Annotated in this window: 41 protein-coding genes, 9 pseudogenes and 1 other annotated feature (2 of these 51 only partly in view); of the genes and pseudogenes, 26 read left to right on the top strand and 24 right to left on the bottom strand. The window is 69.5% G+C overall.

Features of this window, described 5'->3' with window-relative positions; all coding sequences use genetic code 11:
* Window positions 1-722, top strand: the end of a protein-coding gene (locus WBG99_RS34175) for a LamG-like jellyroll fold domain-containing protein (protein ID WP_338900083.1). The gene continues 2941 nt to the left of window position 1, outside the view; 722 of the gene's 3663 nt are visible here — the last part of the coding sequence; the start codon falls outside the window, past its left edge; its stop codon occupies window positions 720-722.
* A 500-nt stretch (window positions 723-1222) separates the two neighbouring features.
* Here the strand turns inward: WBG99_RS34175 and WBG99_RS34180 are convergent, their stop codons facing one another.
* The 3 genes from WBG99_RS34180 to WBG99_RS34190 all read right to left on the bottom strand — a co-directional run bounded on the left by WBG99_RS34180 (window position 1223) and on the right by WBG99_RS34190 (window position 2616).
* A complete protein-coding gene (locus WBG99_RS34180; protein WP_338900084.1) occupies window positions 1223-1519 on the bottom strand; it encodes a hypothetical protein in 297 nt (98 codons plus the stop codon).
* Window positions 1520-1552: 33 nt separating this feature from the next.
* Window positions 1553-1753 (bottom strand): hypothetical protein, encoded by a 201-nt coding sequence (locus WBG99_RS34185; protein ID WP_338900085.1) that lies wholly within the window; start codon window positions 1751-1753, stop codon window positions 1553-1555.
* A gap of 179 nt (window positions 1754-1932) precedes the next feature.
* Entirely contained in the window at window positions 1933-2616 is a 684-nt protein-coding gene (locus WBG99_RS34190; protein ID WP_338900086.1) for a TetR/AcrR family transcriptional regulator, read from the bottom strand.
* 94 nt (window positions 2617-2710) lie between these two features.
* Here WBG99_RS34190 and WBG99_RS34195 point away from each other — a divergent pair, with 94 nt between their 5' ends.
* Window positions 2711-3427: an NAD(P)H-binding protein gene (locus tag WBG99_RS34195; protein ID WP_338900087.1), complete on the top strand. Its 717-nt coding sequence runs from the start codon at window positions 2711-2713 to the stop codon at window positions 3425-3427.
* A gap of 155 nt (window positions 3428-3582) precedes the next feature.
* Here the strand turns inward: WBG99_RS34195 and WBG99_RS34200 are convergent, their stop codons facing one another.
* From WBG99_RS34200 to WBG99_RS34210, 3 genes are all read right to left on the bottom strand, one after another.
* Window positions 3583-4488, bottom strand: coding sequence for an endonuclease/exonuclease/phosphatase family protein (locus tag WBG99_RS34200; protein ID WP_338900088.1), 906 nt, complete (start codon window positions 4486-4488; stop codon window positions 3583-3585).
* Between the two features lie 1038 nt (window positions 4489-5526).
* The gene (locus WBG99_RS34205) at window positions 5527-6606 is read right to left on the bottom strand and encodes an AI-2E family transporter (RefSeq protein WP_338900089.1); all 1080 of its coding nucleotides are present in this window, start codon (window positions 6604-6606) and stop codon (window positions 5527-5529) included.
* Between the two features lie 370 nt (window positions 6607-6976).
* On the bottom strand, window positions 6977-8329 hold the full coding sequence (locus WBG99_RS34210; protein ID WP_338900090.1) for a DUF2254 domain-containing protein: 1353 nt from the start codon (window positions 8327-8329) through the stop codon (window positions 6977-6979).
* 287 nt (window positions 8330-8616) lie between these two features.
* Here WBG99_RS34210 and WBG99_RS34215 point away from each other — a divergent pair, with 287 nt between their 5' ends.
* The 3 genes and pseudogenes from WBG99_RS34215 to WBG99_RS34225 form a co-directional block, all read left to right on the top strand.
* Window positions 8617-9210, top strand: coding sequence for a PepSY domain-containing protein (locus WBG99_RS34215; protein ID WP_338900091.1), 594 nt, complete (start codon window positions 8617-8619; stop codon window positions 9208-9210).
* Window positions 9211-9508: 298 nt separating this feature from the next.
* On the top strand, window positions 9509-10072 hold the full coding sequence (locus tag WBG99_RS34220; protein ID WP_338900092.1) for a hemerythrin domain-containing protein: 564 nt from the start codon (window positions 9509-9511) through the stop codon (window positions 10070-10072).
* Between the two features lie 119 nt (window positions 10073-10191).
* Window positions 10192-10755, top strand: a pseudogene (locus WBG99_RS34225) (FAD-dependent oxidoreductase); the annotation flags it as partial.
* A gap of 812 nt (window positions 10756-11567) precedes the next feature.
* On the opposite strand, the gene WBG99_RS34230 reads toward WBG99_RS34225, so the two are convergent.
* The 3 genes from WBG99_RS34230 to WBG99_RS34240 all read right to left on the bottom strand — a co-directional run bounded on the left by WBG99_RS34230 (window position 11568) and on the right by WBG99_RS34240 (window position 15241).
* Window positions 11568-13412, bottom strand: coding sequence for a thiamine pyrophosphate-requiring protein (locus tag WBG99_RS34230; RefSeq protein WP_338900093.1), 1845 nt, complete (start codon window positions 13410-13412; stop codon window positions 11568-11570).
* 293 nt (window positions 13413-13705) lie between these two features.
* Window positions 13706-14248: a copper chaperone PCu(A)C gene (locus WBG99_RS34235; RefSeq protein ID WP_338900094.1), complete on the bottom strand. Its 543-nt coding sequence runs from the start codon at window positions 14246-14248 to the stop codon at window positions 13706-13708.
* Between the two features lie 441 nt (window positions 14249-14689).
* Window positions 14690-15241: a retropepsin-like aspartic protease gene (locus tag WBG99_RS34240; RefSeq protein WP_338900095.1), complete on the bottom strand. Its 552-nt coding sequence runs from the start codon at window positions 15239-15241 to the stop codon at window positions 14690-14692.
* A 339-nt stretch (window positions 15242-15580) separates the two neighbouring features.
* Here WBG99_RS34240 and WBG99_RS34245 point away from each other — a divergent pair, with 339 nt between their 5' ends.
* Window positions 15581-16033: an FxLYD domain-containing protein gene (locus tag WBG99_RS34245; protein ID WP_338900096.1), complete on the top strand. Its 453-nt coding sequence runs from the start codon at window positions 15581-15583 to the stop codon at window positions 16031-16033.
* Window positions 16034-16251: 218 nt separating this feature from the next.
* Here WBG99_RS34245 and WBG99_RS34250 read toward each other — a convergent pair whose 3' ends face one another.
* The 3 genes and pseudogenes from WBG99_RS34250 to WBG99_RS34260 all read right to left on the bottom strand — a co-directional run.
* Window positions 16252-16518 (bottom strand): hypothetical protein, encoded by a 267-nt coding sequence (locus WBG99_RS34250; RefSeq protein WP_338900097.1) that lies wholly within the window; start codon window positions 16516-16518, stop codon window positions 16252-16254.
* A gap of 285 nt (window positions 16519-16803) precedes the next feature.
* Window positions 16804-16899: pseudogene (locus tag WBG99_RS34255) on the bottom strand (amidohydrolase); the annotation flags it as partial.
* Between the two features lie 504 nt (window positions 16900-17403).
* Window positions 17404-17734, bottom strand: a pseudogene (locus WBG99_RS34260) (cyclic nucleotide-binding domain-containing protein); the annotation flags it as partial.
* 269 nt (window positions 17735-18003) lie between these two features.
* Here WBG99_RS34260 and WBG99_RS34265 point away from each other — a divergent pair.
* From WBG99_RS34265 to WBG99_RS34280, 4 genes and pseudogenes are all read left to right on the top strand, one after another.
* Window positions 18004-18222 (top strand): hypothetical protein, encoded by a 219-nt coding sequence (locus tag WBG99_RS34265; protein ID WP_338900098.1) that lies wholly within the window; start codon window positions 18004-18006, stop codon window positions 18220-18222.
* Window positions 18168-18335: pseudogene (locus WBG99_RS34270) on the top strand (universal stress protein); the annotation flags it as partial. The gene WBG99_RS34265 and the pseudogene WBG99_RS34270, both read left to right, overlap by 55 nt.
* A gap of 62 nt (window positions 18336-18397) precedes the next feature.
* On the top strand, window positions 18398-19156 hold the full coding sequence (locus WBG99_RS34275; protein ID WP_338900100.1) for an HAD-IA family hydrolase: 759 nt from the start codon (window positions 18398-18400) through the stop codon (window positions 19154-19156).
* Window positions 19153-21522, top strand: coding sequence for a glycosyl hydrolase family 65 protein (locus WBG99_RS34280; protein WP_338900102.1), 2370 nt, complete (start codon window positions 19153-19155; stop codon window positions 21520-21522). Before WBG99_RS34275 ends, WBG99_RS34280 begins: the two co-directional genes overlap by 4 nt.
* Window positions 21523-22210: 688 nt before the next feature.
* Here WBG99_RS34280 and WBG99_RS34285 read toward each other — a convergent pair.
* Complete coding sequence (locus WBG99_RS34285; protein ID WP_338900103.1) at window positions 22211-24109, bottom strand: hypothetical protein; 1899 nt, start codon at window positions 24107-24109, stop codon at window positions 22211-22213.
* 809 nt (window positions 24110-24918) lie between these two features.
* On the opposite strand from WBG99_RS34285, the gene WBG99_RS34290 reads away from it, so the two are divergent.
* Window positions 24919-29190 (top strand): HAMP domain-containing protein, encoded by a 4272-nt coding sequence (locus WBG99_RS34290; RefSeq protein ID WP_338900105.1) that lies wholly within the window; start codon window positions 24919-24921, stop codon window positions 29188-29190.
* Window positions 29191-29481: 291 nt separating this feature from the next.
* Window positions 29482-31794 (top strand): SpoIIE family protein phosphatase, encoded by a 2313-nt coding sequence (locus tag WBG99_RS34295; RefSeq protein WP_338900106.1) that lies wholly within the window; start codon window positions 29482-29484, stop codon window positions 31792-31794.
* Window positions 31795-32350: 556 nt separating this feature from the next.
* Here WBG99_RS34295 and WBG99_RS34300 read toward each other — a convergent pair.
* The 4 genes from WBG99_RS34300 to WBG99_RS34315 form a co-directional block, all read right to left on the bottom strand.
* Window positions 32351-32641: a hypothetical protein gene (locus WBG99_RS34300; RefSeq protein WP_338900107.1), complete on the bottom strand. Its 291-nt coding sequence runs from the start codon at window positions 32639-32641 to the stop codon at window positions 32351-32353.
* A 255-nt stretch (window positions 32642-32896) separates the two neighbouring features.
* Entirely contained in the window at window positions 32897-33661 is a 765-nt protein-coding gene (locus WBG99_RS34305) for a restriction endonuclease (RefSeq protein WP_338900108.1), read from the bottom strand.
* 543 nt (window positions 33662-34204) lie between these two features.
* Window positions 34205-35442, bottom strand: a protein-coding gene (locus WBG99_RS34310; protein ID WP_338895656.1) for an IS3 family transposase whose coding sequence is annotated in 2 segments (ribosomal slippage) — window positions 34205-35163 and window positions 35163-35442 — 1239 coding nt in all. Because the reading frame shifts where the segments join, the coding sequence is not laid out codon by codon here.
* Window positions 35036-35164: a sequence feature (AL1L pseudoknot), on the bottom strand. Its footprint overlaps the gene before it by 129 nt.
* A 428-nt stretch (window positions 35443-35870) precedes the next feature.
* The gene (locus tag WBG99_RS34315) at window positions 35871-36041 is read right to left on the bottom strand and encodes a DUF5670 family protein (RefSeq protein WP_338900109.1); all 171 of its coding nucleotides are present in this window, start codon (window positions 36039-36041) and stop codon (window positions 35871-35873) included.
* 416 nt (window positions 36042-36457) lie between these two features.
* On the opposite strand from WBG99_RS34315, the gene WBG99_RS34320 reads away from it, so the two are divergent.
* Window positions 36458-36874 carry an ATP-binding protein gene (locus tag WBG99_RS34320; protein ID WP_338900111.1) on the top strand — a complete coding sequence of 139 codons (417 nt, stop codon included), beginning with the start codon at window positions 36458-36460 and terminating at the stop codon, window positions 36872-36874.
* 904 nt (window positions 36875-37778) lie between these two features.
* On the opposite strand, the gene WBG99_RS34325 is transcribed toward WBG99_RS34320, so the two are convergent.
* Window positions 37779-38186 carry an anti-sigma factor antagonist gene (locus tag WBG99_RS34325; RefSeq protein WP_338900112.1) on the bottom strand — a complete coding sequence of 136 codons (408 nt, stop codon included), beginning with the start codon at window positions 38184-38186 and terminating at the stop codon, window positions 37779-37781.
* 126 nt (window positions 38187-38312) lie between these two features.
* On the opposite strand from WBG99_RS34325, the gene WBG99_RS34330 reads away from it, so the two are divergent.
* Complete coding sequence (locus WBG99_RS34330; protein WP_338900582.1) at window positions 38313-38759, top strand: ATP-binding protein; 447 nt, start codon at window positions 38313-38315, stop codon at window positions 38757-38759.
* A 442-nt stretch (window positions 38760-39201) separates the two neighbouring features.
* Here the strand turns inward: WBG99_RS34330 and WBG99_RS34335 are convergent, their stop codons facing one another.
* Together WBG99_RS34335 and WBG99_RS34340 are read right to left on the bottom strand one after the other, a co-directional pair.
* Window positions 39202-40350: a hypothetical protein gene (locus tag WBG99_RS34335; protein WP_338900113.1), complete on the bottom strand. Its 1149-nt coding sequence runs from the start codon at window positions 40348-40350 to the stop codon at window positions 39202-39204.
* Between the two features lie 140 nt (window positions 40351-40490).
* Window positions 40491-40823 carry a helix-turn-helix domain-containing protein gene (locus WBG99_RS34340; RefSeq protein WP_338900114.1) on the bottom strand — a complete coding sequence of 111 codons (333 nt, stop codon included), beginning with the start codon at window positions 40821-40823 and terminating at the stop codon, window positions 40491-40493.
* A gap of 199 nt (window positions 40824-41022) precedes the next feature.
* On the opposite strand from WBG99_RS34340, the gene WBG99_RS34345 reads away from it, so the two are divergent.
* Window positions 41023-41469, top strand: a complete 447-nt coding sequence (locus WBG99_RS34345) for a hypothetical protein (protein WP_338900116.1) — start codon at window positions 41023-41025, stop codon at window positions 41467-41469.
* Here the strand turns inward: WBG99_RS34345 and WBG99_RS34350 are convergent.
* A complete protein-coding gene (locus WBG99_RS34350) occupies window positions 41444-41773 on the bottom strand; it encodes a hypothetical protein (RefSeq protein WP_338900118.1) in 330 nt (109 codons plus the stop codon). The two genes, WBG99_RS34345 and WBG99_RS34350, sit on opposite strands and share 26 nt — an antisense overlap.
* 406 nt (window positions 41774-42179) lie before the next feature.
* Here WBG99_RS34350 and WBG99_RS34355 point away from each other — a divergent pair, with 406 nt between their 5' ends.
* The 4 genes from WBG99_RS34355 (at window position 42180) to WBG99_RS34370 (ending at window position 45384) form a co-directional block, all read left to right on the top strand.
* Window positions 42180-42659 carry a hypothetical protein gene (locus WBG99_RS34355; RefSeq protein ID WP_338900120.1) on the top strand — a complete coding sequence of 160 codons (480 nt, stop codon included), beginning with the start codon at window positions 42180-42182 and terminating at the stop codon, window positions 42657-42659.
* Window positions 42660-43064: 405 nt separating this feature from the next.
* On the top strand, window positions 43065-43559 hold the full coding sequence (locus WBG99_RS34360) for a hypothetical protein (RefSeq protein WP_338900122.1): 495 nt from the start codon (window positions 43065-43067) through the stop codon (window positions 43557-43559).
* A 73-nt stretch (window positions 43560-43632) separates the two neighbouring features.
* Complete coding sequence (locus WBG99_RS34365; RefSeq protein WP_338900124.1) at window positions 43633-44466, top strand: transposase family protein; 834 nt, start codon at window positions 43633-43635, stop codon at window positions 44464-44466.
* Between the two features lie 246 nt (window positions 44467-44712).
* Window positions 44713-45384: a hypothetical protein gene (locus tag WBG99_RS34370; RefSeq protein ID WP_338900126.1), complete on the top strand. Its 672-nt coding sequence runs from the start codon at window positions 44713-44715 to the stop codon at window positions 45382-45384.
* 958 nt (window positions 45385-46342) lie between these two features.
* On the opposite strand, the gene WBG99_RS34375 is transcribed toward WBG99_RS34370, so the two are convergent.
* On the bottom strand, window positions 46343-46993 hold the full coding sequence (locus WBG99_RS34375; protein WP_338900128.1) for a hypothetical protein: 651 nt from the start codon (window positions 46991-46993) through the stop codon (window positions 46343-46345).
* A 558-nt stretch (window positions 46994-47551) separates the two neighbouring features.
* Between WBG99_RS34375 and WBG99_RS34380 the strand changes: the two genes are divergently transcribed.
* Both WBG99_RS34380 and WBG99_RS34385 read left to right on the top strand, forming a co-directional pair.
* Complete coding sequence (locus WBG99_RS34380; RefSeq protein ID WP_338900130.1) at window positions 47552-47797, top strand: hypothetical protein; 246 nt, start codon at window positions 47552-47554, stop codon at window positions 47795-47797.
* A gap of 154 nt (window positions 47798-47951) precedes the next feature.
* A pseudogene (locus WBG99_RS34385) lies at window positions 47952-48143 on the top strand (transposase domain-containing protein); the annotation flags it as partial.
* 626 nt (window positions 48144-48769) lie between these two features.
* On the opposite strand, the gene WBG99_RS34390 reads toward WBG99_RS34385, so the two are convergent.
* Window positions 48770-50197, bottom strand: coding sequence for an IS1380 family transposase (locus WBG99_RS34390; RefSeq protein ID WP_338900132.1), 1428 nt, complete (start codon window positions 50195-50197; stop codon window positions 48770-48772).
* Window positions 50198-50759: 562 nt separating this feature from the next.
* Here WBG99_RS34390 and WBG99_RS34395 point away from each other — a divergent pair.
* The 3 genes and pseudogenes from WBG99_RS34395 to WBG99_RS34405 all read left to right on the top strand — a co-directional run.
* Window positions 50760-51762: pseudogene (locus tag WBG99_RS34395) on the top strand (IS5 family transposase).
* A gap of 131 nt (window positions 51763-51893) precedes the next feature.
* Window positions 51894-53303: an IS4 family transposase gene (locus tag WBG99_RS34400; protein ID WP_338895810.1), complete on the top strand. Its 1410-nt coding sequence runs from the start codon at window positions 51894-51896 to the stop codon at window positions 53301-53303.
* Between the two features lie 799 nt (window positions 53304-54102).
* Window positions 54103-54618, top strand: a pseudogene (locus WBG99_RS34405) (ABC transporter ATP-binding protein); the annotation flags it as partial.
* Between the two features lie 39 nt (window positions 54619-54657).
* On the opposite strand, the pseudogene WBG99_RS34410 reads toward WBG99_RS34405, so the two are convergent.
* Window positions 54658-55849 (bottom strand): annotated as a pseudogene (locus WBG99_RS34410) (IS3 family transposase).
* 66 nt (window positions 55850-55915) lie between these two features.
* Here WBG99_RS34410 and WBG99_RS34415 point away from each other — a divergent pair.
* Together WBG99_RS34415 and WBG99_RS34420 are read left to right on the top strand one after the other, a co-directional pair.
* A pseudogene (locus WBG99_RS34415) lies at window positions 55916-57274 on the top strand (ABC transporter ATP-binding protein); the annotation flags it as partial.
* Between the two features lie 107 nt (window positions 57275-57381).
* Window positions 57382-57671, top strand: partial view of an NUDIX domain-containing protein gene (locus tag WBG99_RS34420; protein ID WP_338900134.1) — the beginning only. The gene runs 1186 nt beyond the window's last position; only the first 290 of its 1476 coding nucleotides appear in the window; its start codon is at window positions 57382-57384; its stop codon lies beyond the right edge, outside the window.

A 57671-nucleotide genomic window follows, 5' to 3' on the forward strand; every position in this document is an offset into this window, starting at 1 on the left:
TCTACTCGCCCGCCGACCGCGAGGCCACCCTCAGGGCGGACACCCTCGGCGGCACGGGCGCCCGGCTCTCCGTCAACGGGCACGACGTCCTGCGCCTGGCCAAGGGCAGGAGCAGCGTCGCGGTCTCCCTCTCGGGCGGCGTCAACAAGGTGACCCTGACCGGAGGTTCGTCCGCCACCCTCGTCGACCGCCTCTCGGTCACGCCCACCCAGGGCGCGCTCAAGACGCGTACGTACGAGGCGCAGAGCGCCGAGCTCGCGGGCTCGGCCAAGCTCATCCCGCTCTCCCTGGCCACCGACGGGACGGCGATCACCGGCATCGGCGGCGTCCCCGGCAACGGCAACACCGCGACGTTCGCCGTCGATGCCGACCGGGCCGGCCTGTACGCGCTGCGCATCCGCTACTCCAACCCCGAGCAGTCCGAAGCCACCCACTACAACCCGGACCCGCTCGCCCGCCACGCCGACATCACCGTCAACGGCGGCGAGAGGCGGCGCGTAGGCTTCCCGCACAGCTTCCACGAGAACAACTTCTGGGAGCTGACCCTCCCGGTCCACCTCAAGAAGGGGCGGAACACCGTCGCCTTCCGCTCCGAGGAACTGCCGAACTTCGACGGCACCACCTACGCCTCGGACACCTTCCCCGGGGTACTGCTGCGCTCCCGCTACGCGCCGTTGATCGACCGGATCACCGTCGCGCCCTACGCACGGGAGGTGCGATGAGGTGAACACCACCGGCGGTGACGCGCCACGCACGAGGTCCGGGTAGCGGGCGCCACGCCCCGACCCCGTTCGACAGGCACGCACCACCCCACGTTCGGTGCCGCGCCAGACGCCCGGGTCCGCCACGGCCGGCGGATCCGGGCGCCTCACTGTTCGAAGCCGGCGCCGCCCTGTCGACCTCGTCCGGACCGACGCCGGCGTCGGATTCGACAAGGGGAGACGATGGTGGTGGTGTCATGTCTCATGCCAGGTGCGTTCCCTGCCGAGCTCACCGGGTTCAAGTGAGGGTCGGGAATGGCGGGTGGCGCGGCGTTCGTGCCGGCGCCGCCGTAGCCAGTCGCCGGCCTCCCCGACCGAGACCAGCAGCGCAGCGGACGCGGCGCAGCGCAGAAGGCCTGTGGGCTGGCCGGTGGCGTGGCCGAGCAGCCAGAGTATGAGCGTGAGCAAAGCCCACCAGAGGCTGACCGATCTGATCTCGCGCCGCCAGCGCGGCACCCTCGTCACGATGCGGTGCTCGCTGTGCGGTGCGCCGCGACGGCCACGAACAGGCATCCGGTGGCGGCCACGATGCCCGCGGTCGCGGTAGCGGCCGAGATGATCGCCGGTGAGGCTTCGACCAGACGCGGGATCGTGTTGAGGGGCGCGGCGGCGTACCCCGCCAGGAGGGCCCAGCCGCGCGGTCGGGCCGGGGCGAGTCGGGACCGCAGGCGCTCCGGTACGTGGCCGGTGACCATGGCCAGCCCGGCCGGCAGCAGGGTGAGGGAGAAGAAGGCGAGGCCGATCCAGTGCCAGGTCATGGGGGCGGGGGCTCCTGTGGGTGAGGGGTCGGGTCAGCTGCGGCGGGCTGTGGCGATCATCACGAGTCCGGTGATGAGCGTGGCGAGGCCGAGGAGCAGCAAGGGGAGACCGGGACCGGGCAGGACGTACATCGCGGCCCCGGCCAGGGTCAGCAACGCCCCGGCGGCGGACAGGACGACTCCGAAAAGTCGTTCGGACATGCTGCTCCTCGTGGTGGGCTTGGTGGTGGTCATGGGCGGGGTTGTGGTGGTGGGCCAGGTGGGCGGCGAGCGCCCGGGTCAGCAGGGACCAGGCCACTGCGGCGGGGGCGGCCTGATGCCGTCCGAGGAGAATAGCGGCGGCGGTCGCCGTGGCTCCGGCAGCCCACGCCCTCCACCCAGCCGGCCGGCCAGAGCCGTCGGAAACGCCCTGGCTAGGCTCTCGCGGTCTCGTCCGGGTGGAGTGCGTCGAGGATGAGAGTGAGGCCGAAGGTGAACTCGTCGGCGTAGTCGTAGCCGGGCTTGAGTACGTGCTCGCTGGCCAGCTCGGTGAGGTGGGGGTAGGCGTCGGCGGGCATCTCCCGAAGGATGGCGCCCGCGACCTCGTTCAGCTCCGCCGAGCCTGTGAACGGCAGGCTCAACTCCTGGAGCACGAAGCCGTACAGGTAGCTGTCGATCAGCGAGACGGCGTGCGCGGTCATCGGGACGGAGAACCCTCCGGCGCGCAATGCTCCGATGACGGCGTCATGGTGGCGCAGGGTCGCGGGGCCGGGCTGGGAGCGGGAGTCCATGAGGCCGATGGCCCACGGGTGGCGCCGGAGGACGGCACGGGCGGAAACCGCGCGGTGCCGCATGGCGCTTTTCCAGTCCCCTTCGCGCGGCGGCAGGTCGATCTCGCCGAACACCGCGTCCACCATGCCGTCGAGGATGTCCTCCCTGCCCGCCACGTGGTGATAGAGCGACATCGCCTCGACTCCCAGAGGTTCGGCGATGGCCCGCATGGTGAGTGCGGACGCCCCCTTCTCGTCGGCCACCGTCAGCGCCGTACGAATCACGCGCTCGCGACTGAGCGGGGCGCGCGCCGACGCCCCGCGCCGGCCCTTGCCTCCCTCGCGCATCCGTCCCTCCTTTTCGCTCCCCTTGACTGCCTTACGGCATAAGACTACCGTGCCTTACGGCATAAGGTAAACGGGTGGGCGAAGGGGCTGCACCATGGGCATGGATCGTGTGAAGAAGGTCTGCATCGTCGGGGCTTCGGGCAAGCTCGGGCAGTACATGGTCGGGCACGCACTGGATCGCGGCTACGAAGTGGTCGGCGTGTGCCGGGAGGGCAGCGTGCCGAAGCTGGCGGCCTTCGAGGGCCGGATGACCGTCGTTCCCGGCCGCACGGACGACCCGGAGGTGATCCGGCGGGCGGTCGCCGGGTGCGACGGGGTGCTGACGGTACTGGTGCCCTGGGGTGTGCGGCAGTACGCGTCGGGCACGGCGCAGGCGGTGCTCGACCACGCACGGCCGGGCGCGCGCCTGGTCTTCTCCTGCGGCTGGCACATCACACGCGACGGCAAGGACACGTACTCGCGGACGTTCACCATGGGCGTCCGGATCGCCGCCGTGCTGGGCAAGCTCGTCCGCGCCGTCGAGATCGACGACCAAGTGGAGGCGTGCCGACGGGTGTTCGCCAGCGACACCCGGTGGACCGTGGTGCGCGGCAGCACCCTGGAGGAGGGCGAAAGCCAGGGCCTGCCCGTGTGGAGCCGGCACGTGGGCGACCCGGTACTGGCCAGTAACCTGACGCGCCGGGTGGATTTCGCGCTGTTCATGGTGGAAGCGCTCACCAATGACACGCTCGTCCAGGAGGCCCCGGCGATCGTCGGTTGCCGAACCCCCAGCGCCCTCGCCCACACCGGCGGCCCCCGCAACCACGCCTAGCCTGGCCGGGCGGGTCGAAATGCCGACGATGCGAGTTGGCCACCGCCCTGCGGGCCGGCTGCACTCCTTGATCACTCGTCGGCCGGCCTGGTCCGCTGGCAGCGTCCGAGGCAGGCGCAGGGTTGACGCGTCAGACGTACATCGAGACCACTTCTTCAGCCCAGTGTGATCCGGGCGGTGACCGGCAGGTGGTCGCTGCCGGTGGGCGACAACGTGCGGATCTCTCGGACGGTCGCTGAGCGGGCCATGACCTGGTCGATGCGGGCGATGGGGAAGGCGGTGGGGAAGCTGAAGGCGAAGCCTCGCTCCGCTGTGCTCAACCGTGAGGTCAGCGGGACCAGCCCACGGTCCTCGACGGTGCCGTTGAGATCGCCGAGCAGGAGGACCGTTTCCAGCTTCTCGGAGGCGATGGCCCTGCCCAGCAGGCCGGCGCTCTCGTCGCGCCAGGAGGATGCCAGGCCGCTCGCCCGGATGCGGACCGAGGGCAGGTGCGCGACGTACGCCGCGACATCGCCGTGGGGCGTGTGGACCACGGCCCGCAGCCCGCGGCTCCAGGGCCCCGAGATCCGCTGGGGTCTGATGTCCACCAGCCGGGCACCGGTCAGCGGATGCCTCGACCAGAGTCCGACGGTGCCCCGGACGGCGTGGTACGGGTAGATCGGGGCGAGGATCCGCTCGTACACCGCCAGCGCCGGGGGCACCAACTCCTCCAACGCGATGAGATCGGGCTCGGCGTCAGCCAGGGCGCGGGCCGTGCCCGCCGGGTCGGTGTTCTCGTCGCTGACGTTGTGCTGCACCACGACCAGGTCGTGCGGGCCCGGCTCCGTCCCGGGCAGGAGCAGCCCGCCGAAGAGGTGCGTCCAGGCCGCCACCGGCAGCAGCAGCGCCACCAGCGCGGTTGCTGAACGGCGTAGCAGGGCCAGGACGAACAGCACCACGACCACCAGGCCGAGCCACGCAAGGAACGCTTCCAGCAAACTGCCCAGGCGGCCCACGGAGTTGGGCACCGCCCGGTGGAAAGCCATCAGCCCGGCAGCCAGCACCGCGAGCACGGCGAGCACCCGCCCCCGTCTCCAGGCCGGCCGGCACCGTGGATTCCGCTTCGTGCTCCCGCCCGTAGCCCACGGCCCGGACCAAAATCGCGTCCACCGGGCCACTGCTGCCTTCCCCTCCACCATGGCTCCCCATCTGCTTGACCTTGCTGTCAAAGACGGATCATCAGGCGAATCAGTTTCGACGATCCTCTCCCGTCGCACCGGAACCACGTCGGCGGCGGCGAGCACCAGCTGACGGCGGTCAGTCGCGGTTCTCTGCGCATCGCAGCAGATCGGGCGGCGGGGACGATCATCCGCGAGAACATTCGCTGCCGACACCCGTCGACAACATCCGCCGACGGCAGGCTCCGCCGCGAAGGGGGTCAAGGCGGGCCGGTGGCTGCCGTTCCGCCGCCGGGCGCGACCGGGAGGACCGGGCACACGTGAGGGTCATCTGACCTGTAGCAGGGTTCGGTTCGCCGTCTCCGGAGGGAACGTGGCCCGGTCTGCGACGCCTGTCGTCCCGCCGCCCGAGCGTTCATCCGGCGGTACCCCGATCAGAGGGCGCTGCCCCGGTGGTTCGAGGACGGGAAGGCGAGACCACACCACCCACGGGTGGGCCCGCGCCCGCAGCCCGAAGCGCCACCCGGCCCACCGCCTCACGGGAGCTTCGTACCGCCCGGACAGGGCTGAGCCCTGGACGCACGCCGCTGGAGGGGGCCGGTGGGTGCGCACCGGCCGACACGCGGGTCCAACGGCGAACGTCGCGGTCGTCGTCGGCCCCAGGCGGCAGCCGGCTGGTACCAGGAGGTCGGCCGACGGACGCGGTCCGTCGGCCGACCGGGGCTCAGAGGTGGGGACGAGCCGGTCGCCCTGCAGGGCCGACGCAGATCGTCATCTTCTTGACACGACGTGATCGGGCTGCGCGGCACCGAGATCCGGTGCACTCGCCGCTGATGGCGGCGTTGGTCGACGGTGTCGGCGCGCCGGTGGTGAGTTGCTGTGACGGCACGCTGACGCGCCCGGCCTGCGCCGAGGGCGTCCCGTGTTCGTCCGGTGCCGGCTCTACGGGTTCGCGGACGGCTCGGCGGAGGGCTCCGCAGGGGGCGGGCCCGAGGGCGATGCGTACCGTGTGCGCAGCTCGCGGGCGACTCCGAAGGCGGCGGCGGTGACCGGTACCGCGAGGAGCACGCCGACGATTCCGGCCAGGGACGCGCCCGCGGTGAGTGCGACCAGGACCATCGCGGGGTGGATCCGTACGGTGCGGCTCTGGACCATCGGCTGGAAGATGTTCCCCTCCAGCATCTGGACCACGAGCACCACCCCGAGGACCCACAGCGCGATGACGAGCCCTCGGTCGGCGAGTGCGACCAGCATGGCCGCGGCCCCGGAAAGGAAGGCGCCGAGGTAGGGGACGTAGGCGCCGATGAAGACGATCGCGCCGAGGCCGAGGGCCCCCGGCACGCGCAGGATCAGCAGGCCCGTGGTGATGCAGACCGCGTCGATGAGCGCTACCACGGTGGTGCCCCGCATGAACCCCTCGACGCCCTCGAAGGCCCGCCGGGCCATCGCCTCGACGGTGCCGGCGCTGCCGCGCGGGAGAAACGAGTGCAGGGTGTCGGCGGCCCGGTCGGAGTCGCGCAGGAAGAAGAAGACCAGGAGCAACGCGAGTACCGCCATGCCGAGCGCCTGGACGGCCCAGCCGACCCCGGTGACGACACCGGAGGCGGCTGTCCCGCCGAACCTGCCCAGCATGTCCACGGCATCGCCGGCGAGACTCTCCAGCGAGGTGCCGGACGCGCCGAACTGATCGGCCAGGTCCCGCACCGCCCTGCGCAGTGAGGCGACGATCTGGTCCCAGGTGTCGACCAGCGTGACGGTGACGATGTACACGGCACCGCCGACCACACCGAGCACGGCGGTGCAGGTGAGCCCGGCGGCGACGGACCGGTTGACCTTCGTCCTCACGAGCCACCGGTGCAGGGGGAGGAGTAGCGCGGTGCCGAGCAGAGCGAGCAGCACGGGAACGACGGCCGGCCGGAGTGCCACGCACAGCTGGATACCGATGTAGACGACTCCGGCGACCAACAGGGCGACGGCGCACCAGGCGGCGAGTCGGCGGACGGGCTCCGGGAGTAACTGCACGCACCCAGCGTACGCACCGGCCGCACGCTCCGCGTGAGCCCCCCCGTGACGTCACGTCAGCCGGGGAAGTCGTGGGCCCCGAAGTCGGATGCGCTTGCCGGACAGGGTTCGACTCCGCGCGGTCTTCGCATGGTGCGCGCAGGAGGAGTGCCGGCACGGGGAGTGGGTGGCGAGACGGTGCCACTGTGAGGGCGGCGAGCACCGTGGGGAGACCAGGCCCCACCGTCTGGGCGCCCCCGGCGTCGGCGGGGGCAGGCAGTGGGTACGGCGGTCGGATGGCCGGAGGCAGCGGGCGTGGGCCGGGAACACATCCCGTGACGCCGGGTGGATCACCCTTCGGTGGGTGAACGGCGGCGCACGGCTGCGCGGTTCAGGGGAACGGGCTGTGCGTCCACTGCCCGGCCAGCGCCTGCTCGACGAGCTGGGTGAGCTCCGTCAGCCGGAGACGCTCGGCAGGGTGGAAGTCCTGGGCGTCAATGGTGGAGCGCAGTCGGGTGAGGGCGGCGACGACGGGCGGTTGCCGGCTGGACGCGCTGCTCCAGGCGAGTTCGCGCAGCAGCATCGCGATGCGGGCGAGGACGGCGGGCTCGGCGGCGCCGTAGCGCAGCGGCTGGGCCACCGCCAGATCCAGCAGGTCCTCCAGGTTCTGGCGTCGCAACACCACTCTGACCTGCTGGTCGTCGTCGAGCAACAGGTGGGGGCCGAGGTCGCGCCGCGCCAGATCGCACAACAGTGCGGAGGAGTGGGACAGGGCGTGGACGGCGGTCGTCGGGTCGTTGACCCCGGGGGAGAGTGCTTTGGCGGCGATGTCGGTGAGCTGTCGCAGGCCGAAGGCGATGTCCTGCAGGTCGGTGCGCTCGGCGCCGGTGATCACCGCTTCGGCGGCTGCCTTTACCAGGCGTGCCCGTGTCTTGGAGGCGAACGGCTCGCCGGTGCGTGGCCAGGCGGCTCCCATGGGCGTGCCGGCGATCAGAGAACTTCCGGGGTAGCGGTCGATGAGCAGGACGGCGTCGGCTTCCACGGCTGCCTTCAGAAGGGCTTCCTCGTCCACGGAGGTCAGGAAGCCGGACGCGCCGACGGTCAGGGTCAGCGCGTTCGCAGGCGTTTCCGGTGGTGCGCCACCATGGTCGCCGGCGGCACCGTTCCCGTATGGCCTGTCCTCGTCTTCCGGAAGGAGGCGTTGGGTGGTGCGGTCGGCGGCGGAGTGGACGCTGCTCATCAGCGTCTCGACGCGGATCTCGCGCGCCAGGTGCGACAGGAAGAGCACGAGGGCGAGCATGCTGGCCAGCGTGAGCAGGAAGGCCACCGTGACCGACGCCTGGGGGACGAAGCCGCTCTGCCCGTCCTCGCCGGTGTGTACGGTGCGCAGCACGGTCAGGGCGTAGGTGAACGTGGCGAGGAAGAGCGCCAGAGTCGTCCGGACGTACCGGTCCGCGGTGAAGGTCCGCAACAGGCGCGGGGAGAACTGGCTGCTTGCCAGTTGCAGCGTCAGCACCGTGAGCGAGAAGGTCAGCGCCGTGACCGTGACCAGGGAGCCGGCGATCGCCTCCAGCACCGAGCGCGCGGCGTCCGGGTTGCCGCTGAACAGGTAATCCCTCAGCCAGGACGGCATGTCGTGCTGGATCCGTTTGTCCACCCGCGGCAGCCCCACGCCCGCGACGACGGCGAGCGTGACCCCCAGTGTCGGTAGGGGCCACAGTTGCGCCCGGAGCGTGTCACGCATCGACGAATGGGATGCGAGTCGACAGCCGGGCCGGGGCCGAGGGGGCCGCCGAGGCAAGAGGAGTGGGCAAGCGCCTGGGCATCAGCACAAGCTCACGTTACAGATCATGACAGGTCGGGCGAACACCGAAACGCTGCCGCCGGTCGTTTCCGCATGGTCCGCCGGGCGTGTCGCGGGTTCGTGCGTCGGCGGCAGCCTCACCTTTTCCATATGGGTGCTCAACGCCAGAAAGTCGACTATGTGGGGGTTTGATGTTTCGGTCCGTTGAGTGTGGACAGTCGGCCTCCATGGGAGTGACGGGAGTCATCCGAAGCGGCGGCGGGTGGGCGTGGCGACGGCTCGCCGTGGTTCTGTGCGTGCCGGTCATCGCGCTCTCGCTGATCGTGGGCTGCGGCCGGGAGGAGCCGCTGAACGAAGCCGCAGAGCGATTCGAGATGGTGGAGATCGACTATGAGCGCGCCATCCGCCTGTCGGTGGCGGAGGTGACCGCCGGTGAGCTGGTTGCCTTGGAGCTCAGGGAGCCTGAGTCGGTGTCGCCGGTGTGGGAGAGCCAGATCGCGGACCAGGACGGGCAGCTTCGGACGGTCCGGTTGGACGCCACCCGGGGTGAGCTGCTGGGGACGAGTTCCGGTCCCGACCTGACCCGTTCCGAGCGGCAGGCGCTGGTCCGGCTGCTGGAGCAGGCGCGGCTCCTGCCGGGTCAGGCGGCCCGTGAAGCGGCCGATACGGCGAACGGCGATGTCGTCACCGCCATCGAACTGGAACGGAGGGACGGCGGCCCGGTCTGGATGGTCAGTGTTCTCGGGGTTGCCGACGAGTCGGCGACGATGCACGTGGTGAACGCGAAGACCGGTGAGATCCTCGACCGCCGCCCGGCCTGAGGCGGTGAGAGTGGCCGGGTACCTCGGCAACACATCCGCGGTCTGCCGAGCTTCCCGCCCCAACCAGCGGGTGATGAGCTTCCCGCCGCCCGGAGGCCTGCCGAACGGGCCGGGCCGCGCACGCTTCGCGCCGGACAGCCGCCTGAGGGGGAGTGAGGAGTCTGTGCCTGCGCGCCGACGTCTGGCGATGAGCACGGTGCCGGGCGCGTGGGCCGCATCCCGGCAGCCCTGTTTGCGCGTGAGGGGGCGGGGATACCCAGGCATGGCGTTGCGACCACGAACAAGGAAGGACCACGTCATGGGCCATGGGGGAGACGTCATCGCGGAGCTGATCACCGACCACCGCGAGGTCGAGGAGCTGTTCGGGAGGATCGAGGCCCTCGCCCCCGGAGACAAGCAGCGCAAGGATTACGTCGACCAGGCGGTGATCGAGCTGGTACGGCACTCGGTGGCCGAGGAGATGTACCTGTATCCCGCCGTGCGGGAGCTACTGCCGGACGGGGACACGGTCGCGGACAAGGAGATCGAGGACCACGCGGAGGCCGAGCGGACCATGAAGGAACTGGAAGGCGCCGGTGCCGGCGACCCGGAGTTCGACCGGCTCCTGGGCGAGCTGATGACCGAAGTCCGTTCTCACATCCGCGACGAGGAGGACGACCTCTTTCCCCGACTGCGGGCGGCGGCCTCCGAGGACGAGCTCATGAGGCTGGGCGACAAGGTCCGGCAGGCGAAGAAGACGGCACCGACCCGCCCGCACCCCTCGGCCCCGGACACCCCGCCCGCCAACAAGCTGCTGGCCCCGGGGGCGGGCATGGTCGACCGCCTCAGGGACGCCCTGACGGGACGGGGAAAGGACTCCTGATCCCGATCCGAGAGTTGCGTTGTCGGTGAGCATCGCCCTGCGCCGGCTCCCCTGTCGGGGAGCGGTCCCGCAGCGGCGCGGCTGCCTATGCGTGTCGAGTCCGCCGTGGAGGATTGCCTATGAATCCGGTCGAACTGCCCCTGCCCGTCGTCCGCCGTCCGTCGGCCGACAACGGCGCTGACATCGACACCGACGCCCTCGAACGAGACCTGCGAGCGCGGGTGGACGGTGAGGTGCGGTTCGACACCGGCACGTGTGCGGCGTACTCGACGGATGCCTCCAACTACCGGCAGGTGCCCATCGGAGTGGTCCTCCCACGGACGGTGGAGGCCGCCGTGGAGGCCGTGGCGCTATGCCGGGAACACGGGGCACCGCTGCTGTCGCGCGGCGGCGGCACCAGCCTGGCCGGCGAGTGCTGCAACACCGCGGTGGTGCTGGACTGGAGCAAGTACTGCAACCGGCTGGTGTCGGTGGACCCGGAGAACCGGCGCTGCGTGGTCGAGCCGGGCATCGTCCTGGACGACCTGAACCGACAGCTGGCCGAGTACGGTCTGCAGTACGGGCCGAGGCCGGCCACCCACCCGAACTGCACCCTCGGGGGGATGATCGGCAACAACTCCTGCGGATCGACGGCCCAGGCGTACGGCAAGGTCGTCGACAACCTGCACCGCCTGGAGATCCTTGACGATGCGACGCTGGTTCTCGCCGACGGCTTCAGCTGCCGGACGCAGGTCGACCAGGCCGGCACCGGACGCACTCCGCTGCACCTGGCGGAGATCTTGGCGGCGGCCCTGCGAGGAGTGGCGGCCGCCGCCACCATGCCGCCGCTCGCGCTGTCAGCCCGTTTCGAAACGGCATAGGCCATGCGCGCGTCCCGGGGCGCCGCGGTGCCGCCGTAGTCGGGGACCGCGGCCTGCCACCACCGCTCGGTGGCGTCCCAGAGATCACGGGGAAGCAGCGGAAGGTCCTGCGGTTCCGCGGATGTTTCCAGGACCAGGTCATGGACGTGCTCCTCCAGCAGGTGCAGCCCGGTGCACAGCCCACCGTGCGGGCCCAGCCGGGCCTCGGGGGCACCGGTGAACCGCGGATACAGGGGGCCGGTGCGCGCCCGCCAGGCGCCGCCCTCCCGTCGGACTCCCCGCACGGCACAGGCCTGGCGCAGCAGCACCACCCGTCCGGGGGAGGCGCGGGTACGGCCAGGGCCTCCCGGCAGGAGACGACGCCGCGTCGGACGTCACCCGGCGGCTGAAGCGGATGAGCGTGCCGTCCTCGTAGAAGTACCCACCCCACACGTTCCAGGAGTTCGGAGGTACAGAACCGGTAGCGCCCGGGCCCGCAGAGGAAGCCGGAGAAGACGGCGCAGCTGTGCCAGGCCGGCGCGCACAGCCAGGCGATCTGACCGCGCGGGTCGTGCGCTACACCGACGTGGACAAGCGCTCCATGGTCGGAGCGTCACGCGGCGACCCGCCCGACCCGCCCGATCGTGCCGACGGAGTCACTTGCTCTCTTCGGTGCTGTCGTGCGGCCCGGCTCCGGGGCGGTCGTCGCGATGCCGGCTGCCGGGCAGCACCTCCTGGGCCTTGGCCTTCACTCCCTGCTTGATCATGGAACCGCGGTCGCTGTCACCACGCAGGATCGCGGCGGCCGTGGCCTCCATCTGGTCCAGTTCGGCGTGCGGCGGGATCGGCGGCACGGCCGGGTCGGTGCGGAAGTCGATGACGAAGGGCCGGTCCGCGGCGAGAGCCCGGTCCCAGGCGGCCTCGACCTGCTCGGGCTTCTCCACCCGTACCCCGTCCAGCCCGATGCGCTGGGCGATCTCGGCGTAGGGCAGGTCCGGGATGGCCTGCGACTCCTCGAACTGCGGGGCGCCGGACATGGCCCGCATCTCCCAGGTGACCTGGTTGAGATCGTGGTTGTTCAGCACGGCCACGATCAGCCGCGGATCGGACCACCCCCGGTAGTACTTGGCTGCCGTCACCAGTTCCATCATCCCGTTCATCTGCATGGCACCGTCACCGACCAGGGCGATGGCCGGACGGTCGGGATGGGCGAACTTCGCGCCGATGGCGTACGGCACGCCCGGCCCCATGGTCGCCAGGGTGCCGGACAGCGAACCGCGCATCCGGCCCCGCAACCGCAGGTGACGGGCGTACCAGTTGGCGGAGGAACCGGAGTCCGCTGCGATGATGGCGTCGTCCGGCAGCTTGCCGTCGAGGGCGTGCACCACGTACTCGGGGTTGATCGGGTCGGCGTCCACGGCGGCCCGGCGCTGCATGACCTCCCACCATCGGGAGACGTTTTCCTCGACCTTCTCCCGCCATGCGCGGTTCTCCTTGCGGCGCAGGTGCGGCAACAGGCGTTGCAGCGTCTCGCGGGAATCGCCGACGAGGTTGACCTCGAACGGGTAGCGCAGGCCGATCATGTGCGGGTCGATGTCGATCTGCACCGCCCGCGCCTGGTCCAGTTCCGGCATGAACTGGGTGTACGGGAAGCTGGACCCGATCATCAGCAGGGTGTCGCAGTCCCGCATCAGCTCGTAGGACGGACGGGTGCCCAGCAGCCCGATGGCGCCGGTCACATACGGCAGGTCGTCCGGCAGTGCGTCCTTGCCCAGCAGCGCCTTGGCCACCCCGGCACCGAGCATGTCCGCCAGCTGTTCCACTTCGGCGCGCGCCCCGCGGGCGCCCTGCCCGATGAGGACGGCGACCTTCTCACCGGCGTTCAGCACCTCCGCCGCGCGCTGGACGTCCTCGTCGGCAGGCACCGGGGCGTACTGCCCCAGCCCCAGGCTGGACGGCACCATCTTGAACGCGTGCGTCGGCGGGCTGTAGTCCAGCTCCTGCACATCGGCGGGCAGGATGATCGCCGTGACGGTGCGCTTGGCGTACGCGGTACGCATCGCCCGGTCGATCAGGTTGGGCAGCTGCTCCGGGACCGTCGCCGTCTCGCAGAAGTCGGAGGCGACGTCCTTGTACAGGCTCGTCAGATCCACTTCCTGCTGGTAGGAGCCGCCCATGGCGCTGCGGTTGGTCTGCCCCACCAGCGCCACGACGGGCACGTGATCGAGCTTGGCGTCGTAGAGCCCGTTCAGCAGATGGATGGCCCCCGGACCGGACGTGGCCGCGCACACGCCCACCTTGCCGGAGAACTTGGCGTATCCGACCGCCTGGAAGGCGGACATCTCCTCGTGCCGGGACTGGACGAACCTGGGCTTGTTGTCAGCGCGGCCCCACGCCGCCAACAGGCCGTTGATGCCATCGCCCGCATAGGCGAAGACATGGTCGACGTCCCAGTCGCGCAGTCGCTGGAGGATGTAGTCGGACACTTTCTGGCTGGCCATGGAGGCTCCGTTTCTGGTGCTGCGTATCTTGCGACTTTCTCCGGTGCTCCCTGGGCAGGGGAGGGCGGCACGACACTCCATGGGTAACCGGGTCGGTCCGGCGGAAACGTCGTGCTCCTGACGCCGCCGGGGCGACGGAGTCCTGCTCGACGAGGCGGCGCCGGGCCCGCTGGCGCCTCGTCCGGCGCACCCATCCAGCGCACCTCAGAGCCTCGTCCGCCGGGACGGAAGAGCGTGCGCATGCTCATGGCACCGGGAAACGTCGCGCTGACCGGGGGCGCCGTTGCGGCACCTCACTCATCCGGCGAGGGGGATGTCAGTCCGGGTGCGTCGGTGGCGTCGTCGTCGACGTAGGTGGGGATCTGGGAATGCACCTGCAGCGCGATCTCGCCGGCCCGTTCGAAACGCAGAGTGACCCACACGAAGTCACCGCCCCGGATCTGCCGGCGCAGATCCCTGAGCAGCAGGTGAACGTGGCCCTTCTCCAGCTCGACGAGTTCCCCGACAGGGACATCGACGGGGCCTCGCACCGTGCCGTCCGCGCTCACGACGTCCACGGACCGTGCGACGGTCGTCTCCGCGCCCAGCAGTCTGTCCGCGCGTTGCCCCTGGTTGAACAACCAGAGGTAGAGGGGGGCGTCGTTGCCCGGCTCCCAGGGGCCGTCGGGGGGCTCGGCGATGTGCGCGTAGCGCATCAGGACCGGCCCCACACGGGCGTTGGCACCCGGAGGGTTGTACTCGCCGTCGGTGCTACCGCATCCAGTCACCCCCCATGTCACGGCGAGACAGCCCGCCGCGACGTGGGTGACGGCTCTCCGCCACGGCCCTGCCCTCATGACCACGCCACCTCACCCTCGGTTCCCGGCAGCGCGTGGACCGGCCGCCCGCTGCCACACCTACCCTGTCGGCCGTTGCCTCGCCTCCTCTCAGCGGCCAGATGGAGGACTGGAGTGGATCTGGAGCGGTGACAGGTCAGCGGTGACAGGTCATGCAAGGCGCGGGAACCGGCAGAGCGCCCCGGACGCCTTCCGGCTGCCTGCGGACGGCCGCCTCCGGCAACACCGGCACGCGTGTCGTAGGGAGCGTCCAGTCGACGCGCGGCCCAACCGGAATGCCTGGGCACCCTTTGCCGCGTACGGTGATCCGTTCCTCAAGGACGGCTTCGAAAGCCCTTCTCCTCTCGGTGAGAACCACTCCGCAGCGCGCGGGCGGTAGAGAAGGCCGGTCCGCCGAGCGGGCCGGTCGGCCCTGAGGCGCCATGGGCAGGAACCAGGTCGTCACGCGGCAGGGACACTGAGGACGCCGTCGTCGTAGTCGACGGTGATCGAACCGAAGTCGCTGAGCACATCGGAGCCGAGCAGGCCCTGGATGCCGCCGCCTCCCCTGGGCGGGCCGAGGTCGATGACCGTGACCTCGCCCGGGTCGATACGAACGTCACCGACCGCCCACCGCTCCACCCGCGCGACCGGAACCTGCCCGGTGCCCAGGATCCCGCTCACCGAACGGCGCTCGCCGGTGCGCTCCAGACCGACCCGGTCGGCGACGTCCTCATCGACGACGCTGACGGAGGCACCGGTGTCCAGGGCGAACATGAAGGGCCCCTCCCCTTCCATGTTCACCGGGACGAACGCCAGCGTCTGGCCACCCTGCTCCACGACCCTGAGCGGTACTTCGCGTTCAGTTCCCGGGGAGGTCTGCGGCGAGTCCGGGTCGTCGCGGTCGTCGTAGAGGACGCAGCCGGTGAGCAGCACCCCGGACAGGACCACCGCCCCGAACCGGCTCACCCACCGGTACCGGGCGGCGGGCACGATGCCGTCCCGCGAAGTCATGCGACCGGGGTGCCCGTCTCAGCACCACTCAAACCCCCGCCCGCCCGGCAGCCTCCGGGTCCGGGCGCGACGTGGGTGGTCCGCCGGCTTCCTCATCTCCGTGCTCCCGTAAACGCGCGGCCCGGCCTGTGCCTCCCACGGCCTTGGTCGACCTCCGCTGGGGTCGTACCGGCCGCCGCTACGACCCGTGCCCAAGGCCCGGCCTCCGGTTTGTCGGCCAGGCGTCAGGGATGCACGCCTCCATTCCCGGAGGCTGCTTCGGGGCGAGGGGCCTGGGTACCCGGCGGCGAGAACGCCGATGTACTCATGCGGGAGCCCCGGAAGGAAGAGGCAGGCGGTATGTCCGGATCACCGAACATGTGGAGCCGTCGGGGCCGATCGGCGGGGGTGGTGGCCGCCGCCGTGTTGGTGGCGCTGATGACGGGGTGTTCGGAGGACGACACGCCGTCGGACGCCGCCTCCGCTGCCGCTTCGGCCGCCGAGGAGGTGCAGGAGGACCTCCGTGAGATCCGTGACGGGATCGTGGCCACCGGCGACGCCGCCATACGCGGGACCGACACCGACGACGAGGGGCACGCCGTCGCGGAGCTCGCCGTGACCAACAACGGCGACGAGACGACCTCGTACGCGGTCCAGGTGAACTTCCACGACCCGGACGGTGATCTGGTCGACGTCGTCCTGGTGACCGTCTCCTCGGTGGCACCGGGCGAGACGGCTCAAGCGACGGCGCGCAGTCACCGCGAGCTGCCCGAGCGGACCACCGCCGAGGTGGCCACGGCCGTTCGCCACTGATGCGGAGACCACCGGAGCCGACGAGGAGCACGGTCGCCCCCGGGGCCCACGGGTTCGAAGGGAACGTGCTGGAGGGTTCGGCGGCCTAGGTGGCTTGCGGCCCACTGGTGAACACGAGCGGTCGATGGCCCGGCATCGCGCCCGCTCGTCCTGGAGCCGCACGGGCGTCCAGGACGAAGCCATGCGGTCCTCAGGGGCGGGATGCGGTGGGCCCCCGCTTAGTCGAGGCCGTCGGAGTGTGTCTCGTGCGCGTGAAGGCGCTCGTGGCGGCGGCGCGCTACCGCGCTCATGACCGTGGAAAGGCCCAGGCAGAACAGAAGTGCAAGGGCGAGGCCAGAGCAGAAGATCGCCAGGGAGTTCATGGTGGCGATGTTCTGATCGAGTATCGACACGGTGTACTCGGGTCCGCCGGCCAGGTTGTCGGCGATCACCAGGCCGGTGAATGCCCCGGTGGCCGCGAGGAGGAGCAGTCCGAGAAACAGCATCAGGGTTATCTCCTCGAATGCGTCGTTCTGCTGATACGGACCAGTATGGGCGACTATGAACCCGCGAGCATGTGGGAGCCAAGGCGGCGATGTCTCGCGGGGTCTGTGCCGGTCGGCGCCCGAGCGCCACGGGACCCGTCGGCGCGTGAAGTGGCGGCGGCTTGAGGGCACCACACACGTCGTCGTGCTCGCGCGGACGAGGAGCTCGGTCAGACGCCGACGGAGTTCGTCCCGGGCTCACGCGCGTCCACGGTGCGCAGACCACCGCCGTGGGGGCGTTCGCGGGAACGAGCGGCTGAGCGGTTGCAGCGCCTCCTCCGTGGTCCATTCCTGGTCACGGACGGCCAGATCCCGGACGTGGTGGGCATCGACGATCCGCATCGGGTCACAACTCCCGGACGACGGGCAGGGGGGCGCACTGGGGGAGGAGCCCGTTGCTGCGCAGGGCGCGCCAGAGCCCGGCGGGTACGGGGTGGTGGATCATGCGGGCCGCGTCGTTGACTGCCGGCGAGTGGTATCTCGACAACGGCACCCTGTATTACAAGCCGCGTTCGGGACAGGACATGACGACCGCGGACGTCGAGGTCCCGAAGCTGCAGTCACTCATCAGCGTCGGGGCACCTACTCCTCCCCCGCCAGCCACATCGCCTTCTCCGGGCTGCAGTTCTCGGGCACCAGCTGGCTCGGCCCCAACAGTCACGGCTACACCAACCAGCAGACCGGCGCGTACATCTCCGGCCCCTGGGAGCGCCCCTCGGACGCGCTGACCTCATGCCAGGCCGGCTGCCGGCTCTTCGATGCGACCCGCCCCCACTGGCACCAGATGCCCGCCGCCGTCCAGGTCTCGGCCGCCGACCGCATCACCTTCACCGGCAACCGGGGCCCCGGGTCCTTCGCACACATCCCACGAACCGCCGCCGGCGTCGAACTCGTAGGCACGCACCGGCCCGGCGGCCTCGGCTCCCAGGTGCCAGTGATGGGGAGGGACCAGCGAGGACCAGCTCAGCAGTCTTCCGGCGCCAAGGGTCTCGATGACCGCCGCGCGACGGCCGGGCACATGAAGGTCGGGAGCGACCGCGCCCGTGCGGATGGTCCAGAAGTGGTCGGCCTTGCCGCCCTCGTCGAAGATGCGCTCGCCCGTGGCGAACGACACCTCACGAGCGAGCGATATGAGCTGCTCGCGATGCTCCTCGGTCACGGCGCCGAGAACGCCCATCCTCACAACCACAGTGGCCGTCCCTTCTCCGTGATCCCGAAGCGGAGCGGGCTTCTGTCCGGTCACCGGCGTCTCAGCACGCGGCCGATGCGCAGGCCATGGCTGCGGCGTGGTGGCCGCATGACTCCACGATCGCCGCAAACCGGCGGGGCGCAATCCGGCCCGAGGCCCGCCGAGCGTCCATCCGCGTGTCGCGGCGGGCCCGGCGTGGTGCGACGGTATTCACAGGAGGTTCTCGCGGCGGCCGGGCAGAGAGGCGTTTGGTGATCATGGAGCTCCCGCTGGTGGTGGGTCTCGGCGGGTTGGATTCCAGCCTGCGGGCCGTGGACCGGGTGGCGGACGAGGCGACACGCGACGGGCTGCCGTCGCGGGTCGTCCACGCCTCCTTGCGGGAGGGGGAGAAGGGGGAGAAGGGGAGTCCGCCCTGCTCGACGAAGGACCGGCCCGCAAGGTACTTCTGCGCCGCTCGGCCGCCGCCGACCTCGTGACCGTCGGCGCACGGCGCAGGCAGGGCTGTTCCGGGCTCCAGCTCGGCCGAGTGGCCCACACTCTGTTGCACCACGCGCCCTGTTCAATGGCGATCGTCCCGCAGCGGGGGTGATCGACTGTCCGAACGGGCGTGGTCAACACCGACCTGTCGACTCGCTTGCACGGGGAGTGCTCATGACTGTGCGGTCCCGCGACACGCTTGCGCCCGTGCTGCGGGACGTGCGGGCTGTCGTCTTCGACACCGACGGAGTGATCACCGACTCGGCGCGCGTGCACGCCGCCGCCTGGAAGACAGCCTTCGACGCCTTCCTGCGCGAACATCCGCCCGCAGACCCCGGGCGGCGCCGCCCGTTCGACACGCGGGACGACTACCTGCGGTACGTGGACGGCAGGTCCCGTCCGGACGGGGCCGCCGCCTTCCTCTCCTCGCGCGGCTTCGATCCGTCGGCCGAGACGGTGCGGGCCGTCGCCGCGGACAAGGAGCGGCTGTTCACCGAGCGGCTGCGCCAGCACGGTGTCGATGCGTATCCGGGGACGGTACGGCTGGTGCACGTCCTGCGCCGGGCAGGAGTGCCCCTGGCCGCGGCCTCCGCGTCCCGTCACGCCGGTGAGCTCCTCACGCGGGCGGGGGTCCGGGTCCTCTTCCAGGTGCTCGTCGACGGTGGGGAGGCGGCCCGACTGGCGTTGCCGGGCAAGCCACGGCCCGACCTTTTCCTGGAAGCCGTCCGACGGCTCGGTGTCCGGGCCGAGGGCGCCGCCGTCGTCGAGGACGCGCTGGCGGGTGTCGAGGCGGGCCGCAGCGGAGGATTCGCCCTCGTCGTCGGAGTGGACCGCACCGGCGGTCCGGACACCGGGGACGCACTGCGTCGGCACGGCGCCGACATCGTCGTACGGGACCTCGGTGAACTGGTCGGGGGAGGAGCGCCGAAGTGACGGGCTGGACGTGGGAGTACGAGGGCTACGAACCCGCGGACGAGCGGCTGAGGGAGTCGCTGTGCACGCTGGGCAACGGCTACTTCGCCACACGTGGGGCGCTGCCGGAGTGCGCCGCCGACGACGTGCACTATCCGGGCACCTATGCGGCCGGCTGCTACAACCGGCTCAGCACGGACATCGCGGGGCACCGGGTGGAGAACGAGGACATGGTCAACCTCCCGAACTGGCTGCCGCTGCGGTTCCGTCTCCCTGGGCAGCCGTGGCTCACACCGGACACGGCGACCGTGCTCGACCACCGCCAGGTGCTGCACTTGGCCTCAGGGACGCTGGAGCGCCGGACGAGGTACGCGCTCGGTGAGGACCGGGTGCTGTCCGTGCGTCAGCAGCGTCTCGTGGACATGGCCGACCCCCACCTGGCGGCCCTGCGCACCGAGTTCACCGCCGAGGGGTTCTCCGGCGAGGTCGACATCGAGGCCATGCTCGACGGCGGCGTGACCAACGCAGGCGTTCCGCGCTACCGCGACCTGGACGGCCGTCATCTGACCCATGTGCACACCGGCTCCACCGTCGCGGACACGGTGTGGCTGCGCTGCCGCACCCGGACCTCCGACATCCGCATCGGCATGGCGGCCAGGCTGACCTGCGACGCACCGGTCACCGCTTGGCACGAGGCACCGCGCGCCGGCCAGCGGGTGCGCCTGCGGCTGCTTCCCGGCCGCACTGCCGCCGTCGACAAGACCGTGGCCCTGCACACCTCACACGACCCCGCGATCAGCGACCCGCTGGACGCCGCGATCGACAGGGTGGGCACCGCGCTGGCGTTCGACGAGCTGCTCGACACGCATCTGACGGCCTGGGACCAGCTGTGGCGGCGGGCCGAGCTGGACGTCGCCGGGGAGGCGGGCGACATCCTGCGGCTGCACCTGTTCCACGTCCTGCAGACCCTCTCCCCGCACACCGCGGACCTCGACGTCGGTGTTCCGGCCCGGGGGCTGCACGGTGAGGCGTATCGCGGCCACGTCTTCTGGGACGAACTGTTCGTGCTTCCCTACCTCGACCTGCACTTTCCGGAGGTGTCCCGCGCCCTGCTCCGCTATCGCCACCGCCGCCTGGACCAGGCCCGCGCCGCCGCCCGCGCCGTGGGCCGGCGCGGCGCGCTCTACCCGTGGCAGAGCGGCAGCGACGGTCGCGAGGAGTCGCAGCGACTGCACCTCAACCCCCGCTCGGGGCGCTGGCTGCCCGACCACTCGCGGCTCCAGAGGCATGTCGGCTCGGCGGTCGCGTACAACGTGTGGCGGTACTGCGAGGCCAGCGGTGACGCCGAGTTCCTGCACACCGAGGGCGCGGAGATGCTGCTGGAGATCGCCCGCTTCTGGGCCGACTCGGCAGTCTGGGACGAGGGACTGGGCCGGCACCGCATCCGGGGTGTGATGGGCCCCGACGAGTACCACGACGCCTATCCCGGCGCGCGGGAACCCGGGCTGGACGACAACGCGTACACCAACGTCACCGCCGCCTGGGTGCTCACCCGCACCCTGGACGTGCTGCGGTCCCTGCCGGAGCCCCGCCGACGCGAACTCGCCGAGCGCACCGGCCTGGACGACGGTGAAAGCGAACAGTGGGAGGACGTCTCGCGCACCCTCCACGTGCCCTTCCACGACGGTGTCATCAGCCAGTTCGAAGGCTACGCCGACCTCGCCGAACTCGACTGGGACGGCTACCGGAAGCGGTACGGCGACATCCGGCGCCTGGATCGGATCCTGGAGGCGGAGGGCGACACCGTCAACCGCTACCGGGCGTCCAAGCAGGCCGACGTCCTGATGCTCGGTTACCTCTTCTCACCGACCGAACTGGCCTCCCTCTTAGGCCGGTTGGGCCACCGGCTCGACGACGACATCTGGCGGCGCACCGTCGACCACTACCTCCACCGCACCAGTCACGGCTCCACCCTCAGCGGCCTGGTCCACGGCTGGGTGCTGGCCCGGGCCCGGCGCACCGAGGCGTGGTCCTACATGCAGGAAGCCCTGCGCGGCGACATCGCCGATCTGCAGGGCGGCACCACGGGCGAAGGCATCCACCTGGGTGCCATGGCGGGCACCCTCGACCTCGTCCAGCGCGGGCTGACCGGACTGGAGACCCGCGCCGGGGCGCTGTGGCTCGATCCCGTACCACTGCCGGAACTGTCGGCCTACGGCTTCTCCCTGCGCTACCAGGGCCACTGGGGCGTCCGGCTGCGCCTGGAGCACGGGCGGCTGGAGATCGCGGTGCCGGCGTCCGACCGGCCTCCCATCGATGTCCGGCTGCCCGATCACAGTGTCTGTCTCCGGCCGGGGGAGCGGAGCCGCCTGGCCCTCCCGGACTGACATCCGCGGGCGACCCGCGCGCGTAGGGGCCGGATGGTCCTCGGCGGGCCCCGGTGTCCTGAACTGCCGTCCCCGTCAGGGCGAGGGAGAACCCGCGCATGCCGCTCAGCGGTCGCTGGGGCGGCGTGCGCTGCGGTAGACGGAGGACCGTGTCCGTGCGGCCGTTCATGGTGTGTGGCCGCGTGCCGAGCTGCTGGTGCCGGGCTCGCGTGGGCTGAGAGGTTCACCGGGTCCTTGGTGGGCCGGGTCGCCCTCGGGTGGCGGCGAGGACCACGCGTCCCGTCGTCCTCGTGCGGGCGGGGCAGGAGGCCGGGGGCGAGCACGTCCCCGCGGCTGGCGGCAGTGCTTTCCCCGTACCGGGTACCGGGATGTGGTGCTCGGCCTCGGTGCCTGAGGTGTGGCGAGAGCGCTGGTGCGGGCCGCGTCCTCGGCGAGCCTCCTCGTCGTCCCACGACCGGCCGCGCGGACCGGTCCCGTCGCCCACACACTGATCCACCACGTGACCTGGCCGGTCGCGCTGGTCCGCACGACTGACAACAGCCCGTCGCGGGCCCTCGGCGCGGAGGTGGACTGGCACCTCCCACCTCTTGTGCCGAGCGACCGGTACCGGGTTCGGAAGGCTGCTGGGCACAAGCTCCACAGGCCGTCAGGTACGCGCGACGGGGAAGGGGCGGACGGTGTCCCGCTGTCACCGCGTGGCGGCGGTACCGCCTCCCGCGTAGGTGATGTTCGGCCGGGGTGGGTGCGCCATGCCGGATCCGAGGAAGTAGTCGACGTGGTGGGACTGCATGTACCCCTTGAACGTCATGGCGTTCCGGTAGGCGGGGTTGTGGGCGAGTGTGTACAGGCGGGTGCTCGTCGGCTGGTTCGTGGTGAAGATGATCAACTCGCTGTAGGAGGCGTTGGTGTAGACGGCCTCCTCGCGCCAGTCGCCGAGGATGTCACCGACGAGGGTGGGCCCTCCCTGGGCGGCCGTGACCGCGCCGTGGTTCCAGGTGCTGACCAGCCGGGGCAGGCTGTTGGTCGGCCTCGGGTTCTGTGGGTCCCACTTCTCGATCTTGCCGTCGTTGAGCAGTTCCATGGTGAGGTCGCCGTCCCACCACAGGCCGAGTTGCGGCCACGGGCGCAGTGAGGTGTTCGGTTCGGTGAGCCTGTTGCCGGGAGCGTTGTACAGACCCGAGAAGGACCAGACCTCCATGCCGGGGAAGCGCGGGTCGACGTCGCCCGCCATGCCGCGTCCGACGTCGGCGGGGCCGCCGTTGTGCTTCCAGATGACGGAGCCGTTCGCGGCGTCGTAGTAGTACTCCAACAGCCCGCTTGAGTTGTCCTGTTGCACACCGTAGCCCTCCAGGCCCGGACGGCTGGGGTCCATGTCGGCGATGTGGAAGCGGTCGCCGTGGATGATGCCCTGGGGAGCCATCGAGTAGCGCAGGGAGCCGTTGCCGTTGAGTACGAATCCGATCTCGGCGACCTCGTCCGTTCCGTCACCGTTGACGTCGATGGCACGGGTGTTGTGTCCGTCGGGCGCGTTCTGGCTGCCGCGCAGCCACGTCCACTCATGCCTCAGCGCACTGCCGGTGAAACTCCAGGCGGCCATCATCAGGTTGAAGGCCCCGTCGGCGCGCCGGTTCTTCATGTAGGCGACCAGGCTCGGCGTGGTGCCGTTGAGGTACGCCACTCCGAGACGCGCGCCCACCGGACCGTCGCCCAGGTAAGTGGTCGGCACCGCGGACCAGTTGCGGAGCGCTCCGGTCCGGCCGTCGAGGACGGCCATGAACTGGCGTGCGTCGTCCGCGTGTGTCCAGGTCGTTCCGTCGCCGAACCTGACGCCGTCGGCGATCTTCAGGGCGACCTCCGCGCGGCCGTCGCTGTCGAAGTCGTAGACCGTGACGCCGTCCCAGTGGCCCACGTCGATCGCGGACGAACCCGGTTCGATGTTGTTCTGGTTCTGGCTGTTCGGCCCCATGTCGACCTCCCAGAGGAACCGCCCGTGGCTGCTGTACGCCTCGAGCTTCTGGGGAGAGGTCTGCCGGTCCAGTACGTAGTCGTACTCGCCGTCGCCGTCGAGGTCGCCGACCCAGACGAACTTGACCGGACCGCCGGGACGCAACGGCACGCGGACCACCGGCTCGGTGGCGTGGTTCGCCGTCAGCGTGAAGGCACCGCTGTGTGCCTGCTCCTGTCCGCCCACGACCGCGGCCACGCGATAGCTGTTGGATCGCGTCAGGTCGGCCGTGGAGTCCACGTAGGTGGTCCCGCCTGTCAGGGGGCTCGCGGTGAGCTTCACGTACGCGCCGCCGCCGGTGGAGCGGTACACGTGGAAACCGATGCCCGCCGGGTCGAGCCCCAGCAGCCGCCACGAGACCAGGACCTGGGTGGTGGTGGAACGCACTGCCACGACCCCGCGCCCGAGGTTCTCCATCACCCGCGCGGCCCGGATGCTCGCGTCGCCGCCCGCTGCTGCGCTCGCGCCGGGCGCGGTGGGGCTCGCCGGGTCGGCGGTCGCCGACACGGCGCAGAAGGCCAGGACCGCCGAGACGGTGAGGGGAACCCGACGGACAGACCAAGGCCGAACTTTCATGGGCATGACAACCTCCTGAATGCTCCCGATTGCTGTGCGGGGCGCGTGGACCGGGTGACCGCCCTCGGCTCGGGCCGGAAACCCTGGAGAGTTGAACCGCTTACACGCTTGCGATGGAAGCAGTGTGATGACTGTGCGTCAAGGTACCTGGAGCTGCAAAATCCTTGCAGTTCAACGGAGTTGACGTGTCTGATCGTATGCGCGAGCCTCGGTTGGAAGCGCTTCCATCTGGGTGCGGGAGGCGGAAGGTCCGACAGCCTGCTCGACCGCGTGCAAGGACGGCGGGCCACGCCGCGCGACGAACCATGACGAGGCGAGGTGGACCGGGCTTCGATCCATGCGTGCAGACCGCCGTCCGGAGGTGCCGTGTCAGTCCCGGCCCGTTCCCCGCAGAAGGTGTCCTCACCGCCGCGAAGCGCATCGGCCTTGGCGCCGTCGTGCTCTGGTCCCGGGCGCGTTCCACGGTGAGCATGCCGCTCGCCCGCCATGACGACGCCACCCCATGACGCCCGCCGGCCGGTACGACGGCCGAGGCCGCCGTGTGTTCGCGCGACGGCCGGGAGCCGCGGCCGAACCACGCCGAGTACCCCGCGGTCGTCCGCGCATTCCACTGGGAACGGTTCTCTTCGGGGCGACCGAGATCTCCGCACCAGGCTTTGGTTGTCGTACGACAACTGAGTTAACCTTCACCGGATTTTCTCAACCGGCCGATCCATGAACCGCGGAAATGCGGACGGTGAGCGGGCCTTTCACGGCCCGGCGCGGGTTCCGAGTCCTCGGCGTGAGGGCTCTTGGGGAGCGGAACGAGGGTGCGCATGAGCAGCAAGACGATCGAGGCCCCCGACCAGGCCCCGGGCGAGCAGGAGCTACGGCAACTCCTGGCCGGACTGACCGCCGTACGGGACGGCGACTTCGGCACCCGGCTGCCGTCCGACGGCGAGGGCCTGCTCGGCGACATCGCCACGGTCTTCAACGGCATGGTGGACCAACTGTCCGTGTTCACCTCGGAAGTGACGCGGGTGGCGCGTGAGGTGGGCACCGAGGGCACGCTCGGCGGTCAGGCCGAGGTGCCGGGGGTCTCGGGCACCTGGGCCGACCTGACCGAGTCGGTCAACGCCATGGCGGGGAATCTGACCACCCAGGTGCGCGACATCGCACAGGTCGCGACCGCCGTCGCCAAGGGGGACCTGTCGCAGAAGATCGACGTCCCGGCGCGGGGCGAGATCCTGCAGCTGAAGGAGACCGTCAACACGATGGTCGACCAGCTCTCCGCGTTCGCCGACGAGGTCACGCGTGTCGCGCGCGAAGTCGGCAGCGAGGGCCGGCTCGGTGGACAGGCCCAGGTGCCCGGCGTCGGCGGCGTGTGGCGCGACCTGACCGATTCGGTGAACTTCATGGCGGGCAACCTCACCTCCCAGGTCCGCAACGTCGCCCAGGTGACCACGGCGGTGGCTCAGGGCGATCTCTCCCAGAAGATCACCGTGGACGCCCGTGGTGAGATCCTGGAGCTGAAGAACACCATCAACACGATGGTCGACCAGCTCTCCGGCTTCGCCGACGAGGTCACCCGTGTCGCCCGCGAGGTCGGCACCGAGGGACGGCTCGGCGGACAGGCGGACGTCAAGGGAGTGAAGGGCACCTGGCACGACCTCACGGACTCCGTGAACTTCATGGCGGGCAACCTCACCTCCCAGGTCCGCAACGTCGCCCAGGTGGCCACGGCGGTGGCTCAGGGCGATCTCTCCCAGAAGATCACCGTGGACGCCCGTGGTGAGATCCTGGAGCTGAAGAACACCATCAACACGATGGTCGACCAGCTCTCCGGCTTCGCCGACGAGGTCACCCGTGTCGCCCGCGAAGTCGGCACGGAGGGCAACCTGGGCGGACAGGCCATCGTCCGGGGCGCGTCGGGGACCTGGAAGGACCTGACGGACAACGTCAACGTGATGGCGTCGAACCTGACCGGCCAGGTCCGCTCGATCGCCCAGGTCGCCACGGCCGTCGCACGCGGCGATCTGTCCCAGAAGATCATGGTCGAGGCCAAGGGCGAGGTCGCGGCCCTGGCGGACGTCATCAACACGATGGTCGACACGCTCTCCGCGTTCGCCGACGAGGTCACCCGTGTCGCCCGCGAGGTCGGCACCGAGGGACGTCTCGGGGGCCAGGCTCACGTGCCGAACGTCGCGGGCACGTGGAAGGACCTGACGGACAACGTCAACTCGATGGCCAACAACCTCACCGGCCAGGTCCGCAACATCGCCCTGGTGACGACGGCCGTGGCCAACGGCGACCTGTCGAAGAAGATCGACGTCGATGCCCGTGGTGAGATCCTGGAGCTGAAGACCACCATCAACACGATGGTCGACCAGCTGTCGTCGTTCGCCGCCGAGGTCACCCGTGTCGCCCGTGAGGTCGGCAGCGAGGGCCGGCTCGGCGGACAGGCGGAGGTGGAGGGTGTCGAGGGCACCTGGAAGCGGCTGACGGAGAACGTCAACGAACTGGCCGGCAACCTCACCCGCCAGGTCCGGGCGATCGCCGAGGTGGCGAGCGCGGTCGCCGAGGGCGACCTGACCCGCTCGATCACCGTGGAGGCGTCGGGCGAGGTCGCCGAACTGAAGGACAACATCAACTCCATGGTGGAGTCCCTGCGTGAGACCACGCGGGCCAACCAGGAGCAGGACTGGCTGAAGACCAACCTCGCCCGGATCTCCGGCCTGATGCAGGGCCACCGCGACCTGTCCGTCGTCGCCGAGCTCATCATGGACGAGCTCACGCCGCTGGTCTCGGCGCAGTACGGCGCCTTCTACCTCGCCGAGGACACCACGCGCGGTCCCGAGCTCCGGCTGGTGGGCTCCTACGGCTATCCCGACGAGACCGACCGGCCCGACCGCATCCCCGTCGGGCGCTCGCTGGTCGGGCAAGCGGCGCGCAACCGCCGGCCCATCAGCGTGGCGGAGCTGCCGCCGGGGTACGTGACCATCTCCTCCGGTCTCGGTCAGGCCGTGCCCGGCGCTCTGATGGTGCTGCCCATCGTGGTCGAGGACCAGGTCCTCGGTGTCATCGAGCTGGGCTCCGTCAGCCGCTTCACCCAGATCCACCAGGACTTCCTCGCCCAGCTGATGCCGACCATCGGCGTCAACCTCAACACCATCGTGGCCAACGCGCGTACCGAGGAACTACTGGGGGAGTCCCAGCGGCTGACCGCCGAACTCCAGGCACGGTCGGAGGAGTTGCAGGTGCAGCAGGACGAACTGCAGCGCTCCAACGCCGAACTGGAGGAGAAGGCCTCCCTGCTGGCCTCGCAGAACAGTGACATCGAGGCCAAGAACTTGGAGATCGAGCAGGCACGGCAGGAGCTGGAGACACGCGCACAACAGCTGTCCCTGGCGTCGAAGTACAAGTCGGAGTTCCTGGCGAACATGAGCCACGAACTGCGCACCCCGCTCAACAGCCTGCTGATCCTCGCCCAGTTGCTGGCGCAGAACCCCTCGCGCAACCTCACGCCCAAGCAGGTCGAGTACGCGGGCATCATCCACTCGGCGGGTTCGGACCTGTTGCAGCTGATCAACGACATCCTCGACCTGTCGAAGGTCGAGGCCGGCAAGATGGATGTCACCCCCGAGCGTGTCCCGCTGGGCAAGCTGCTGGAGTACGTCGAGGCGACGTTCCGGCCGATGACGACGCAGAAGAGTCTCGACTTCACGGTGGGTACCGCGCCGGGCACGCCCGCCGACCTGCTCACCGACGACTCCCGGCTGCGGCAGATCCTGCGCAATCTACTGTCGAACGCGGTGAAGTTCACCGAACAGGGGGGCGTCGCACTGCGCATCGAACCCGCCGCCGACCGGGAGGTGCCCACGGGCGTCCACCGCGGCGGTCCCGTCGTGGCCTTCCGGGTGAAGGACACCGGTATCGGCATCCCCCCGCAGCAACTGGATACGATCTTCGGGGCCTTCCAGCAGGCGGACGGCACCACCAGCCGCAAATACGGCGGCACCGGCCTCGGCCTGTCCATCACCCGGGAGATCGCCCATCTGCTCGGCGGCGCCGTCACGGTCGACAGCACGCCCGGTCAGGGCACCACCTTCACCCTCTACCTCCCCGTGGCACGCGCCGACTTCGAGGATCTGCTCGACGGCGGCGGCCGACCGACGGAGCACCCGCACACCACCGGCCCGGAACTCCCGCCGGCCTCCCGGCCGGACGCCGCTTCCACCCCGGTTCCCGAGCAGCGCCGACGCCGCCTGCTCGTCGTCGAAGACCGCCCGCGCGGACTGCTGACCCTCGTCGCCGAGCGTGCGGTCGCGGACATCGCGCCCGACCCCGACAACCGGCTCGGGGCGATCGACATCATCACGGCGATCGGGGCGCAGGAAGCGGCGAGCACGCTGGCCGCCGAACCCTGTCACTGCGTCGTCCTCGAACTGGGCATGCCCGACGACGAGGGTGCGCGCCTGCTGGATGCCATGGAGGGTGACTCGGCGCTGGCCAGCGTGCCCGTGCTCGTGCACACCGGTCATCGGGTGAACCCGGCGCACGAGCAGACGCTGCGCTCCCGTGCGAAGGGCCGCCCCCTGGACTTCCTGTCCAGCCTGGACGAACTGCGCGAACGGATCACCCTGCACCTGTCCGCCGAGGAACCGGGGGACGTGCTGTCACTGGTACGTGTCGAGGAGCCCCAGCGCCCGGCCGCGCAGGTCGTCGACGGCGCCTTCCTCGGCCGTACGGTGCTCGTGGTCGACGACGACGCGCGCAACCTGTTCGCGCTGAGCGGGATGCTGGAGTTGCAGGGCTTCCACGTCCTGCACGCCGACAACGGCCGCAAGGGCATCGAGATGCTGCTCGCCCATCCGGACGTCTCGCTGGTCCTGATGGACGTGATGATGCCGGAGATGGACGGTTACACCGCCACCGCGGAGATCCGCGCGATGCCCCGGTACGCCGATCTGCCCATCATCGCCGTCACCGCGAAGGCCATGCCCGGCGACCAGGAGAAGAGCCTCGCGTCGGGCGCGAACGACTACGTCACCAAGCCCGTCGACACCGACGACCTCATCGGCCGCGTCCGACGCTGGCTGTCCGTGTGACGCGGAGACACACCGTCGCGCGCACCAGCCGACCGCGTGGTGTCCCTGGACGCCCGAGCCGAGGAACAGGTCAACCGTGAGCAACTCCCACCAGTCGGCTGAGCCGCAGGACGTCGGTGCCCCGACGGACGAGCCGTCCGCCGACGATCCGACGGCGGGCATCGGTCCCCTGGCCACCGACCGACCCGCCAGGGCGCCCGTCGCCCACGGCGGCGACGGTCCCGCCGCGACCGGTACGACGGGGAAGACGAAAAAGGGCAGCCCTCCCCGGTCGGCAGACTCGCGGCGACCGTGGAGCGGTTGCGCCGCGAGGTGCAGGCGGCCCAGGCGGAAGCGGACGGGCGTGCCGTGATCGAGCTGGCCAAGGGCATTCTTGTCGAGCGGCTCGGGTGCGGTCCGTCACAGGCGGCACGGCAGCTCGCCGAGCTGGCCGAACAAGCGGGCGTGGCACCGCTCGAATTCGCCGTCGAGGTCATCAACCAGGCCGCGCGTGACCGGCTCTCCGACGTGACGACCGCCTTCCTCGCGACCACGGCGGACCACAGCGCCCCCACCGACCCGCCGGGGAGCGGCTCCTTCGCCGTACGGCTGCGGACCGCCGAGAGTGGTGCGCTTGCCGCCCACGACGCCCAGGCCGTGGCCGACTCCCTGCTGGAACACGCTCTGACACCGCTCGGCGCGGAAGCCGTGGCCATCTGGTCGCTGGGCGCCGACGGCTCCCTCACCCTGGCGGGCAGCGCGGGGTTCCCGGCCGTGGAGGCAGCACGCTGGCGGTACGTACCGCCGGGCGTGGTGACCGTGGCACGTCGCGGGCTCGGCGAACGAACGGGCCAGTGGATCGGCTGCCTGTCGGAGACCGGCCTGCCCTCCATCGGCCGGCACCACCACCCCGACGGCGGCCGGGTCGCCGTACCCGCGGGTACCGGCGGCCGGATCCACGGGGTGCTGGAAATCGTCTGGCCCGCGCCGCTGGATCCCCAGCCCCCGCAGATCGTCCGTCAGGTCGAAGCTCTGGCCGAGCTGTGCGCGCACACGCTGGAGACCTGTGCCCCGCACCACCCCGACGGCGACGCGCGGGCCGGGATTTTGTCGGACGTCACCGAACTGATGGACCTGGCCGACGGCCTCCACGACCCCGCTCTGGTGCTCGTCCCGCATCTCGACGCCACCGGGGAACTGGCTGACTTCCGTATCCAGCACGTCAACAGCCGCTTCCTCGACCCGGCCGGCCGGCCGCGAGGTGTCGTCAACGGAGCTCTGCTGCTGGAGACGTATCCGATGGCCGCCGGCGAGAGCGAGCTGTTCGAGCAGATCGAACGGGTCTACGCCACGGGCGAGCCGTTCCGTGCCCACCGCATGCGGCTCACGGCCCTGGTGGACGATGTCCCGCTGGCGGCGGTCGCCGACATCAACGTCAGCCGGCACGGCGGCAGCGTCCTGCTCATCTGGCGCATAGAGGACGAGACGGCACGGCTGGCGAGCCTGCTCCAGCACGCCCAGCGCCTCGGCCGCATCGGCGGTTTCGAGGAGAACCTCCTCACCGGCGAGATCACCTGGAACGGCCAGCTCTACAGCCTCTACGGCAAGCCCTCCGTCAGCGGCCCGGTCCCGCTGGAGGACCTGCCCGCCCACGCCCACCCCGACGACGCCGTCGCCATCGGCAGGTTTCTGCGCACCGTGCTGCACCACCGCCGTCCCGCGTCCGCGGCCTTCCGGCTCCAGCGGCCCGACGGCGTCACCCGGCACATCCGCGTGGTGGCCGAGCCGGTCCTCGACTCCGACGGCCGCCTGTCCGTCGTCCGGGGCGCCTACCAGGACATCTCCGCCCACCACTGGACGGAGGTCGCCCTCGCCGCCACCCGCGACCAGCTCGCCCACACCGAGCAGCAGGCGAGCGAACGCAACCGGCTCGCCCTCCAGCTCCAGCACGCGATCATGCCCCCGGCGCAGGCCCCGCTGGAGGCTCCCGGACTGCGTGTGGCCGTTCGCTACCGGCCCGCGGAGACCCAGCACCTGGTCGGCGGCGACTGGTACGACGCGGTCGTGCTGCCGTCTCGGCTGGTGCTGCTGTGCGTGGGAGACGTCGCCGGACACGGCATCGAGGCCGCCACCAGCATGGTCGTCCTGCGCAACGCGCTGCGCGGTCTCGCCGTGACGGGCGCCGGACCGGGCCAGTTGCTGTCCTGGCTCAACATGGTGGCCCACCACCTGACCGGAGCCGTCACCGCCACAGCCGTCTGCGGCCTGTACGACCCCGACCGCCACACCCTGCGCTGGGCCAGGGCAGGGCATCTGCCACCCGTCCTGGTACGCGGCAGCGAAGCGACGCCACTGCCCTTGCTCAAGGGACTGCTGCTCGGTGCCCTGCCCGAGGCGACGTACGAGGAACACGAGGTCCAACTCGCCGTCGACGACACCCTGCTGATGTACACGGACGGCCTGATAGAACGGCGTGACCGGTCCGTGGAAGAATCCCTGGCCCAGTTGCTGACGGCCGCCCGCACGGTCCCGCCCACGCTCGACCAGCACTTGGACCGCCTGCTCACCCACAGCAGGTCCGACACGGACGACGACACCTGCATCGTGGGCGTCCGGGTAGCCTAGTAGGTGCTGTGAAAGTCGCGCGCACCGGCACGCGGGCTCGGCCACTCGCACTGCTGTACGAACGTGGCCGCGAAGGCCATGGCCGTGCCGTCGTCGTCGCGCCAGAGCTTGGCGATGGCCAGGGTTTCGGTTGCTCCGGTTGCGGCCGTCGAAGCCGGACACGTCGAGGTCGGCCGGCCCAGGACCGCTGCCGCGTTCGGCCTGGCAGGTGCGCCCGGCCTCGAACCGTGTGGTCAGCCGCGTGGTCGCGACGATTCCGATCCGTTGCGGAAGCTCCCGGCCGCAACCCTTGCCTGGTGGTCCGGTGGGCGGCCGTCACCGACCTCACCGGGAACGTCGCCGCCGTCGGATACGACCTCCGGTCCGGTCAGCCCCACTTTGTGCGCGCAGTTGGCGGCCCTGGCGCCGAAGGTCCGCCTGGGGCCTGTCAGCGCCACCGAGGCCGCCGACCGGACGGCGGGCCGTACGGTCGCCCGTCCTGCGGATCCTCGCGCCGGGATCCGTGCCCGCCTCTGGCGACGTCACCCCTCGGACGGAGGCCCGCCCGAGGCCGAGCTCACCGTTTGCCGGTGACCTCGGCGACGTTGTCGGCGCCGGCCGCTTCGTCCTGGGCCATGCGTAGGCAGCGCCGGATCGCTTCGACCGACATGTCGAGTGCCTCGGACGCTGACTGCTCATTGCCGAACACCCGTACTGCCTCTGCGACAGCCACGGCCAGTTCGGCTTCGGCCTTGCGGACCTTGATCTCGGCCTTGTCCACGGTGTCGACAACCGACAACTGGCGGCGTTGCTTCTCCTGAAGCCGCTGTTTACGGGAAAGCGTCTTGTCAGCGTTCTGCGCAGTCATGACCAAGATCATAAACGGCTGGGCATCCCATGTGAAACCGTCAACTTCCCTGCCGTGCTCTGGGGTTCATGGCCACAAGCTCAGCGGACTGTAGCTGTTCTGCCGCCTCCGGGTCCCAGTCGGCCGCCGGAACCGTCGGACGGCTCACGGCGCCCCTTGGGGGTCTCGGAAGCTAAGAGGGGCGGTGCGGTCCGTCGTTCCGTAGCCCGCCAACGAGACGGTCGCTAGTCGGGGCACCCCACCCCACCGCACGTCTCACGACTCGGCGCCTGCATTTCCACCCCCAGCTGCCCAGCCACTCCGGACGGCCTCCCAGGGCCGGGGGCCGGTGCCGTCCGTCCATGCCTGGAGAATCTCCCCGTCCACGCACACGATCCCGCACCGGTCGGCGTACTCCGCCGCCGGGGTGGTGAAGTCGCTTGTGGTGACCAGTACGGCGATGTCGGCATCGTGGACGGTGAAGCACGTGCCGCCGAAGCGCTGAAGATCCTGGGAGCCGACCCGATGGGAGTCGTCGTAGTACTTGCACTGGATGACGACCCGGCACCCGTCAGGGGTCACGGCCACGACATCGGCGCCCAGGTCCCCGGCCCCTCCCACGACGTCGACGGCAGAGCAACCGTCGCGTTCGCAGAGGGCGGCGATCGCCTCCTCGAACTCCTCGGGCGTCAGGGCGTCGTAGCCGGTGGTGACCTCGGCGGCCGGGCGCTGACGGGGAACCGCGGGAGCCTCCAGCTCGTCGGCTGCCTCCCTCGCCGCCTCGTCGAGCGCCGCTGCAGCCCGGCGGGCCGCTCGCGCCACGTGCAACCGGCGCCCCAGGCCGACGAAGCCCGCGACACCTACCACGACCAGGACGAACACCCAGGCGGGACGCCGCTCGACAGCACCGGCCACCATGCGAGCCGCGAAGCCCAGGAGGCTGACGACCACAGCGAGAAGGACGAAGAACAAGGCGGTTGAACGAAGGTCGAATCCGTGCCGGCGCTTCGCAGGCGGCGTACGACGCGTAGGTGCGGTCACGACATGCCTCCTCATAGGACCGATAGGAAGATCACTGCCATCGTCTGCCCGAGATCAGGACCTTCATCGCTCCCGTCGCCGCGCCGGACGCCTCACTCGGCGGTGCCGTCCTGACGATCCGAAGGCGGCCCGCGCGGCGGCCGTAGCGGACGAACCTGACTGGCCGGCGTGGGCGTCGACGCTGAACTTCCGACCGAAGAACGAGGCGGGCAAGAGCGCTTGTGCTCATCCCTCGCGCCATGTCGGCTTTGCCAACCGTCAGCCCGACCTCGCGCGGTGCGTACCTGGAGGGACATGGGTTCCTGGTCGGCGGGGTCGATTTGGACGGCTACCACGGCACTTGAAGCGATGGACGGCGTTGAACTGGAACGGTGGATCACTCCGCACGTCGCGAGGACATCGACCAGGAAATCCCGCCGCTCCCTCGCGGCGAACAGGACCAGGCCGACGACAAGGACACCATGTGAGGGGCCTCGGTCGAACGGACCCGTGCCCGGGGCGCGGACATCGACTTGTCAAGCCTCGGGTTTCGTGGAGACTGAGTTAGCTGGTTGTCTGGAGTGACGCAGGAGGTTCGGTCGCGAGGTAGTGGGTGGCCTCGTGCTCGGCAGGGGTGACGTGGCCGAGTTCGCCGTGGAGACGGCGCTGGTTGAACCAGTCGACGTACTCGGCGACGGCGACCTCGACGTCGTTGATGCCGGTCCACGGTCCCTTGTTGCGGATCAGCTCGGCCTTGAACAGGCTGTTGAACGCCTCGGCCAGGGCGTTGTCGTACGAGTCGCCCCTGGAACCGACCGAGGCCACGGCGTCCTGTTGTTCCAGGCGTTCGGTGTAGCGAATGGCACGGTATTGAACGCCGCGGTCGGAGTGGTGTATCAGCCCGGTCAGGTCGCCGTCGGCGTGCCGGCGCCGCCAGATGGCCATCTCCAGGGCGTCCAGGGCGAGGTCGGTGTAGAGGGAGGTGGCGACCTGCCAGCCGACGACCATGCGGGAGAAGACGTCGATGACGAAGGCGGCGTAGACCCAGCCGGAGAAGGTTCTGATGTAGGTGATGTCGGCCACCCACAGCTGGTTCGGCGCACTCGCGGTGAACGCCCGCTCGACCAGATCAGCCGGCCGTGCCGTCTCGGGCGCGGGGCGGGTGGTGCGCGGGCTCTTGGCCCGGATCACGCCACGCAGTCCGGCCCGGCGCATCAGGCGTTCGACCGTGCAGCGGGCCACCTTGTGCCCCTCGCGCAGGAGGGCGGCGTGGACCTTGCGGGCCCCGTAGACGCTGTAGTTGGCCTCGTGGATCCGGCGTATCTCCTCGGTGAGGTGCTCGTCTCGCAGGCTGCGGGCCGAGGACGGGCGGGTGCGGGCGGCGTAGTAGGTGCTCGGCGCGATCGGCGCGTCCGTCTCGGAGAGGACGTCGCAGATCGGCTGGACGCCGAACGTCTCCTTGTACTGGTCGATGTAGGCGACCTTCATCGCAGTGGACGGTCCAGCTCCGCGGCGAAGAAAGCCGAGGCGGACTTCAATATCGCGTTCGCCCTCCGCAGTTCCTTCACCTCCCGCTCGAGCTCAGCGATCCGTGCAGCGTCGGTGCTGGTAGTGCCGGGAACGATGCCTTCGTCGGTCTCGGCCCGCTTGACCCAGCCGCGCAGGGCTTCGGGATGCACGTCGAGCTGGTCGGCGATGCGCTTGATCGCACCGGCCCGGCCAACCGCGTCCTTACGGGCTTCCATCGCCAACCGCGTCGCACGCTCACGCAGTTCGTCGGGGTACTTACGGGGAGCAGCCATGATCGGCATCCTTCCGGGTCTTCGATGCCTCCATCAAACCCGGGGCGGTTCACTCCCTCGCGGCGAACAGGACCAGGCCGACGACAAGGACACCATGTGAGGGGCCTCGGTCGAACGGACCCGTGCCCGGGGCGCGGACATCGACTGTCTGGGCAGCGCCTCCTGCACGGGCCCCGGGGGAGCTTCATACCGTCGCTTCCCGTACAGCGGGGTGCGATGAGCCCCGCGGTGACCCGAGGGCTGGGGGCTGCTGGAGGTGCGGGGTCCTGTTCCTGGCACAGGCATGGCCCCGAGCCTGACGGCCGTGTACCCGCGGGTAGACCGGTGACAACCAGTGTGTGCGGGACGTGAGAGGCCAACGGAAATGAGTGGGGGCGCACCGGCGTTCGGTGCGCCCCCACGCCGCGTCCGGCATCTAGGAATGCGCTTTACCAGCGATACCAGCGGCCTCGCTTCCCGCCGGGCCCGGTGGAGCGGGCGAAAAAGCCGACCAGCCAGATGACCAGGACGATCACGGCGATCCACCACAGGGCCTCCAGGGCGAACCCGGCGCCGAAGAGGATCAGGGCGAGCAGCAGAACGAGTAGCAGGGGAACCATGGTTATCAACCTCCGTCCCGCCGTGTGCCCCGCCGCGATCTCCGCACACACCGGAAACTTATTTGTTTCTTATCCGCCGCGCGGGGCATCTGGGGGCTGTGCGCAGCCCACCTTTACTTCTATCGAACTGGCCGAAGCGCCAGGCATGGGCGCTTCGGCCAGGCAGAGGCCACACGCTGCCCGGCATCCGGGGCTCGTCTGATCCCTGATCGGCGGGGTCGGCGGGACGAGCCGAGCTCGGCGAAGACCAACTGCTCGTCGCGGTCGACGTTGCAGCTGTTGTTGGTCTCGCCGGGGACGGAGCAGTGCGACTGCACCCTGTCGGCAGGGAACTGGTCGACGGGACGTCTGCGAACGCGGGTGGCGGGAACACGGTAGGTACGAGTCGGTTCGGACGGCAGGAGGCGGGGAAGCCGGTGGCGATCAAGGCGATGGGCTGGGCGCATTCGTTTCCCGTGTCCGGAGGCGTGCACGCCGGTCGGCGGTGGACCCGAAGGCAGTTGGAGTCCCTTCCGTGGACCGCTGCTGAGCCCGAAACGGTGGATGCTGTCGTCCTGACAGTGTCCGAACTGCTCACCAACGCCCATATTCACGCGCACAGTGACGCGCATCTGATTCTCACCTGGGACGGTGAATGCCTTCATGTGAGCGTCCATGACGAGGACCCGACACTGCCACGCCAGCGCACCCCTCAGGCGGGTGAGGCTTCCGGTCGCGGAGTGGGGATCGTGCGGATGCTCGCCGATGAGATGGAGATGAGGTGTCAGCGGCACGGCAAGACAGTGTCGGCGTGCTTCCGTCCGGCTGGCGCCGACCGTCCAGGCGGTAGCTGAGCGCTGCTTCACCGGTGGCCTGCGTCTGGGAGAGGAGGGCTGAGCGGTGACCAAGTGCGTGAGGTTCTTCGAGCGCCGGGTGAGGGAGACCGATAGCACGGAGACGGTGATGTAGCGCGGGCCGAAGTCGGCCCGCCGACTGCGGGGCGAGCAGCTCATGCCGCTGATCGAACAGGTACATGCCGAGTCGGGCTGAATCCTGGGCCCGGCGGATCCCCGCGCGCTTCGGCGCAAGGGTGTGGTGGTGGCCTCCTGCACGGTGGAGCGGGGTCTGGAGGACGTCATCCGCGGACAGCGGCGGCGGACGACCGTGCCCGAGCCATCGGTGCCCCGCCCGCCGGACCTGGTCGACCGGGACTTCACCGCCAGGCGCCCCGACCATCTGTGGGCGGCGGACATGACCTATGTGCGTACCTGGTCGGGATGGGTGTGTGCGGCGTTCGTCCTGGACGTCTTCTGGCGGACGATCGTCGGCTGGCAGGTCGCGAATCACATGCGGACCGGACTCTCGCCGGACGCCCTGGAGATGGCGCTGTGGAGACGGAAGATCAAGAAGGGCTCCGGCCTGATCCACCACGACGACCGGTTGAGTCTGGGCGATACGTCTCATTCCGCACACCCACCGGCTCGCCGACGTCGGTGCCGTCGCCTTGTTCGGCTCCGGCGCGGACAGCTACGACAAGCGATGGTCAAGGCGCTGAACGGGACCCTTCAAAGCGGAGCTGATCGAGATGCAGGGCGGCCTCTGGAAGGACTTCGACCAGGGCGAGCGGGCATCCTCCGGTGGGCCACGTGGTACAACGACGAGCGGCTGCACCTCCGCCCTCGATCACGTACCAACCGCGGAGTACGAACGCGACAGGTGGCGGCAACAGGAAGCCCCCGCAGTCCGCCTGAAACAAGATCACCGGACTCTACGAAACTCGGGGCAGCTCACTGCCACACACGGGCGTGAAATGGGATGGGCGGTCAGGGCCTGCTCGATGGTGGGATGGCAGGGAATGACCTGGTACAGGCCGACGGCCGGAAGGAACCGCAGCACCGGATCTCGGCCGTCGACGCTATGCAGCCACCCCTGAGCGTCACTCACCTTCTGGTGGGCGGAAACGAGGACGGTGACATCGCTGGACTCCTTGAAGGGGCAGGTCGCTGGGATCGCCCACGGTCGCGCGGCCGTATCTCTGTCGGGGAGCGGACCCTCGCTGAGTTCGCTCTTGACGGTGCGGTCGATCTCGCCACGCAGGGTGACCCCCCGGATGTCGTCGATGGTGGTGTGGTCGATCGGCAGTTGCCCCGATGCTGCGAGGAACAACCGTTCGGTCCTTCAGTCGGAGTTCAAGTGGCATGTGAGGCATGGTGTGGGGTACGCGCAGGCAGGTGAACGGGGGAATCGAGGGTGGATCCGGCGGAATCAGTTCCCGAGGGTGAGGACAGCGTGATGCCTGGCGCCCCTCCGATACAGGACACCGTCGCGCTGGACGGTGATGGATCCTGTATCGCCGAAGCGCGTCATCGTGCGGTGGACTTCCTCACCCGCGTCCAGGCTGAGCATGGCCTGCCGGTGTCCGCACGCGCGATGGACCTGACCCAGCTGGTGGTCAGCGAACTCGTCACCAACGCGCGCAAATATGCTCCTGGTCCCGTGCTGATGGAGCTGCGCATTTCCGGGGCCGTGGTGGAAGTAGTCGTCTGGGACAGCGATCCCGTCCTGCCGGTGGCCCGGGCCGCCGATGCGGGCAGAGTCGGGCAACACGGCCTGGAAATCGTCATGGCCGTCGCCCAGGGCTTCGAGTTCCAGCGAGAGCCGGTCGGCAAACGCATCACTGCCCGCATCGCTCTGCCTGACGACCCCCGCGGGGACGTCACCGGACGCCCCACCCAGTAGCAGTCAGCCTCTCCCCGCCGGCCTCACCGCCTTTCCCAGAGACGGCCGGCCGAAGACACCTCGGGCCCGAGAGCGAGCTGCCCGCCGACTACCAGGCGATCATGAAGATCGTGGCCGCGGCCTCGGGCCCGGAGGGCCGGGGCGGACGTCTCCCAGCGTCGGCGTCGGGGCAGTGTTCTCCGCGGCCGGCACGGCAGCCTCCTCGACGTCAGCACCATCGCCAGGACCGGCGAGGACCTCCCGGGCAGTCACGAAGCGCTCCCAGAAGAGCTCCGCGTCGCGCACCTCGGGCCTCCATGGTCTTCATCGGCCATCGCCTCCCTGCACATGACCCCGGCGGACACCGCAGAGTGACGCCGAGGAGTCCCGGTCGCCGACAGGCCGGCCCTGACAAGAGCGCCGTCGGCCCGAGGGGCCCACTCCGCCCATCGGCGCCGGCACGCTAGCGCTCCGAGCTGGTCGACTCGGAGTCCGTGTCCTCCTTGCCCTGGGCGGTGGCGGTGGGGCGCAGGGCCTTGGCACTGTCCTTCAGACGCTCCAGCGTGCGCGTCAGCTGCCGGAACGGAGACGTCGTCCGCGCCTCGGACGGCTGCTGTCCGGCGGGAGCGGCCTCGGCTGACTCGTGGTAGGAGGCGAGCGCCTCGTGGGCGCGCTCGGCCGCCTCACGGTACAGGTCGCGCGACTTCGTCATGGCCTCCAGCGCCTCGGCGTACATCGCCACCCGTTTCCGCTCCTGGGCGAGTTCCTCCTCGACGGTGAGGAGGCGCCAGTCCTCCCGCAGCGCGGTGAGGGCCTTGTCGGCATCGTCCGGCAGCGGCTGCGGCAGCGCGGCGAACCGCATCACCGCCGCGACGAGGTCGGCCGGCTCCGAACCGTCCAAAAACACCGTGCGTACGGCGAAATCCTCGGCCTCGTAGCCGGACGGGGCCGGGATGCCGGGCAGCACCACCGCACCGCCGCGCGGCACCTCCACGTCGAACTCCCGCAGCGCCCAGTTCACGACCCGCAGTTGATGCGGCGCGGCCCGGTGTTCCACGATGCGGTGGCGCAGGCTCGGCGGCAGCCATCGCACGAGGGGCAGCCGACCGCGCTCGTCCGTGGTCATGGCCTCGTGGAGGACGACGTGGACGCACCACCCGCCGTGCCCGGAGTCCCTGAGCAGGCGCCGTGCGTCCTTGTCGTCCTCGGGCAGGGTGTTGATCCTGCTCAGGGACAGGCCTGTGGCGGCGTCGTGGTCCCAGTCGCCGTACTCCGGCCAGAACCGGGTGACGGGGGACGGCCATGCCGGGTCCCACGGCTGTTCCGCCTCCGCGAGCAGGGTCCACTCCCGCCCACGGCCCAGGTCGGGGGCGAGGCTCAGGCGGGCGCGTACGGTCACGGCGTCGGGAACCTGCCAACGGGCCTCGAAGACCCGCGCCGGGGAGTCACCCCCGGTGCCGGGCACTTCCAGGAAGTCGTCGATGACCTGGCTGGCCTTGAGCTGTCGCAGGGTGCGACGGAGTACGCCTTCCGCGTCGGGTCCGACGTGGCGGCCGCGAGCCGGCCACACCGTCGGGGGAGTCGTGGGACGGGCTGTAGGGGAGATCGGCATGAGTCCACCAGGGAGCAGGGGCACGTGCGCATGCCAGTATCCCCGCCGCGGCCCCGCGGAGATCACTCGGGGTCCCACCGGCCTCCGCCTCTGCCGCGCGACCTTGGCACGCTTCGGCGTCGTCTCCAGAGTCCGCACGATCACTCTTCGACCTGCTCGTCCGTCACCGTGGGCGCGGGCCCACACCGCTTCTCGTCGGCAAGGCCCTCAAGTCGGTCGGCCGCGAACCGCTTTCGCCACGTAGCCACCGTGGTCGGATGAATCCCGAGGCCGGAGCCCACCTGAGTGTTCGACAACCCGTCAGCGCCCGCCAGGACGATCCGGCACCGCAGTGCCAGAGCCTGCGCGGACGTTGCCCGCCGCGACCAGCGCGGCAACGTCTCACGCTCGTCATCCGGCAGGACCGTTTCGACCGTCGGCCGACCCATGCGCGCCATGATCCCGGATGCTTCCACGGGCTTCCTGAGACTCATGACACTAGTGGAGGGGGAGGGTGAACTGGATTCCGTGACGGTTGAGGTGGCACCATCAGGGTCGCCGGACACCCGCGAGTCCGTGTCCTCGGGCCCGTCCGTCCTCAAGTCCGGTGCAGGAGGCCGATGCAAAGGCCACGGGCGGGACGAAGAGGCGGGGCCGACGACCCACAGCAGCAACTCCTCGAAGGATGTGTCCATGCGGCTGGCCATGAAGACGTCGGACCCTGTGCGAACCCGGTCCCTGCGCAGGGTGCTCATCACACTTCTGGTTGCCGCTGGCGCCGCCGCCCTGGCGATCGGCAGCATCGCGGTGGCCAACGCGGTGAATCAGCCGGAGCTCCGGATACACGGCATCCCCAGCAGCGGCGTGCTGAACGCCGCCGCGCTCTCCGAGGCCACGCTCACGGTGGACACGGTCGGTCGCAGCGACGACGAGGCGCTGCACAATGAGGCGCTGCGTAACGTCGAGGTCAGGCTGGATGGCGAGATCGTCCCCACCCTGTGGGTCGGAAACCACAGGGTGCTCGATGTGGGGGCGTTGCGGGACGGGGAGTACGAGCTGACGGTGACCACCGACCTGGGTCTGCTCTCGGGCGAGATCAGTCTCAGTCGCCGCTTCATCGTGGACACCACCCAGCCCTGACCTCAAGGTGCCAGGTAACGACAAGGAGCTGCGCGGCCATCAGGTCCAGCAGCTGCCTCGGCCGGGCCTCCGGCTCCGGAGCCTCTGGCAGCTGGCGGTCTTCCGGCTTGGCCTCGATCACCGTGTGCATGGCCTCGGTGTACCGGTCGGTGAACTCCGGGCCGGTGAGGTCGTCGAGGGCCCTGGCCTCGATCAGCGCCACGGCTTCGTCGATCTCGTCCTCGTCCGGTTGGACCTGAGGGGGGACCACGGGGGTGGGGTCGCGGATTTCGTCCGGCCAGAGCAGACCGTGCAACGCGATCACGTCGCCCGGCCTGGGCCGCCGCGCAGGGCAGGCCGTCTCCCGCAACTGGAGCGACACCGGCCTGCTGGCTCTGAACTGTGCGACAGGGAAAACGTATGAGACAGCCGCCTCGTCGGGACGGTGTCGGTTTCTCGTTCTTGCCGCTCTCGCCTGCCGCGTGGCGTTCACCCCGCCCGATCGAATCCAGCGGTGCGCTGCCACATCGTTGCGCCGCGTGCGCGACTTGTGGGTGACGCTCGGTCAGGTGGTTCGACTAGCGCCGTCCACCCGTTCGAGACCTCCCAGACAGGCTCCGGCCTCGCGAAACGACCGGTTCGCCACGCTGTGAAGCAACAGCCGACTGCCTACGCTGAGTTGCAGGGGCGCCCTCTCCTGTGAAGAACTCTCGAGGCTGAGGAGCACTGACTTGACCGACCTCGTACTGCTCGCGGGCGGATCGGTGACGATGACCCACCACGTCACCGGCACCTACTTCATGTGCAACGGCTGGCACGACGGTGTCGGCAACCACACCCAGACCTGGGCACAGGACCCGTTCGCCAAGGACAACAACTCGCACCGGTGGTTCCTGCGGCAGAACGCCGACGGCACCGTGCGCATCGAGTCGTACGCCAACCACCGCTGCCTCACCGCAGGGGCCAACCCGTCCGACACCGTGACCCTGCGAGAAGGCACGGACAGCCTCAGCCAGCACTGGCGACTGGTGTCCCACGCGGAGCGAGGCAATGACTTCTACATGATCTCGGTCGTGCACCCGCGCTACGCCCTGGCCATCGCCGACCACCTCCAGGGCAACGACCGGCTGGTAGGCCTGACCCGCATGTGGGGCGGACCGAACCTCTCCCAGCTGTGGCGGATCTACCCCTCGTCAGAGGACCAGGGCTGACTCCGGACGAGCACGTGCTCTGCCCCATCGCGGGGAGTGACAACTGAAGCGTGCCGGTCAATCAGCGGGTGGCCGCCAAGCGCCGGCCACGACGGCGATGCAACGGCGGTCACCCGCGACTGGACGACACGCAGAGGTGTAACCGCCGTCGAGCAGATGCTCGGCGGGCAGCAGACAACGACGCCGCAGCCGGACGTGGATGCCGGGCAGCGCCCGGCTGTCCCACTGAGGCTCCGCCAAGCTCGTTTCCGCAGTTCAGTGGGGCTGGTGTGATGGGTCGGTGAGGTCCTCACGCTGGCAGGTGGGGTGATCGTTAGCACGAGATCGTCTGGCGCAGGTGTTCTCGTGGGTTCTGGAGTGAGGTTCGGGGGTCGCCGCGTAGGTTCTGCGCTGGGAGGGATGTTCATGACGGACGTGCTGGCGTGGACGATCGAGCGGCGGCTTGAGCTGGCGAAACGTGCCGAGCTGCTGCGCAAGGAGCTGGGTGAACTCGAAACGGAGGTCGCCCGGTTGGAGGCCGCCGAGGTGGTGTTCGGGCAGTGGGCCGAGGCCACTGATGGTGGACGGCGACCGCCGGGCATCGTGTCGCCGGAGCCGGAGCCGGAGCCGGAGCCGGAGCCGGAGCCGGCCGTTGTGACGGTGGGTCCGGGTGCGGGCGGGATGCGAGTGGTGCCGGACCGCGTCGAGGGGATGGGACTGGAGGTCCTGACCTCAGAATATCGACGGATCATGGAGATCGTGGCCGGGGCGGACGGTCCGGTGATGGCCAAGGACGTCGCCCTCGGGCTGGGCCGGGAGGCGAGTCCGGCGAAGATCGAGCCGGTCCGGGGCCAGCTGCGCAAACTTGCCGACCGGGGCTGGCTCTCACGTACCGCGTCCGGGCGTTACCTTCCCCGCTGACCAGTAACGCCGCTGGCCGGACGGGCCGATTCCTGCCATAACGCGAGTGCCCCCGGCGGGAGTTGGTAAGTGTGTGACCAAAAACCAGCCCGCCGAGGGCCCTCGGGATGTTGTCTACCAGGTCCGCCTCCCGCTGTCGAAGCGGACCATCGATCTCGTCGCCGACCTGATACGCCAACGCCGCAACCGGATGCGCTCTGTCTGGCGCAAGGCCGAACCCGGTAAGCAGGCCGTCATCGTGCTCGCCGTACTCCGTCACGACCAGCGCCTGGCCGACATGGCCGGCGGCAACCAGGTCGGCGAATCCACCGTCCGCCGCTGGGTGAAGGAAGTCGTCAAGCTGCTGGCCGCCCGCGCCCCGCGCCTGGACCGCGCATGCAAGAAGATCGCCCGCAGCGGCGGGGTCGTGGTCCTCCTCGACGGCACCCTGATCCGCACCCACCGCCGCACCGGGAGGGACGACCGGAAGAACTACTCCGGCAAACATAAGGCCCATGGCCTGCTGTTTCTCGCTGTCACCGACGAGAAGGGCAACCTGATCTGGATCTCCGCGGCCAAGCCCGGCCGGTGCAGCGAGATCACCACCGCCCGCCACAACAAGATCACCGGACATCTGAGGGAAGCCGGCCTCGGCGCCCTGGCCGACCTCGGCTTCGTCGGCCTCGACGACAAGCCCGAAGACGACCCGGTGATCATCACCGGCCGCAAGGCCACCCGCAACCACAAGCTGACCGTCGCCGAGAGGGAAGCGAACCGCCTGGTCAGCCGCGAACGCGCCGCCAACGAACATGGCTTCGCGAACCTCAAGTCATGGCGGATCCTGACCAAACTCCGCACGGACACCCGGCAGGCGACCACGCTCCTGCGGGCCCTGCTCGTTCTGGCGAACAGCGAAGTACAGCGCTGACGGAGCGGGCGGATGATCTCGCCCCGACGATCACGCCACCTGCCAGCGTGAGGACCTCACCAACGCATCACACCAGCCCCACTGAACTGCGGAAACGAGCTTGGCGGAGCCTCACTGGAGACCGTGGTGGCCACATCCGTGATCCTTATGGCTCGGTCGGAACGAGGCCAGCTGACCGCTACCGGGGGAATCTCCGTTGCCGAGGAGACTCGCCGTCGGGAATCCTGAGGCCATGAGGTACTCCGTATGCGGCTGAGGCTGCGCCAGTTCCGGCCGCGGACCGGGTCGGCCGAGCACCGTGTCGTCCAGCCCCGGCAGCCCCTTCGTCACACGTCACTGCGCGCCCCCGAGCCCATCGGCCTGCTGCTCGGCGACCACGATGGGCTGAACCGGCTCGCGGGCCTGTTCTCCTTCGCCGCCTACTCCCGGTACACGATCGTCCACGTACCACTGCGCGACGGCATCCCGCCCGATGAGGGCACCGGTGCGCTGGTCGACCTCGTCCTGGCCCACCACACACTTGGCTTGCGCCCCAGCAAGTGGCCCGAGCTGCGGCGCAAGCTGGTGAACGGCACTGCGCTGACCGTCCGCACCAACGAGGTACGCACCGCCCGCGACGCCGCCTCCTGGCGAGAACACCGGGACCGGGTCGACTTCCGGGACGAACTGCGGCACGCCACCCATGCCCGAACGTTCTTCCTGTTCGGCAGCCGGGACGTCTTCGCCGAGACCGCGACGTACTTCGCCCAAGCGGCTGGCTGGGGCCCGCACCAGAAAGACGTCGTCAACGGACACTCGGCGCTGATGACGGCGCTCCCGACGCTGATCCAGGAGCCCGGCGGCGGGCACCCCCTCGAGGTGCTGATCTGTTTCAAACCGTATCCACCCTACGCCCACTTCCGGCCGCCGGGGCGCTGAGCCGGCCGCTCATTGACGCTGCTCCGATCGGGCGGTACTGGTTCACTGTTTGCGTCGGGATCGTCGCGTGTCGGCCTGCTCAGCTCCACCGGTTCACCGGCGTGGAGCAGCACCTCTCGGCCAGCCCGCCAGGTCGCTGCGTTGGTGACGTCATCACGCTGCCGTGCGCTGTACCTGTCGTACTCCTTGCTGCGCGTCGGCCCCAGGAGCACCACTTGCCGTTCCGGATCGGCGAGCATCGCTTTGACCATCTCCAGAGTGATGCCTTCGGCCCGCAGGAGTTGGTCGAATTCGTCGAATCACGCCACACAACGGCGGCCGCGCTGACAGTGTGAGGCGCCTGCAAGTTGTCCGACGCCGCGCCTGCGGCAGGACGAAGTCGGGAATGGCCATGCGCATGGCCTCGTAGGGCAGCCGGGACTTGCCGGCCGTCGAGTCACCCACGATCAGGACGAAGCTGCCCTGCCTGACCCGCTGCACGACGTCGTCGAAGCGGTCTCGTTCGACGAGCGTAGGCACTCGGTTGGCCCCCTGGCGGGCACTATGCCGGATGGGACCTCCAGGCTGATCGGATCCACCGGATTCCGCACCCGCTGCGCTCGAGCGATCAGCTCTCTCCCTCGAGCCGCAGCTGCGTGACGTTGCTGACGGTGCATCAAGAGAGCGGTCCTCGCCTCCTCCGCGAAGACATCGGTCACGGAAGCGGCCACGGCAGCCGTCCAGCCTGCTGGCAACCAGACTGAGGCTGTCAGCACCGCGCCCGCACCACCCCCCGGGATGCCGGGCAGGATCACCCGCAGGCGAAGTACCGCCACACCGCATCCTCTCCGCAATCACGGACGGAACGGAGCGCCATCCCATGCGCCCGATAAACATTTGATGGGCGTTTGCTATGATTTAAGATGGATATTCTGATCTATTTCGCCCTGTTTCGGAATGTGCCTACGTAAACGCCCTCTCAGTCGTCGTTTCTGGCGTTACCGCCTGGTAGGAACGTCTGGCGTGCCCAGAGGCTCAGCAGCGCCGTCCCGCCGACCAACAGCGGCACCGGGTCACGGGCAGGAGGAGTCAACACATATGCCAGCGCCGTGACCGTGCAGACCGTCAGGGGAATGAACGCCGCTGCACCCTCTATCCCCCATCGCAACGTCGGCTGAGCAGTGCCCAGGACGCTCGCTCCGCCGGGCAACCAAGGGCCGACAGCAACCACCAGCAGGCCCGCGGTATTGCAGGTGTCGACCAGCTGGCAGGACATCGCCTCGGGGCTGTGCGGGCCGACCGTCCACAGTCGAAGGGTGTCGCCGATCAGCATGAGGGACAGCCCGACGATCCCAACCCACAAGGTGACTCTCTGGTCGCTCCGTACGAGACGGCGCAGGGCGAACAGGAAACTGAGGAACACGACCTCCGCGGTCCAGAGGACACCGACCATCCCCGTCCCCAGCCGCCAGCCGTCACTGACCCCCCGCAGCAGTACCCATCCCGTCATGAACACGGCCCCGGCTGTGACGATCCCGTCAAGTACGCGCCGCAGCAACACGTGCCGGCCTTTACCGGCCTCGGCCGCGACCATCAGACCGGCCATCCCCAGGCCAACCGCCAGCGTCACTCCGGTTACCACCACCGAACCTAGCAGCGGTCGCTCGTCCCGTCCTGAACCCGGGGGATGAGCCGACAGTACGTTGACCGCCCCCCGGTACACACCCCCGGCTACCGCCGAACTTCCCAACAGCAGCAGACGCGTCCGCACCCGTCCACTCGCACCCCACGCACGCAGCACCAGGGAGGCTGCCAACACCCAGCAACCGGTGGACGGCCCGAAAGTCACCATCCGCGCCGCTATGCTCCCCGCCGCCCACGGCCCGCTGAAGGTCAGTGCTGTTCCCACGAGACAGGCCACGACCACCGCGCCCCAGGCCCACGCCCCGGTCCGATAGCAGCGGCCCGCCCGGACCCTGAGCGCGTCCGGCGACTTCCTCAACCCCGACATCAGGTGCGCCTTTCCACCCGTCCCCCGCCCGCAGGGCTTTTCCTGCAGCCCTCGGATCCATTCAGAGACGGTAGAAGACTCGCCACCTGCCCGAACTGAACAATCGGCTCATTCACTCGTACTGCGTAAGGGGGAGTGTCATGAACTGGGCGGGAACTTCACCAGAAGGGACACCTGATGACGATCCAGAAGACTCACTCTCTCGAGGCAGTGGGCGGCGTGTCGCTTGCCGTCGACGGGACGGCCGCAGACGGTGCGGACACGAGGAGAATGCCGGAGTCCGTGGACGGGCTGGGTCTGGACCTGCTGGACGCGCTGACGCTGCTGGCCAAGGAAAGGGCCCCCGGCGGCGGACTGCGGCTGGTCGGTGAGGACGGTCTGTTTGCCCGCAATCACGCAGCACCTGATGCAGGCGGGCCTTGACCCAAGGCCGGGTAGTTAGCGTTTTCGCAGGTCACGCAAGTGAGTTGAAGGATTCTCGACGTAGAGCAACGGAGCTCGTTGGTACAGGCAGTCGACCAAGACAGTTTGTCCCGAAGGAGCTCCGTTGCCCCGTCATTGTGTCCTGCCGTCTGCGCTGACGGCCATCACCCGAACGGTCACCGTGGCCGGGGGCCGGTTCGCTCCCGGGCATCTGGGGGAACTGACGGCGGTCGTGCCGTTTGAGCTCGTGGACGCGGTCCTTGCGGAGACGCGGACGGTGCAGCAGCGGCTGCGTGATCTGCCGTCGCGGGTCGGGGTCTACTTCCTGCTGGCGATGTGTCTGTTCCCGCATTGCCGTCTCGGGGTCTGTCAAACGAGCGGCTCTGGCCCGTAGTCGGTGGTGACGCCGAGTAGCCATCCATGATCATGGTCGCGTGAGGGCGTGTACGGGAGTGTTTTAAGGGCGTGTGTTGAGTCGTGATCAATTTGCGGGATGTGCCTTCGCGCCGGGGTCTGATCCGATAGACCGTCTTGCGTGACGCGAGTGCAACTGACTGAACTCTTCTCATCCTGCGGCGTAAGGGTGACAAAGCGGGGCGGATCATGGCCCGTGACGGGACGAGGCTCCTGGTCGTTGCCTGACGGCTCCGTGCTGAGTAGTGGAGTACGCGCAGGTTCCGTTGAAGTGCTGGCGGCGTGGAAACCTGCATTTCAGCAGGTCGATGAGGGTGCCGTGCGCCCTCGATCGCTCGTGTTAGATATCTGCAGTAACTCGTGAAATCTGCGAGTGACCGCAGTAACCTCGATTCGTCAGCGGGGTTCGGTGGCTGGCCTGCTCGGCAGTTCGCCCGTAATGTCCTCGGGCCGTTCGAGGTGGGCCGTCGCGTGACGCCGCGGGTGCGCCGGGTTCCACGGGCCCGGAGTGCTGCCGGTCTTCTCCTTCCTGGTGTTTGTCGGGGCAGTGCCCGGCTGTCAGGTGACAGCTGGGAGGGCGGTGAGCCGCTGCCAGCAGGTGGTGAACGCTTGGGCCCAGGGCCAGGTCGCGTCGATGCGCAGCCATCGGCGTCGGGCGTGGTCGGCGAGGCGGGCGGGCAGGTGGTAGAGGCGGAAGCGCATGGTCTTGGGCTCGGCGTCGGCCAGGCCCTCGATGTCGTGCAGGGCCAGCAGCCGAACCCAGGCGTCGAGATCGGCGGCGAGGTTCGCGGCGAGCATCCAGCCGCGGTTCACTTCCCAGGAGGCGGACGGCAGATTGTCCAGTCCCGTCGCCTTGTTGGTGCGGACCCGGTCCTCGACTTTGGCGTGCGAGCGGTGCAGGACGTCCAGGAACTGGCTGTGGCCCGAGCCGGCGATGCCCCACATGTGCCGGATATTGGTGGCGGTGATGCAGTACCGCCAGCCGGTCTTCTTCTCGAAGGCGGTCAGTTTCTTCAGGTGCCGGCGGGTGGGCCTGACGCGGCGCACGATCAGCCGCATGCCCTCCGGCCAGCCCTCACGGGTGTTCAGCCCGGTCAACTCGGCGACGAAGTAGCCCTCTTGGAGGCTGCCGTCCTGGTGCAGGGAGGTCTCCCAGGCGCTTTTGGGCAGCTTTGCGATGGCCTTCTCGTCGTCTTCGGTGATCGTCCAGCCGGCCGTGTAGCGGACCGTACGCCGCGTGGTGTTCAACGCTTCGAGGTGTTCCAGCAGCCCGTGGGTGGCCCCGGCCCCGTCCAGCCGGATGAGGATCTTCGCTGCTGAGGAGCCGGGGATCTGGGCGAGGGCGTCGGTGAGCACCGTGATGTGGTCGGCCACCGTGTTTGCTCCGGCATTCCCCGGACGCAGGAGCATCGCCAGCGATTCGGTGGTGTTCGCGCACCACGCGGCCAGCGGATGAAACCCGAACGTCTTTTTGAAGGTGACTGCTGCCCCCGCCTTCTTGGACGCGGACGTGATGATGGTGGCGTCGATGTCGATGACGATCCAGCCGGTCAGCCGTTTGCCCGCCACCGTCAGCCAGGGGAAGCCGCCCGGCCGCAGACGCAGCAGACTCCACACATGCCGGCGCACCCGCGCCCGCGCCTTCGCAATCTTCGCCAGGACTGTCTCGTCGAGCGCGGCCAGGGTGCGGCGAGCGGTGGAGTCCGAGGCCGACGGCCCGAACAACGGCCGGTGATGAAGCTGGAGTTGTTCGGCCTCCGACAGGTTCGCCGCCCCGAGCGCGATCGCGACGGCCAGGTGCACCAGGACGCCCGCCCGTTCCCGCCAGCCGGCCGCTGTGCTGGACGGTAACTCCTTCGCCAGCGCCCCGGTGAGCCCTGTGCGGTCCGCGCACCGGCGCAACAGCACCGCACCGGCATGCCCGATCAGTCTCTTCCCGTCAGCCACCACGGACAGCCGACGGTCCCACCCTGTACTCTTGCTCACCAGATTGGTGCCCTGATTCTTGCAGCGGATACGACGTAGACACTCGCATCCTCGCAGGTCAGCGGCACCATTCTGCTATCGGGGCGTCAGGTCACCCAATTCCGCTGAATATCCAGGGCTAATGCTGTGGGCAGTATGCGGCGAGGGCTGTCGAGGATCTCGTCGTCGGCCCTGGTCGACGCGAAGAGCTTCGGGGCCCGCCCTCCACTGCTTGAACCAGGCACGGACGTCTTTCCCCAGTGCGACGACGCTGCGGTGGCGGAGCAGCCGGGTTTGCGGCTCGTCAGCTCGGCGAAACACCGCACGACCAGGTTGAGCCATGACGCGCTGAGCGAGGTGAAGTGCGGGGGCGGAAGCGCGGGTGACGCAGCAGTCACTTGTGCATGGCCGCGGCCCGGGGTTTGGGGTGGCGTAGTTGTCACTCGTACTTCGCAGGCCACGCGATCGTGAAGATCAACCGGGCACGATCCGTCGCCATCGGGCAGTTAGGGCCTGTGTGATGTCGTGATCAATCTTGCCGATCCGGATCCATCTGGAAGGCGGATCCGGTAGGAAGACTTTCGTGACGCGCAGGCAACTCACCGACGAGCAGTGGAAGTTGATCGAGCCGTTCCTGCCGATAGGTGAGTACGGCCCGTACCCCGGGCGGCTGCGGGATCAGTTCGAGGGGGTGATCTGGAGGTTCAGGACAGGCGCGCAGTGGCGGGAGATGCCGGGGGAGTTCGGGCCCTGGCCGACCGTCTACGGACGCTTTCGGGTCTGGCGGAACGCTGGTGTCTTCACCGCCCTGCTGGAGGGCCTGATCGCGGAAGCCGCCCGTCAGGGCAGGACAGACTTGTCCCTGGTCAGCGTGGACTCCACGACCGTCCGTGCTCATCACGACGCCGCCGGGATGATCGTCGGCAAGGACGTCATGGAGGCTCTGGAGGAAGCCGCCGCCGAGCAGGAGCAGGCCCGGCAAAAAGGGGCGGCGGAGCGGAACAGAACGGGCGGGACGACGGAACCGAGCTCGAGCGGGAAGAGCGCCGACGCGTCCGACGCCGACACAGGATCCGTCTGAAGGAAGCTCTGCTCGGCAGGTCCCGCGGCGGACTGACCAGCAAGATTCACCTCGCCGCCGACCGGAAGCGCCGGCCTCTGTCGTTCGTCCTGACCGCCGGGCAGGCCGCGGACAGCCCGCAGTTCGTCCCCGTGCTGAAGAAGATCCGCGTCCGTCTGCCGGTCGGCCGGCCCCGCACCCGGCCGGGCGCGGTCGCCGCGGACAAGGCGTACTCGTCCCGCGCCAACCGCGCCTACCTGCGCAGACGTCGCATCAAGGCGGTCATCCCGGAGAAGAAGGACCAGGCCGCCAACCGCAAGAAGAAAGGCAGCCGGGGCGGCGTCCCGTCACCCACGACGCCGATCTTTACCGTGATCGAAACACCGTCGAGCGGGCGATCAACCGGCTGAAGGACTGGCGCGGCATCGCCACACGCTTCGACAAAACGCCCGAGAGCTACCTCGCCGGCCTCGAGCTGCGGGCCTCGATGATCTGGCTCGGAGATCTCCTGCAAGCAATCGATTGATCACAACATCACACAGACTCCAACGCCGTTGCGTTTGAGTCTTGAGTCGCAGGTCAAGCCCTGGTGAATGACGCAACGGGACGTCCTGATAGATCAGCTTGTGTCGAGCAAGAAGATCATCGGGAGTCCCGTTGCAGGAGAAGTCTGTCATCACGCGCACGGTCGAGGCGGCCGGGGGTGTGTACGCGCCCGGTCACTTGGGCGAGTTGACCCAGATCGTGGACTTCGTACTGGTGGACACGGTGATCGAGGAGACCAGGTCACGTGAGAAACGGCTGCGACTGCTGCCGTCCCGGGTTGTGGTCTACTTCGTCCTCGCGCTGGCCCTGTTCGAGGACTGCTCCTATCGGGGCGTGTGGGGCAAGCTGACGGCAGGGCTGGAGGGACTGCCGTTGGTGCGTCCGGCGGTCTCCTCGCTGTCCAGGGCCCGACGGCGAATAGGAGCAGCACCGCTGCGACGGCTGTTCGAGATCATCGCCGGGCCCGTCGCCCACATCGGGCAGGCCGGTTCGTTCTATCGAGGGCTGCGGACCGTGGCCGTGGACGGCACCCTGCTGCACGTGCCCGATGAGGAGGCGCTCACCTGGCGCTATCCCAAGCGAGCGGGCGAGAGCGTGGAGTTCGGCTACCCGCTGCTGCGACTCGTGGTCCTGGTCGAGTGTGGCACCCGTGCCGTGTTGGCCGCCGCGTTCGGTCCCGAGAGTGACGGCGAACTCACCTACGCAGGCCGCCTGTTGAGTGTGCTGGACCGCACGATGCTCCTGCTGGCCGATGCCGGCTTCGATGGAGCCGAGTTCGCCCGGGACGTCCAGGCCACCGGCGCCCAGTTCCTGGTGCGCTCCTCCGCCCGCCGGATACCCACCCCCTTCCGGCGCCTGGGCGACGGCTCCTACCTGGCCCGGATCGGCTACGGCGTCCTGCCCGTCCTGCTGACCGTCCGCGTCATCGAGGCATCCGTGACCGTCACGCTGGCCGACGGCACCGTCCGCACCGAGCAGTGGCGCCTGCTCACCAGCCTCCTCGACCCGGCCGCCCACCCGGCCGCCGGACTCGTGGATCTCTACCACGAGCGGTGGCAGTCGGAGACGACGTACTTCTCGATCAAGGCGACCATGCTGGATGGCCGCGTCCTGCGCTCCCGCAGCCTGACCGGCCTCGACCAGGAGGTCTACGCCCTGCTCACCACCTACCAGGCCCTGATCCGCGCCGCCGCCGACACCGCCTGCACCCGGCCCGGCCTGGACATGGACCGCATCAGCTTCACCGTCCTGCAGACCACCGCTGCCGACACCGTCACCACCGCGACCGGAATCCTGCCCCCGGCGGGACCCGCCGAACTCCTCGGCACCATCGGCCGGACCGTCCTCGACGCCCTGCACCCCGCCCGCCACCAGCACCGCGTCAAGGCCCGCACCCGCAAGAACCCCACCAGCAAGTACGGACCGAACGCCGGACAACAGCCCACGACCAGCCAGAACTACACCATCCGAACCGCCATCACGTTCTTCGAGCACGGACTTGCGAACCGCTCACGGACATAAACGCAACGGCGTTGACACAGACTCTAGCGCCGTGCGAGCCACCACAGTTGAGCCGGTGTGGGCGAGATCAGCCAACGATCTTGAGTTGAGGCGTTCCTAACGGGTGACGGTGCGAAGTACGGGTTGTCACAGATCAGTGCCATGGCGATGAGGAACTTCAGGAACTCCGCAGCGATGTTCGGCTATCACCACGCCGCTGGACACATCCAGTGCGGCGAACAGGCTGGTGGTGCCGTGCCGGGCGGAGTCGTGGCCGGTGACTCGTGGATAGGGATCCGAGAGCGCTCCTGCGGCAGGAGTCAGGCGCGACTTACGACAGTTGTCATGCAAATACGACACCTATCGTGCTCAGCCTCACCAGCACGGCAATCCCCCGAAGGAGTGAGCCAACTGCGTCGAACAGATTTCAAGGCCCGCCGCCGCACCCTGCCCGCCCCAACAGCCCGATCAGAACGTGTGTTCACGAAATGAGCCGTGACGGAGCCCGATCCGACGCGTTCTTAGAGCACCAGTGCCACTTCCCCGCCCAGATGGAGGACATCATGAATCCCGCCCCCACCCCCGTGCATCAGCTCTCCGGAATCGAACGACGGCCCACCCCCGTGACGGTGCGCCGTGTTGACGACACCCGCTGCTCAGCACGTCTGGATACGAGGTGGGCGGCATGAGTGAGTCGACCGATGAAACCGCCGAGACCGTCCCGGGGCCGCGCCCCACCCCCCTTCCGCCCGCCCCGCCGGCCGCGTCACCGCAAGCCGCGCCGGGCGCCGGCGCGGAGCAGCCCTCCCCCGCCCCGGAGATGCGGTACGTGGACCTGACCGGCAGCCGCGAGGCGGCCGGCCGCTCCATCCGGATGCGGGACATGGCCCGGCGCCTGCCCCAGCTGGTGCGGCGTTCGCTGGCACTGGCCTGGCGCGTCGACCGGAAGGCCACCACCGGTCTCCTGCTGTGCCAGGCGGTCGCCGGCGTCATGCAGGCCCTGGGCCTCATCGCGATCAGCGGAACCCTTACCGCACTGCTGACCAGTGGCGACGTCTACCACCGGCTCCTCCAGGCGTGGCCGTCCGTAGCCCTGCTGGCGGCTGCAACCGGGGTGCGGGCGCTGCTGGGCATCACCGTCAGCTGGCTCTCCTCCCGACTGGGCCCGCTCATGTCGCGCGAAGCCGAGCAGATGCTGCTGACCGGCTGCGCCGAGGTGGAGCTCTCCGCCTACGACGACCCCGACTTCAACCGCGACCGCGAAGCCGCCGACCGCGGAGCACAGGTCACCGGCGACCTGGTCAACGAGGGCCAGGACCTGATCGCCTCGGCGGCTTGAGCTGCCCCGAGTTTCGTAGAGTCCGGTGATCTTGTTTCAGGCGGACTGCGGGGTGGCTTCCTGTTGTCGCCACCAGTCGTGTTCGTACTCGGCGGGCGGTAGGTAGTCGAGGGCGGAGTGGAGCCGTTCCTCGTTGTACCACGTGACCCACTGGAAGATCGCCCGTTCGACCTGGTCGACATCCTTCCAGGGGCCCTGCATCTCGATCAGCTCGGCCTTGAAAGTGCCGTTCAGAGCCTCGGCCATCGCATTGTCATAGCTGTCCGCGACGGACCCGACCGACGCCGAGGCGCCGATCTCGGCAAGCCGGTCGGTATACCGAATGGATACGTATTGCGACCCGCGGTCGCTGTGATGAATGAGGCCGGAGTCCTTCTTGATCCTCCGTCTCCACAGCGCCATCTCCAGGGCTTCCAGGGGCAGTTCGGTCCGCATATGGTTCGCGATCTGCCAGCCGACGATCATCCGCGAGTACACGTCGAGGACGAACGCCACGTATGCCCAGCCCGACCAGGTGCGGACATACGTCATGTCCGCCACCCACAGCTGATCGGGCCGTGAGGCGGTGAAGTCGCGGTCGACCAGGTCCGGCGGGCGCGGCGCCGACGGCTCCGCCACGGTGGTCCGCCGGCGTTGACCACGGATCACGCCTCCAGACCCAGCTCGGCCATCAGCCGCTCGATGGTGCAACGGGCCACGTCGACCCCCTTGCGGCGCAGGGCCCGGGTGATCCGGCGGGCACCATAGGTGCCGCCCGACTCGCCATGGACCTGCTCGATCAGCGGCATGAGCTGTTCGTCGCGGAGCCGGCGGGCCGACTTCGGCCGCTTCTTGCGGGCGAAGTACGTCGACGGCGACAGCTCAAGAACCCGGCAGACGGGATCGACCCCGAGGCCCTTGTCACGCAGGTGGTCGATCACCTGCTCGGCCTCGTCCGGGGACGGTCGATCTCCTGGGCAAAAAACACGCTGGCGGCTTTCAGGATCTCGTTGGCCCGCTTCAACTCGGCGTTCTCCCTGCGGAGTTGCTTGAGTTCCTCGCGCTCGGCGGTGGTGAGCCGGTCGTCACGCTCGCCGCCATCGGCCTCGGCCTGGCGGACCCAGCCGCGCAGGGCCTCCTTGTGGATGCCGAGGTCTTTCGCGACGTGGGCAATCGGTCGGCCGGTGCTGCGGACCTCACGGACCGCGCGCTCGCGGAGCTCGTCCGGGTACTTACGGGGTACTGCCATGGTGCTCGTGGTTCTCCTTCGCCAGGACCGTAACCCTGGCATCAGGGACTCCACAAATCTCAGTACAGCTCAGCTTCCTTCCTCGCCGGGGCCATCGTGCTGGCCGGGGTGAGCTGGGTGCTGCTTCCCCTTCTGGTCGTGGCCAGCCTGCCGCAGGCCCTCGCCCAGGTCAGCGCCGCCCGGGTCCGCTACCTGGCGAACCTCCGCAGCAACGGCGACAACCGCATGCTGTCGGTGCTGCGTTGGCACATCTTCACCCGCGAGGCAGCCGACCAGATCCGTGCCGGCACCATGGCCGATTTCCTGTCCGGCCGGTACCGGCAGACGGTCGCCCGGATCAACCGCGAAGACCGGACCGCGGCCGACCAGGGTGCCCGCATGTCGCTGTTCGGCGCGCTGTGCGGCGGCCTCGGATCGGCTGTCGTGTGGGCGGCGGTGGTGTGGCTGCTGGCCACCGGCCGCATCAGCGTCGGCCACGCCGGCACGGCCGTCTTCGCTCTGCAGACGGTGGGCCAGTCGGTACGCGGGCTGGTCGCCGTCGGGGCCCGTGCCGTGCGTACCGGCCTCTACATGGACGACTGGACCCGGTTCCTCGACTTGGCCGGCGGCTACACCATGCGCCGCGGCGAGCACCGGCCAGCGCCACCAAACGAGATCAAGATCAAGTCGGTCTCGCACCGCTACGCCGGGAAGGACCAGGACGCGTTGTCCGACGTCTCGCTCACGCTGCGCCGGGGCGAGGTCACCGCACTGGTCGGCTTCAACGGATCGGGGAAATCAACGCTGTCGAAGCTGGTCAGCGGCCTGTACCTGCCCACTGGAGGACAGGTGCTGTGGGACGGCGTCCCCACCGACGACGCCGACCCGCAGGCACTGTGGCAGGAGGTGGCCCTGGTGCCGCAGGACTACGCGCACTGGCCGCTGACGGTCCGCGAGAATGTCACCCAGGGGCAGCCCACGGCCCGCGGTGACGCGGCGGTCCTCGAAGCCTGCGAGGCCTCCGACGCGGACGAGGTCGTCGACAAGCTCGGCGCCGGCCTGGACACGCTCCTGGCCCGCGAGTGGCTGAACGGCGAGGAACTGAGCGGCGGCCAGTGGCAGCGCATCGCGCTCGCCCGGGCATTCTTCCGCGAGGCAGGGCTCCTGGTCCTCGACGAGCCGACCGCCAACCTCGACCCTCGCGCCGAATACAGAATCTTCCAGCGGCTGCGGGACTTGGCCCAGGACCGGGTGGTGTTGCTGGTCACGCATCGCATCACCAACGTCGCCGTGGCCGACCGGATCGTTGTCCTCAGCGAGGGCAGAGTCGTGCAGGAGGGCACCTACAAGGACCTCGCGGCCCAAGAAGGCGGCCTGTTCCAGCAGTTGCTGTCCTACCAGGTCACCTCGGAGCCGGACGGCGAGAAGCACGGAACCCGCGCGTGAAGGGCCCCGACACCACTTCACCAGCTCCGCCCGGGCGCACGGCCCCCGCTGACCCGCCCACCCTCGACCCATCCACCAGCCCTTCCATGCTTCTCCGAGGTGTTGACGTGCCGATCACCCGCTCCCACATCCGCGCGACCCTCGACAGCTACCTGACTCGGCACCCGCACGAGCGAGAGTCCCTGGCCGGCCTGTTTGCCGTCCTGGACGGGCCGGACGACCCGTCCAGCCGGGCGACTTTTCCCGGCCACGTCACCTGCAGCGCGGTCGTCATCGACCGAGACCGGCGCGTACTGCACATCGTCCACAAGGCCACTGGGCTGCTGCTCACCCCGGGCGGGCACGCCGAGGCGGACCGGAGCCTGATGGCCGCTGCTCTTCGGGAGGTGTCCGAGGA

Source organism: Streptomyces sp. TG1A-60, assembly GCF_037201975.1.
Lineage (GTDB): Bacteria > Actinomycetota > Actinomycetes > Streptomycetales > Streptomycetaceae > Streptomyces.

Bases quoted from the DNA above. Each gene is read 5' to 3' on its own strand.
- WBG99_RS34180 (WP_338900084.1), bottom strand. From the start codon at position 1,519: ATGACCTGGCACTGGATCGGCCTCGCCTTCTTCTCCCTCACCCTGCTG.
- WBG99_RS34265 (WP_338900098.1), top strand. From the start codon at position 18,004: ATGGAGCTCCCGCTGGTGGTGGGTCTCGGCGGGTTGGATTCCAGCCTG.
- WBG99_RS34215 (WP_338900091.1), top strand. From the start codon at position 8,617: ATGGGAGTGACGGGAGTCATCCGAAGCGGCGGCGGGTGGGCGTGGCGA.
- WBG99_RS34360 (WP_338900122.1), top strand. From the start codon at position 43,065: ATGACGGACGTGCTGGCGTGGACGATCGAGCGGCGGCTTGAGCTGGCG.
- WBG99_RS34380 (WP_338900130.1), top strand. From the start codon at position 47,552: ATGACGATCCAGAAGACTCACTCTCTCGAGGCAGTGGGCGGCGTGTCG.
- WBG99_RS34340 (WP_338900114.1), bottom strand. From the start codon at position 40,823: ATGAGTCTCAGGAAGCCCGTGGAAGCATCCGGGATCATGGCGCGCATG.
- WBG99_RS34195 (WP_338900087.1), top strand. From the start codon at position 2,711: ATGGGCATGGATCGTGTGAAGAAGGTCTGCATCGTCGGGGCTTCGGGC.
- WBG99_RS34245 (WP_338900096.1), top strand. From the start codon at position 15,581: ATGTCCGGATCACCGAACATGTGGAGCCGTCGGGGCCGATCGGCGGGG.
- WBG99_RS34190 (WP_338900086.1), bottom strand. From the start codon at position 2,616: ATGCGCGAGGGAGGCAAGGGCCGGCGCGGGGCGTCGGCGCGCGCCCCG.
- WBG99_RS34275 (WP_338900100.1), top strand. From the start codon at position 18,398: ATGACTGTGCGGTCCCGCGACACGCTTGCGCCCGTGCTGCGGGACGTG.
- WBG99_RS34300 (WP_338900107.1), bottom strand. From the start codon at position 32,641: ATGACTGCGCAGAACGCTGACAAGACGCTTTCCCGTAAACAGCGGCTT.
- WBG99_RS34220 (WP_338900092.1), top strand. From the start codon at position 9,509: ATGGGCCATGGGGGAGACGTCATCGCGGAGCTGATCACCGACCACCGC.
- WBG99_RS34335 (WP_338900113.1), bottom strand. From the start codon at position 40,350: ATGCCGATCTCCCCTACAGCCCGTCCCACGACTCCCCCGACGGTGTGG.
- WBG99_RS34330 (WP_338900582.1), top strand. From the start codon at position 38,313: ATGCCTGGCGCCCCTCCGATACAGGACACCGTCGCGCTGGACGGTGAT.
- WBG99_RS34185 (WP_338900085.1), bottom strand. From the start codon at position 1,753: ATGACCACCACCAAGCCCACCACGAGGAGCAGCATGTCCGAACGACTT.
- WBG99_RS34230 (WP_338900093.1), bottom strand. From the start codon at position 13,412: ATGGCCAGCCAGAAAGTGTCCGACTACATCCTCCAGCGACTGCGCGAC.
- WBG99_RS34235 (WP_338900094.1), bottom strand. From the start codon at position 14,248: ATGAGGGCAGGGCCGTGGCGGAGAGCCGTCACCCACGTCGCGGCGGGC.
- WBG99_RS34285 (WP_338900103.1), bottom strand. From the start codon at position 24,109: ATGCCCATGAAAGTTCGGCCTTGGTCTGTCCGTCGGGTTCCCCTCACC.
- WBG99_RS34250 (WP_338900097.1), bottom strand. From the start codon at position 16,518: ATGCTGTTTCTCGGACTGCTCCTCCTCGCGGCCACCGGGGCATTCACC.
- WBG99_RS34240 (WP_338900095.1), bottom strand. From the start codon at position 15,241: ATGACTTCGCGGGACGGCATCGTGCCCGCCGCCCGGTACCGGTGGGTG.
- WBG99_RS34315 (WP_338900109.1), bottom strand. From the start codon at position 36,041: ATGGTTCCCCTGCTACTCGTTCTGCTGCTCGCCCTGATCCTCTTCGGC.
- WBG99_RS34290 (WP_338900105.1), top strand. From the start codon at position 24,919: ATGAGCAGCAAGACGATCGAGGCCCCCGACCAGGCCCCGGGCGAGCAG.
- WBG99_RS34345 (WP_338900116.1), top strand. From the start codon at position 41,023: ATGCGGCTGGCCATGAAGACGTCGGACCCTGTGCGAACCCGGTCCCTG.
- WBG99_RS34370 (WP_338900126.1), top strand. From the start codon at position 44,713: ATGCGGCTGAGGCTGCGCCAGTTCCGGCCGCGGACCGGGTCGGCCGAG.
- WBG99_RS34210 (WP_338900090.1), bottom strand. From the start codon at position 8,329: ATGCGTGACACGCTCCGGGCGCAACTGTGGCCCCTACCGACACTGGGG.